The following is a 57,671-nucleotide window of genomic DNA, read 5'->3' on the forward strand; positions in this document are numbered from 1 at the left end:
TTTATTCGGCTGCTTGATTTATTTCCTGTGCTACTTGTTGAAAGAGTTGCAGGATTTCGGTGGGTACTTCGCTATTGTATCTGGATTGGTATGTTTTGCCGAATACGTCAACGGGCTGTAGTTCGTTGAGTTTTTCGGGTGTGATAAATTCCTGTGCTTCATGTGTCGAAGCGGGGTATTTTACATCGATTTTGGCTAATTTGACTTTTTTGCCTGCCAATGCGGTTTCTATTTTATGGCGTAAGGCGGGTTCGGGCCCTTCGAGCAATACCCGTACTTCGAGATAGGGAGTTGTTTCGGGAGTTGAATCTTTCTGAGGCAGTTGTTCTAACAGCGCTATAACTTCATGCAGTGGCTGATGGCTTAGCGGAACTCTTTGCAGGGGTACAAATAGCGGGATTTCCACGCTTTCGAGGTTACTGATTTCCTGGTCGAGTTCAAAAATGATGATCTGATGTTTGTAATTGAGTTCTGAAAAGGACATGGGTAAGGGGCTGCCCGAGTAGCGGATGTGTTCTTTACCGCCTATTTTCTGGGCTTTGTGAATGTGCCCTAGGGCTACGTATTTGATGTCGGGATGAAAAGCAGTGGCAGGAATACATTCCACACCTCCCATGATAAGGCGTTCAGTTTTGTCGAGGTCGGTTATTTCTGCATGGTGGGTGTGCAGGTGTCCCATGGCAATGATGCTTTGTCCGTCTTGCTTTTTCTGTTCGGCATATTTGAATGCTTCGTTGTATAATGCGGTTACGCCTTCGGTATAGGGGTTGGCACTGTCTGGCAGGGCTGGATAGTCGCCCATACGCAGGAACGGTATGGCAAGGCAGTGTATTTTGGTATTTCCTGCGGCATCGTGTATGGGTATGATTAGTTTTTCGTAATCGATATTGCCTTCTGGGTCTTTTTCAACAAGTCCTATAATGTGGACGTTAGAGGATTGCAGCAGTGGTTTTGGAGCCTCTAGTCGTGAAGCGGAATCGTGATTGCCAGCTGTGATGATAATTTGTAAGCCTGGATTTGCTGTTGTGGCCTGGTTCAGAAAGGTGTAGAACATTCTGATGGACTGTGCCGACGGATTGGATATGTCGAATATATCTCCGCTGATGAGCAGGACATCGATTTGTTGGGTTTGTAAAAGCTGTACGAGCCAGTTTAGGAACTGCTGGTGTTCGTAGCTGCGGTCGTATTCGTGAAATAACTGGCCTATGTGCCAGTCTGCTGTATGGAGGAATTTTAGGCTCATTATTGTCTTTGTCCTTTTTTAATCGTTGAAATACTATTGCTTAATTGTTATCAACAAATAGTTATGAACATGACCCCAAAAAAGAGCGAGCATAGCGTAACAATGTATACATTTGCTAGATACGTGTTCATAAGCAGTTTCGGATTACGGTTAATAATCTTTGTCCAATCTACACACATTATTTGTTAATTCAAAAATATTTGTGATAACAAATAGTCTTTGTAGCTTACAACCTACACAAGATTGTGGCAGCGAATTAATTTTATTACAAAACAATGTGGTATCTTAACCCTTAAACCCATCCTTTTGTATCGACATTGCATCAACTGTAAATCGCCTCCATCCTATTCGTCACTATTAATATCATAAAAGTATCCAAATCAATTTATGGAAGAATATGGGAAACCGTAAATCCGTTTTTGACAGAGATATATAGACTTATTTCAGGTCAAATAATAGTATAAACCTGTAAACCTTTAACAGGCCAGTCAGGACAGCACTTTTGGGGGCGCGTGGATGTATACAATAAAAATTCTGCTGATCTGTTTGCGCTCATCCCAAAGGATGATGCAACACACGGATTCTATTCGGTATATGCCAATTCAGCAGAAATGAACACCAAGGGGATCGATCTGCAACTAAACGGGCAGGCAAACATCGGCAGGGTGAACTGGCAGGCGAACCTCAATTACTCCCACAACAGGAACCGCGTGACACGATACCTTATGCCGAGGGCGACAAGGGGCAACGTCTACCGCAAAGTCTTTAAAGCTGCGGGTGATGTCGTGTAATTTTCTAATTTGGTTTTTCTTTGTTTGTGGATTTTGCTAACGGAGCGTCGCTATACGTGATGAGGCATATTACTCCTTCGTTTTTTTTGGGACTTGATTGCTTTGATCTAAAATTCAGAGTTACATAAGCTACATCGTCAAGGCTATACTTAGCCAATTCATTTATTTCAAGATATTTAGTTCCATTGATACAAATATCTGAATGATAGTCAAACGAGTTTTTTGCGTATTCTGCCTCACTTAGCAAGTTCCGCAATCTTTTTACAAAAATCGTTAATCTGAAATCCCCATCATGACCGATTTCTCTCTTCAATTCAATAGGCTGTTTGCTTACAGGCTGTGCAACTTTGGAGTTCGAGCTTGAGCTCAAAAATAAACGTAAAACGCCTACTTCTGCCATATTTCCGTACACTGCACGTCCAAAAGATGATTTATCAAGGGAAATGGACAAGGAGTCGAGTTCGTTAACATCTATTCCGACAAGATCTTTAAGAGGTACTTCTTTCGCTGTATTATTGATAAAGACACCCGTTATTTTTTTTCTAATAGGCATTGGATCCCTCACCATTTTCGAGATCATTTCTGAACTATTTTCTCGATCTGAAATCGAGCTATGATCATGAGATTTTCCAGCTTTGATCTGCTCACTAAGTTCGGTGGTTTCCTGACCTTTTTGCTCCACAATGATGGCTAGTTCGCAAACCAATTTATAAAGTGTGCTGTCATTTGAAACGGGAATCGAGCATTCCTTACAATCAGGCATTGCATGCGCGTTGATTGTAGCTGATACCAGCATAGAAAAACATGCAAAAAAAATATAGATTTTATTTTTCATATCATATTCATTTTAACCGTGAACAGGACAGCTACCACCCTGCGAAGTTAAGTTATCATAAACTCCAGGATGCTCTGCCCTAATATCCGCTTCTGTAGCGATCTTAGGTGAATTTGCCGCACCTGCTCCGAAGTCGTATTGTAATTGATACGCGGCAATCTCATCTTCCATTCCGACCATGGTAGGTACACCGTTAGCGTCAAAACCAATTTCGCCATTTATCATTTGGAATGCGTGATACAGTTCATGGACTAACATTTCATCTTCAGAGAATCCACCATGTGCGTCAATTGTTATCACGTATTGACCGTTTTCTGCCTTACCAAATCCTCCTTGGATAGTACTACTATTTGCGCCGAGATTACCCCGTTCAACCCGAAAACTGTAACCTGAGTTTTCTATACTATCAATCATATTTATAATTTTGTCATAAGTAGCGAGCTGTCTCGCGATACTTTCCTCGGTAACGGATGGGTTGTTCGCTATCAGGCTAGCTTTGTTGTCGATCAAACTTTTCATCTGACTAGTAACGTTTCCGCCTAATTTGGAAAGTAAACTATTAGGATCGCTTATTCCACTTGGTAAACCTAGAGGCTTAGGACTTGAAAGCTCACACGTACATTCTTCTTCCGGTTCCTCAGGATCAGGCTGTTCAGCTGGATCTGGTCCACCAGTCTCATTATCGTCCCACCAATCGGGTTCCTGCCAAGGTTCCTCGTCTTCTCCCCAGTTATCGTCTTCGTTATCCGGCCATTCATCTTCCCAAGGATCTTCTGGGGGCTCGATGATAACTTCTTCTAGCTCTCCACCATCGATCGTATCGTCGCTATTTCCACCTTTAAGCTTGAAAAGCTCATTTACTGGCAAATCCTCAATATGATCATTGATATTGAAGAAATTAAGAGTAGGTTTTCTATTCATTTCTATTTAAAGTCTATAAATTCACCCTGTGTATTCGTTAATATTGGAGCAGTTATCTGGCGTACAGCATGTTGCTTATACTTATGTGACCAAGAAAATATCTTGATCTGCTCGCGCCAACCATCATACATCGTATCCAAAATTTCAACTGATCTGTTGGGAAGAGAAAATGAGCTCCCTTCAAATTTAATAGTAGCGGGCGGGTAATATGTTTGATAGCTAAAACGGTATCCATCATTTGTTGTTACTGCATCGTCAATTCCAAAGGCGTCCAATAACCAAATGTCCACGAAGGGAAAGGTATATTCGAAGCCCTCAACTTTGTGCCCTCCGGGCTTCCATATCTTAAAGTATTTTTCACCAGTTTTTTTCCAAGTCCATTCGGTAATGTTGTATGTTCCGTCCCTTTCAATCATGTCAAGCAAAACAACTACATCTTTTTTATTGACCATTAGGTCGACATCATCATCCCAGTGCATGATGCCTTTATGTCTAACAGCTCCAAGCAACGTACCTGCGTGAAGAAATATATCAATATTTGCACTTTCCGCAAGGTCAGAAATGAAAGAGAGAAGTTTGCGTACTTGATTTAGTTCATCAATATCCCACACTTTAAAGTTATTAACGTAACTTATCACTGTATCTTTTCTAGCGATATAACTAACGGAATTCTGTTCCTCAAATCGAAACCAGTCGGTTTCCGCATATAGCAATTGAACGTTTCCGCCTATCCCATTCTCTAAAATGAACTCATCAAGCGGTGCCGTGATCGGATTGCTGAACTTAATCAATTGATGAACACCATATCTACTTAAAAAATAGATGTGTGAACCCCAATATAATCCAAACCTACTAATGCAGATCGGCAGCACGGCGGTATTTTCTGCATGAACTTTGTCAAATGGAAAAAAAACGTCCCAACCAGCAGTCAATTGACTTAGTTCGTTAAGGATATCAGACTCAGCAATTGTCAGTTCTAAACCGTCTTCATAAATTAAACAATACTCGTCGGTTGATTTTGATAGAAAATCTTCCCAGATGGTTTTGTTGACTTCAAACCACTGTTCTTCTTTTCTTGAAATCGGAACGCCGTATTTATTTTGAAACAACGAATCATTTTTTTCATATTGTCTTGACTCATACTCGTCAAGACCTTTAATGTACGTGAATTGCTTTGTAATCCTGTATGTTGCTAATTTCATTATTCTTGTTTTCAAACCACTTCATCAACCCCTCTGCTAGATAAAGGTCTTGTGGATAGGTTATCTTTATGTTTTCGTAATTGCCATTGCAGGTGTAGATCTTGTATCCAAGATTTTCAACAAGGGTCGCATCATCATGAAACCTTTTCTCGTAGGGTTGCATATAGGCATTTCTTAATAATGCATTCCTAAAGACCTGTGGATTCTGAACCTCTTTAACCGAGGATCGATCGATGGTTTCATTTCCATCAGAATGAACTAATCTTAAGGTATTGACAGAATTGAAAATTGGCACGCAGCATCCCTGAGCTTGAGCTATTTGATATACGCGTTGTATAACTTCATCAGAGACGAATGGACGAACAGCGTCGTGTACGCCGATTAGTTCTTTTTCCGAGCAAGAAATTGTCTCTAGGGCATTTCTAACCGAATAAAATCGTTCGGAACCACCATATGCGGTAATTATTGGCTTTAGATGAGGAAAAAAATCTGTGATTTTATCCCAAATAACACGATGCTTTTCCGCTATCACAACTCGGATCTTGTTTGCAGAAAAATGCTTTAGATATTTCTCTATAGTACGCACAACTATGGGCTTGCCTTGTAGCTCCATAAATTGCTTGCTTAGAGCAGTACTGAAGCGACTTCCGGAACCCGCAGCTAAAATGATGATATATCCTAAATCTCTAGTCATTATATGATATTGATCACGATTATAAGCATTCAATTACAATTATTCTCCCTTTCTAGATAATTTAATAAACCGATAACAAAAACTTAATATTTCAATATGTAATGTTTAATATTATATTCGATAACATTGTAAATGATATCTAAATTCCCGCGGGAACAGCAATTGGATCGAATGGATTGCGGTGCTACTTGTTTGAAGATTGTAGCAAGACATTTTGGACGATTTTACTCGTTGGCATACCTTCGGAATATTTGTGGTACAACAAGAGAAGGCGTATCAATTATGAATATCATCAACGGTGCGCAGCGGATAGGTCTAAAGTCCAGAGCAGTAAAATGCTCTTTCAAACAACTACTGCAAGCCGTGCCTTATCCTTGTATCGCGCATTGGAAAGAGTCTCATTTTGTTGTTGTATATAAAGCCACGAAGAAGTATATATATATTTCCGATCCAGCGAAAGGAAAGCTCTCGATAGATCACAAGTCTTTCATTAAAAAATGGATACAAACAGGAACAAAGAAAGGTGTGGTCATAGGTCTGGAACCGGAGATCAATTTTTTCGATATAAATTTGGAAGAGGATAGGAGGCCTCAACGATCCGTAACAAATCTTCTTAACTATTTTGCACCCTACAAAAGCAATATTATCAATCTGTTGGTTATCATGTTTCTCGTTACAGGACTGCAGGCAACATTACCATTTCTGTCTAGATCTATTATAGATATTGGCGTAGGAACATCAGACGTTAATTTCATCAACATTATGCTTTTTGCTAATGTAGGCATTTTGCTAGCCACAACATTTTCTAATGCAGTACGTGATTGGATTATATTACATTTGACGAGCCGTATAAATATATCGTTAATATCAGATTATTTGATAAAACTGATGCGTCTTCCCATAACATTTTTTGAAAATAAGATGATCGGTGATATCCTTCAAAGAGCTTCGGATCACCAAAGAATTCGGGAGTTTATAATGGGAAATTCGTTAAACCTCATATTTTCCACGATGACATTTATTGTATTCGCTATAATTTTAGGGTCATTCAACAAAACGATTTTCTTACTGTTTCTTGCGGGAAGTCTTCTATATTTCTTTTGGGTAATCGGATTTCTTGCGATAAGACGACGCCTTGATACCAACTACTTTTCATTAATGGCTCAAGATCAAAGCTATTGGGTCGAAACAGTCTCCGGAATGCAGGACGTAAAAATTAATAATTATGAAAATGCCAAACGTTGGAAATGGGAAAACCTACAGGCGAGATTATACAAGGTAAATCTGAAACTAACCTCAGTTACGAATTACCAAAATCAGGGTGGACAGTTTATAGAAGGACTAAAAAATGTGCTGATTACTATTTTCTGCGCAAGATCTGTTGTAAATGGCGAAATGACTTTTGGGGTAATGATCTCTACACAGATTATCATCGGCATGTTAAATGCACCGATTCAGCAATTTATTCAGTTCATTATCTCGGCACAAACTGCTAAAATTTCACTTCTTCGCATCAATGAAATACATCAGTTGGAAAACGAAGAAACGCAAGCGTCCTTTAATGAAGTAATTTTACCGGATAATAAAGATATCTATGTCAGAGGTGTATATTACAGCTACGCTCCTAAAACACCCTATATTTTAAAAGACATCAAGCTGAAAATACCAGAGGGTAAAGTAACAGCTATCGTTGGCGATAGCGGTAGTGGAAAAAGTACGCTATTAAAAATGATCCTGCGACTTTATCAACCCAGCCAAGGAGAAATAACGCTTGGTAGCCTCAACATCAATACCTTTTCTCTACACGATTGGCGTTCTCGATGTGGAGTAGTATTACAGGATGGTAAGATTTTTAACGATACCGTTATTAATAATATTATTATGGGCGATGAAGTGGTAGACTATGATCGTTTTAGAATGGCTGTCAGCACTGCTCATATAGATAAAGAGATAGAAGCTTTGCCAAAAGGCTATCAGACAAAAATGGGCGAGCAAGGAAGAGGCCTGAGTGGCGGTCAAAAACAACGCATTCTTATTGCACGTGCACTTTATAAAAATCCTGACTTTCTGTTTTTGGACGAGGCAACCAATTCCCTTGATACAATTAATGAACGGAGGATTGTCGAAGCTCTTTCACAATCATTTGTTGGCCGTACCGTAGTAGTCATCGCACATCGATTAAGTACCATAAAAAATGCAGATCAAATAGTCGTAATGAAAGATGGGCGCATTATTGAAGTAGGCAACCATGCTACGTTAATGGAAAGAAATGGATATTACGGCGAATTGGTCAATACACAGTTGACATTTGCACTGCAAGAATAAGCAATTAAGAAATGGAAGAAAAGCCGTTAAACTATAAAAGAACAGAAGAGGTTGATCATATTGTGAACCGCATGCCACAAAAGTTCGGCATACAGATCACGCTAATCGCTTTGGGTATTCTAGGTCTTCTGCTCCTTCTAGGCTTTTGTATTGCCTATCCGGACGTGCAACAGGGGAATGTTACCATTAACACGGAAGCTCCGGCTATAAAACTTTACGCTACAAGTTCGGGAAAGATAATTCTATTAAAAAAAAATATGCAGATGGTAGGCATGGGGGATGTGCTGGGGTATATCGACAATCCGGCCAACATGAATGATGTATTTCGCATTGATAGCTTGCTACAGGAGTTCGATATTAGTAAATTATCTTTGCGGGCAACAATTTCTGAATTTCCAAGAAAAGTATATTTGGGAGCGATTAATGCGAAGTATTATGCTTTCCTTGACGCCTTGATGCAATACCAAAATTATTATGAAAATAGAATCTACGATAAGCAGATCAAGACTTATCAACGTTTGCTGAATGAGCAAGACCACTTACTTCAGAAAGTTAAAGACAAGCAAGCTGTATCCGGCGAGAATTTGGCTTTAATCGGCCGTTCTGCAAAAAGAGACTCTATACTGCTCGCAAAAAAAGTGATCAGCATAGCTGAATTCGAACGTAACAAAATGGGACAGATGAATGCTGTTTTCAGTGATGTGAATGCTAAAAATGAAGCTTCGCAAATCATGCTCGAAATTTTCAGAACACAGAATGCAGTAAACGAGTCTTTTATCAAAAAGGATGAGGTTGAAAAAACCCTATACCTCTCTTTGAGTTCATATTTCCAAGAGCTGATTGCTAGCATCAAGCAGTTTGACGAACTATTTGTGTTTCGAAGTCCACAAGCTGGAAATATTCAATACCTCAATTTTTGGAACAACAATTTGTTTGTCAAAGCGGGTGAGCCAGTTTTTTCCGTGATTCCCTCAAACAGTAAGATTATTGCACAGGTTCTCCTCCCCAATGTTGGCGCCGGAAAAGTTCAGGAGCGTCAAAAAGTAATCATCAAATTGGATGATTATCCATACAACGAATTTGGAGCATTGGAGGGAGATGTGCGTGATATCTCAATGGTTGCCAATACGCAGATGACGGAAAAAGGCAATATCGAATCTTATTTGATCAATGTTCAACTTCAAAAAGGATTAACCACTAATTATGGTGTTATCCTACAGTTCAAACACGAGCTTAAGGGTACTGCAGAAATCATCACCAAAGAACGACTGTTGATTGAGCGAGTATTTGAGACCGTGAAATACATGTTGCGCGATCGGCCTGCTTGACAGTTTCCTATGTAAATAATAATATGATAAATAATTTTATATGCTTAAAAATAACAAATTACGATTTTTCAATATCGCGAATGAATTTGAAGATTTGCCGCAAAACGATCTATTTCGTTATAAGGGAGGAAATAGTGACGAGCCAGTAGAGGGTGGGGAATTACCTGGGGTAGATGTTTCTCCTCCAGATGGAGAAGATCCATGGGGAGAACTTCCTGACGAAGAGTTTCCTACTAACGAAGAACCCGGCGAGGGGAGTGAATTTCCCGATGATCCCCCGAGTGAAGGCGGTGACAGTAGTAGCAATGATGGCAACGATGGAAGTGGATCAGAGAGCTCCAATAGTGGTGGACAAGACAACTCGCAACAAGATCTTGTGAAGCAAGTTTTACAAAAACTTCAATTTAGCAGTAACCTATCGGCAGAATTTAAAGAAAGGTTGACTGCCGCCTTGACTTCCATCCAAAATACTGAAATCGGGCGTAAACTTTTAGGGTTACTGTTGGGGAAAACGGGTCAAATTGACGTTTCTGACAGTGATATGAGCTCTGTACAGGGCAGTCAACTGAATATCGGTATTTTTAATGAGGAGCCTAGCGGCTTCTTAGGACACTATCCTACATTAACCCTTGGCCACGAATTGACACATTTGGCTCAGAATGCGGAATATGGTTCGACAAAGACGGATATATTTTACGAGCTAGAGGCTCGTCTTATAGAATATAGGCTTGCGAAAGAGTTAAATGATCTTCCGAATTTTTTACTTAATTTCAGGGACGACTCTTATTTACAGCAATTTGTTGATTTTGCAGATGGGGTGCATAATTCGATTACGGATTTTAATAATCTGATCGATGGCTTTAAAGACGGTACTAATGGCGGGGGAGTTTATATTGGATACGACGAAACTCATTTTGAAAATTTTGAAGAATTAATTATTGACGACCTATTAAGATAGAACAACACAAGATGTCTTTTAAAAAAATTTCTCTCGTTATCATCAATTTAAGCATTTGTATTATCTGTCATGCACAGTTAAAAGTTGATAGCTCACTAGTTTACACAAAATTTCGTCAACTGGGACCATTGTATACTGAATTGATGGATACATTAGGACACATAAAAATAGCGGACAGCTCCGCCTACAAGCCGGTAGTTTCACCAATTAAATACTTAAATGGCGAAGGGACATTTGTATTCGAAATAGATACTAGCAACAAAGTCACTAATATATTAATCACGGAATTTAAGAGCTATCAAAAGTATAACGACCGTATAGATGTCAAAGATTACATCGTATTCGTAGACAGTGGTTCGATCGGTTTTACCTTGGAGAAAGTGCACACCTATCAAATGAATCCCTCGTCTTTAGAAGTGATCGACAAGCTATTTGAACGCGCCAAAAGCTTGAATGATTTTCAGATTCTTAAAAGAAGAAAGGGCCCTAATAGAAAGTACCTTCGAATTCAATTTGAAGATAATACATGAAAATGGGCAATGGAATGAAAGGCGTAGTCGTCCACGGAAAGCTGTCTATCCCTTGGTTTTTCTGGATTGTATGCATTATAAAACAAGGCAGAGTGGTACAGTTAAACCTAGGTCTATGTATACCATCTTAGGTGTAGAAATGGATGGACGTAAGGATTTAATCGGCCAGCGCACTATATCGCTATATAGCCTTGCAACGCTTGGCACCGGGATACCAGGGTGCCTGACTTGACTCTATACAGCAAACCATCCACCAAGTAGCTTCGCATGTATCCGCCCTGCTAAGTACATATTTTCTGAGCGACCTATCACGCAGAGGTTTGCTGGATAAGCAAAGAAAAAAAGAGTCAAGATGTTTGCGACGATAGCAAACTATCCAAAATTTAAGCATGTTAAAAATTGTAAAATATTAAAGTCTTTTATCCAATGGCACATTATTTGGTTGTATGTTAGTATTCATAATTTAGGTTAATAATTGGTTAGTTAGTAAAAATCCTGAAGCTCCCCGCTTCAGGATTTTTTTAATACACCCTTATGGGTATATGTGCACTTGTAGATATTCTTCATTATGCTTACCGTTAGCTTTGGCGTTTTCGCTCTTTAACATGATCAAGAAAACCGTCATTGGTGCTTCATTATCTTGCTTTTGTTCAAAGATGAACATCTTTTTGTCCGCTATCGAACAGCTAAAATAACGCTCAAAAATTTAATCAGCTGATAATCTACCGCTTACGCTTTTTGGCAAAGCTGTTGCAATCTTATTTACAGATGGCAAGCGGCCAGTAGTTTGGTTAAGCTCATCGGTAAAATATTTCACCGATCAAAGTTCCGCATTTACCGAGAAACAGCCGCAACCCATCTAATAGGTATTCATCAGCAGGCATCAGCGCCGTACTTTTGAGGTATCAAATAGGAAATAATAACATTAAAATATTTAAAGACATTAAAAAACACAACCATGAAAAAGACATTAACAACCATCGCAGCAGCCATCATCATGATCAGCTCATTCTCTTCTTTCGCAGCAGAGAAAACCAACCCCTTAAAGAACGTGGAATCTACCAAGGTGATCAACACCTACCTGGAAGCGACAACGCTTGGCAGCATCGAACTGAATAAATTCCTTTTTGCGGATGACTTTCAGTACAGCAACAGCGCAAACAATGACACCTTTAACAAGCGCGAATACACCACGTTCTTAAAAGCGCATAAAGGCGTAAACTTTGACTGTAAGACTAGCTATGAGATCTTGGATCAAAGTGGAAAGGCTTGTATGGCAAAAGCAACGATGGTATTTGAGAAGTTTACGCGTGTGGATTACATCACGTTGAGTCAGGATCAGGATGGTTGGAAAGTGAGCAAGGTAGTGACTACTTACCCCTAATAGCATCAAAATTTTTGTTTCAATACCGCCATGTCGCGAGACATTGCATTGTTTAGTTTAGTTATAAAGTCTGCAGCCTTGCAGACTTTGTTATTTTTAAGCCCTGTACTTTTCAGTGGATATGATCGCAGCGAACTTTTTATCGGAGGGAATTGCTCTTATTCGTTTGGGAAAACAACGTATTCGTGATCGTATCTGAAGTCTGGTGTTAACGAGAATGCTAACGCACATTTAGATCCCTTTAATACGAATGGGCCCTTTGATATGATCGATATCGACAGGCTCTCCCTTTTGTGTGATCACCACTTTCCCCTGCTTCTGCAATGCAATCGCTGCTTCAACGATTTCCTGCATATGCGCACGCCAATCGGCTGGAAAAAGCTCCCTGGCGATCTCTGACGGACAGAATGTTTTTTCATCACCACGCGCCTGTGCTGTTGATAAGATACTGGCGATTATTTTATCATCCTTCATAATAGATGAAACGCAAAGGGGCATGTGGAAGTTTTTACGAGATCGCTTTAGGTATCGTTACTTGGTAGATCGCGTCGTACATGAGGAGCTCACCTGTTTGCTACATGAAGAACGCTCAAATGGGAATCCCTCTTTGTATTCCCACGGGCCGCCTCTATATATCCACAGATCCACACCGATTGCCCGAGCCGTAAAGGGCGTGAAGCTTTCACTAAGCTCATGTAATAATGCTCTTGAGGCAGCGGGCGTGACCTTATTCTGTACCGTAATATGCGGCATAAATCGCTGTTTATCCTGTGGAATCAGATCCTTGGCAAACGCATTACCTAACTTCTGGTGGAGCTGCTGTAAAATACCACTCTCGATTTGGAAAGCGACTCCGGCTCCCAGATGCCGAAGACCGGTAACCTGCATGTCGAAAGGTTCTTGGATGATCTCACCTAACACGGTAAAAGTGTGCGTGCTGTCCGGCAATTTGTGAAATAATGTTAGATGGGCTTTTAAATAGTTCCGCTCGACTGGAAAGTGCTTTTTACGAAGCGCATCAAAAAAGGCTTGGCTCTCCTCATCTAGTCGAAGCGTCAATATATAGGTTATGCTGTCTTGCTTCTCTTGCATCGCTCTGAACAATATTTAACTTCATCCCAATTCTTCTGCCATTTTTTGCGCCAAGTAAATGGCCTTCCACAGGCTGCGCAAATCTTCTGCGGTAGATCATGCTTTTTAACCCCGTTCATCTTTCCATTGCTTTTTCATTGCAGCATATTGCGCATTGGCCTCGGCCTGCTTCCATCGTTTATAAAACACGTCTGCAGCAGCGGCCTTTTCCAAATCGCCGGTGCCGCGTTCCAGTAGGGCATAATCCTGATCCTTATCGTACTTTTTCCCTCCCTTGTAGTTCGCATAGCGTCTTGCGCGCGTATAGCCCATCTGCAAATACTTGCGAGCCATGTCTGCGCCGACAAAATCAGCTGCTTTTAGATAGTCCTCGAACATCGCGAAGATCGTATCACTACTTTCCTCGGCAATGGCTTCGGTCTTGAAGCGCCAGTGCTGGCCAATCTCCGATTTATACGGCTCACAGATCAGCACGCCCTGCTCCCCCTTACCCACACGGTATTTCCATGGGCTCGCTCGATAGTTGATATCGGGCTTCCATGGATAGTCCTTTTTATCGAAGTTCAGGTAGCTCGGCTGTCTACTTTTCATATAATTAATCCCATCGCTATACATATAAGACCCTTTTTATGTAGGAAGAGTTTGGTAAGAGCTATGGTATTTTTATAGAGGTCTTTATTCGCCAGATAAATAACTGTTTGCAATACCAACATTGACAAGGTTTTAAGCTACACCATCAACAACAACGTGGGTTTAGGTTTATTTTCCATCGAGCCAATGTATAATATTTAGAAGAAATTGCGCATTTTGTGCCGCTGCGGGATGATTCATACCTCTTTTTTCGCTTTTGATACCCTGAAGCTGCGCAGAAAATGGCGCACCGTCACCAAATATAACTATCCTACCTTTTCCAAATTTCAAATATGCCCCGTTCACCAAACCTCTTCCCGAGATATAGGGAAGGGTGTTGGGCAGGGGGCGTTTTATCTGCGAAACATCGGTTGGCAGATAAATACGATAATCCTCGCCCAATACAGAAATGGCCTGGGCGTTAGGGGGCACAATAAAGCCTGTGCCACCCCAACACATCATGCTGTCTATTTCTTTGCCCGGCGGGTCAGTAATCTCATTTGAGGTAAGCGTCTTTCTCTGCTTTGAAAACAATTCTGGCAATCCATCCTTTCTAAGTGCGAAACCATTGACAATATTGATTCCGAATCTTCCCGCCAAATCGTTAACAGAGGCGCCGCAGGGCATATGATCCGTGATAAGAAATAGCCTTCCACCCGCGGCAACCCAACTGGATAATGCATCGATTTCCTGCTCAGAAAAAGCTGATCTTGCCGGCAAATTCCAATCTTCCATATCATACATCGCATTTACCGTTACAAATATTTTTCCTTTTGCCAAAAGATCTGGGCTCAAATTCTCCGTGGTGCTTGCTATATGATAGCCATCTTCCAGCAGCAACCTACGGAACGCTGAGTAGGTTCCCTTTAACGTTGCTGCATTATTATGTGCTTCATCAAACAAAATCAGTGGCCCACCAGCTTCCTTGTACATGGGGGAAACTAGTGTGTAATGAAAATTCTCATCGGATACCTGTTGTGCAATGCTGTAGGCATGCCCTATGATCGCCGCTAACCCTATAACAAGAAATCTTCTTTGTATCTTCTGCTTTGTCATCGCGACCTATTTATCTTTTAACCAGATATCGTTCTCAAAACAGGTAACATGGATTGCTTCCCCATTGCTCAACATGAATGTCAGTGGAAAAGTGCCGTCTTCATTCAAGAAAAATGTTTCTGATCTAGGCGTAAATGTAACCTCTTTATCATCCCACATCTGCTTTAGCGTTAATCCTTGCTGTGTGGATAGAATCTTTATCTTATGGTTATTGTCACCACTAAAAGTATACGTCCCTTCTAGCCTTTTGAGTTGTTCTGCGGATAACGGTTTGCTTTTTCTTGGATCAAATCCCACTTTTGCTGTCATTATCCTTCCCAGTATCTTTGCATGGTTAAAATGGCCGGCACTATCTCTTAGAAACTCGATTTTGTGACCTTCATCTTTTGATTCGAAGTTGGTTTGGTCAATCCTGATGAGTTGGTATTCTTTGTTATCCCACAATTGTCTGGCCAATAAAGAAGTGTCTTTCATCTGAAACTCAATAAAGGCAATTCTATTTGGAAGTTGGTAATACCCCACCAGTTGATCGAGTGATACCATTGCCGATCTGTGAGCATTTGTCCGAATAACAGCGCCCCTATCCTGTGCAAAACATTTTCCGGGAAGCGACGTACTTCCAAATAACGTAATCCCCATCATGATGCAGATTTTAGGGCTGCTTGTGAAATTGAATGTTTTCATTGTCTTCATTGTTTTTTTATGAAGCAATGATAGCCCATAATACATGGAAAAAGTTCGAATGGATACAAACGAACAGCATTGCTAGTCAAACCGCCTTTGCGTTTGCTTTAATGTATTCTTTCGGAGTTAAAGTGGTAGCTTTTTTAAAAGTGGTATAAAATGTGGTTTTGGAGTTAAAACCAGCTCTGATAGCAATGCCGAGCATATCTAAATGTTTGGTGTCGGCTGATAATAGCAGTAATTTTGCTTCTTCGGTCCGCAGCTCATTGATAAACTGATAAAAGCTCTTTCCAAGACCGTTATTGAGAATGTAGGATAGTTCATGCGTGCTGATGCCAACTTTGCCGGAAAGTATTGATAGTGTCAGGCCGGGGTCGAGATACATTTTTTCATCGATTGTCTTCCGCATGACCATATTTTTCAGCTCCTGGACCTGTTCAGCGGTAAGCCTTTCGGTCGAGCCTTTTTTTGATGCACTTCCCTCCAATTCTCTGGGCTGATATTTTTCAATTGCGTAGATTGATTTTTGCGTGAGCGTGGAGTAGGCCAACATCATTATCCCTAAAAAATATAAAACAGGAGCGATGTAAGTTATGTGGAGGTTCAATAAGTCAAGGAAACGTATGAGCATCAAGAACAACACAGAAATCAATAGATATCTTAGCCATTCCATATTTACATTTTCGGTAAACGACGCCATCATCTTTACATTTTTTTGGTGACCAAGGAGCAGAAAGAAACAAGTTACCCAATAGTACACCATCTGACCGAAGAAGAAATACCGGACGGCAAACCTTATCCACGAAGGTAATTCAGGTAGACGATTTTGCTCATTATAAAGATCTGGGATGACATACACCAAAGAAAACATAAGGAACATAATCCATGGAACGAAGTGGAAAATCCAATCTTTTCTTATTAATGACGGCGATGTGTAGTGGCTTACCGCCATAAAAAGGCAGGGTAGCATAGCCCATCTTGGCAGTTCGAGTACATGGACTAGCAAGTCTCCGCCAATTCCAAATCCTTCCAAAAAGAGTTGGATAAAATTGAATGCCAGGATGCAATAAAAAGCGCCAAGCCATCGGTTGGCTCGGGTATCCACTTTATCGCCCCCCATAAAAAGCAGGAATGCCAATAGCCATAGCGCTCCGCCTGAAAAGGCATAAAAGGCAGCTAAAGTGTTTATGTCGAACATCGAATATTTCAAACAGTTTGTCTAAAGTTAGGGTATTTGTATTAAAATTTTAAGCTACATCCTCCAAATGGGAATGCCGATCCAACCGTGAATCGAAAGTAAAACCACCAAGTAGAGCAAAAATATGGAATTGAAAGCAAGAGGTAGCTTTATCGACTTTTGCATTTTCGGCCAGCGCTTGCATAATAAATATGCTCCGATCAGCACGCCGATTCCGAAGAAAAGCATACCTGCAAAGATGGAAAAACTTGTTGTATTGAGGGTCGTGAACAGCTCCTTGTTAATCGCATCGGTCAATCCCATTTTGCGATAGGCGAGCAGAAAACATATCGTTCCCAAAGCGGGCGAACAGGCTATGCAAAGATCTATTGACTTTATTTTTCTGAACAGGACTAACGGTATGCCTACTAAGGTATAGATTATGGACATTACAGCAGCGAACAGCCCTAGATAAATAAGTATCTTCTGGAATAAGATTGGTCCATATGATGTCCTAACGTAAAAATTGTTTCCATCTCCCTGAAAAAATGGGCGACCATTATCATCACTGCCGATGATATATGAAGGAATTATGTTTCCGCGAGAGCGAAAAAGACAATTTCCCATATGGATCAAGGAATCAAGCTGTCCATTTCCTTTGTCGACGACAAGTTTGTCATTCTCAATTGCTAAAAGATTGATTCCACCGAATACTCGCTTGTGAAATTCCCACCGTTCATTCTTGGGATTTATGAATTGGTAGTAGCCTAGCAATGGTTCTATTTTGGCCCGATCTATTATTACACTATTCATCATTGGCGGCTCCAGGTCCGTAGTTAAAAAATCCTCAATAACTTGGGATACCGGCCATAGATTTGCATTGCAATTCGTGGAAATAGCATAGGCCAAACCTACCTCACGGTTAAAAAATATCCAGGAACTAAAACCTTCACCTTTGCCATTATGTCCTCTAAACGTCACTTTCTTATTGTTTGGAAAAAAATCGTTTCCCAATGCATATCCTGTTTGCAGTCCGTTTTGGGATGCAAGTGTGCTGTGGATTTTTTCCATCTCAGCAATGTCCCTTTCACTTAATGGATCATTTCCGTTCTTTTTAGTAGTATTTAATAGATAGTGCAGGAACTTAGCCATATCAGATGCATTCGACACCAGTGCACTGGAGGCCCCGTTGCTTCCTGGTATATAATTGGGAAATACGGTAAAGCGTCCGTTTCTATAGTCATATCCTTTAGCATACGTTGGTAAACTTTCGCCACTTAAATCGAATAAGGTATGATCCATTTCTAGCGGCTTCAGCAATGTTTGATTGATATACTGATCCCATGGGATGCCAGAAACTTTCTCCATCACGTATCCCAAAACGTTATATCCAGGATTGGAATATGACATGATTTTACCTGGTTTCCAGCGGCAATTCAGCGAATTTTCAATCTCTTCAATAGCTGCGATCCCTGTTAGTGGTTTTCCTGTCGTATTTACCATCTTATTTAAATGAATATCCTCAAATCCAGCTGTATGTTCCAAAAGATGCACGATTCTTACAGGGTTCGTGGACTCCCAATTATTGGTATATGATATTTCGGGAACACTTTTCTGCAATGGATCATTGAGGTTTAATTTGCCTTCTGCAATTAATTTTTGGATACCCATGGCTACAAAAAACTTTGTGATGGAAGCCAGATGAAACTGCGTAATACGATCAACAGGTGTTCGTTTCTCTAGATCGGCATAGCCCAATCCCCCCGAAAACAAAATGCTATCCTTTTTTACTATGGAAATCATTAATCCTGGCATGTGTTCTTTATCCAGAATTACGTCGATTTGCGCTAACAATTGACGTATCTCTGACGTCTTAGAGTGGCGGCACTGCTGTTGGGCATTTGCCTTGTAGCATATTAAAGACGTTGCAATTAGTGGTAATAATATCTTCAAAAGCTTATCCATTTGTATTGATTTTTTGACAAATCGGATAAATGTCGCCTTAACTGAGTTCGTTTCTATCCAACCGAACTAAAAAAAGCAATATTGAAAACGCTGACCTTGATTTATTAGTTGCGGTGGTTCAGTATCTGGAAAAAGAAAATAAAGGTCGGAATAGGGAAGATCAGGGGCTGTGGTTCAATGTACAGCAGCGCGATGTCTTACCGCAGCTGGTACGCGTTGGAATAGACGGAATTATCACAAAGCCTTCAAAAAGCGACAGCAACTTCTTTCTGATCAACATCAGTCCCGGCCAAAAGGAACTAGATCATCTGATTTCAAAACACGGGAAAGATGCAGTGGGTGATGTACTAAAAGAATTTGGTGTGAAGATGATGGATGAATACGCCCACAATTTTAAACGGCCGGGCGTAAAGGATAACCGTAATCTCCTTTGGTTCGGAAAGAAACTATCTATTTCAATATTCGCAACAGACTTTCCAAAAGATGTCGCACTGATTGTATTGTTAATATTTGAAACGCAGAATTGACAAGTAGTTATGGCTCTCGTTTCATATTTATAACGACAGCCTCTATTGAAAAATAAAAATAACCTTTGCAAATAGTAGTAAATATACTACCTTTGTGTTGTGGAGTTAAAGATGTGTATGGCGATTTAAGGCATAAATTTTCCAGACACATTTAAACTAATTTTGTTATGAAATCAAGTGAATTCCACAGATTTTTGCGAAAGAATGGCTGGAACCATGTCCGCACTAGTGGGTCTCACTACATCTATGAGAAAGATGGGAGAACTTATCCCATTCCCTATCATGGTAGTAAGGAAATTGGAGAGGGCCTTCGCAAAAAAATCATGAAGGATCTGGGGCTTAAATAAGCTTCAGGTTCTCATGAAAGCTAAAAAGGGACAACATTATGAAAACCTTGAAAATCATCATCGAGCGCAGTGCCGATATGTTCGGTGCTTATGCAGAGAATGCCGAAGGCATCTATGGCGGAGGAGATACGGTGGAAGAAGCAAAACAGTCCATTTTAGATGCTATAGACATTATTAAAGAAGAGTTTACACCGGCAAACATCCCAACTATACTAAAAAGTGATTATGAAATTATATATCATTTTGATGTGGAAAGCCTATTAAACTACTACAAAGGAATCTTTACCAACTCGGCTTTAGAGAAGATTACTGGTATAAACCAACGACAGTTACAGCATTACTCTTCTGGGCTAAAGAAGCCTCGCCAACCCCAACTGAAAAAAATAGAGGAAGGGCTTCATCGACTTGCTGCTGAATTACAGGCACTTGAGTTAGTATAGGTTTGTTTAAAAAACTATAAAGGTGTGATCATTGCCCGGTCACGCCTTTACTCTAAATATTATTTAAGGCCTTACCTTTCTTCTTTGAGCTTTTTGACTTCCACGGTAAGGTCAAGCACGGCCCTGCTCAAGTCAGCAATGGACTGCGTCTTAACACGGTCTTCTTCGATAAACTTTTCTAGCAAGTCGATCAGCTTTTCTGCACCATCGGTGTTGAAAGTCGGTTTTGTATGCTGACTATGACTTTGGTCTATAGCATGGTCATTAAATGTATTAGTGTTGTTCTGAATATTATAAATAACATTTTCATCCTTAAAGGATTTAACGAAATCAGGAGTGACCCCCAATGCGCTCGAAAGTTCGGCCAATAGTGGCTCGTCAAGCGCCACCATATTTTCAAAGTCGGAAATCCGCTGTTGGGAATACCTGCCGCGGCACATCTGCCCGAAAGCTTCCTGTTTAATTCCGCGTATCTCGCGGATGCGCTTGATGTTATGGCCGATGTGCATACTCTCGTCTTTTTCCGTAAAATTACTGTTCATGTTCGATGAAAATTATGGTCTGGTATCTTACCGGTAAACCGGTAGAAAACCGCGCCTGCTCTCTGTAAAAATTCAAATAACTTTGGTATAAAGTTAAACAATATCACAACGATAGACAATAGCTGCTGTTCTTTGATCTGCCGCCATATACCGAACCTATCCGGTTAAACAAAAGATAATCCATATTCCGAGGCTGCTTGTGCCGCCGTAGGGTGAGGGCAGTTGACGCTCACCAAGCATTCCCTTACATAACTAGGGATGTACACAACTCACTTCAAATCTTATACTGTCAATTTAATCGAGGGATAGAACGGAACTTTGTACTGGAAGATCGAATTGCAATTGGCTGCTCCCAAAAAGTACCGAATGATGAAAAAGACAAAGGGCAAACTGCAGTCCGAAAGATTCCTCCGCTTGCTCAAAGAGGGTGATGAGCGTGGACTTGACTATTTCTATACAAATTACTATGGATACCTTTTTCATAGATCATTAAAGGCAACCAAGGACTTCTGCCATTCGGAAAGTATCGTTCAGGAGGCGATGCTCTGGCTCTTCCGTGAAAACCTCTCCTGTTCGGATGATGTTACGTCATTTTTGAAAACGCAGGTCAGCGGTTCACTTCATACCTACTTTGTAAGTGCGAAATATAGGTTTCACCGCAGGTTCCTACAAATGGACGGTATAGAAGATTATCAGGATTTTCTGCTTCCAGATGAAACGGCAGATGAAGAGCCTGATTATCTGCTGGAAATAGATACGCTCGAAAAGGAGCAGCAGGACCAGCTTTCCCGTATCTATGCCCTACTTCCAAACATGGCACCGCGTCAGCAGCTTTTTATACAGCTCTGCCTGAAGCACAACTTTGATTATTCACGTATTGCCAGTTACCTAGGTGGAATATCCGACTATGAGGTAGCCATGCAGGTGGAAAGGACACTGGATACCATCCGCACGGTGTTCATGGGACATAGCAAGATCGAGCTGCTGACGACATCATCCCGTATCGTATCGGAGGGTGCTCTAGATAGCGATCAGACCGAGATATTACGCATGCGTTATGAACTGCAGCTTTCCTTTGAGCAGATCGCAGATTCATTGGGACTTGACAGTAGCACGGTCAGGAAAATTTTCGTGCAGGCGCACGCAAGCATTTCTTCGGGCAAAAAAAGTCGGCAAAAAATAAGAACGTACGAACGTAAATGGCATGATACTAACAAAAAGAATCCAGTTACAGATCGACTGTAGGGAACCGGAGAAACGAAGGGAATACTATGCCAGAATATTTGGATGGCAAAACGTTGCTTTCCGCGCAGCGAACCTTGTGGTTACCCACCAGTTCCTGTTGCAGCGCATCAGCGAGCTGATGTACCTCAGCGAAGGCGCCAAAGTGAGGCTCTCGGACGAGAAGGTTAAAAGCGAAGGAATATTGAACTGCTCAAGAATGAGTACAACCTACCGTGTGATTTCCGGCCACTACAAAGGTAAGCTGCCGTCCTACATCCTCAGCGCGCTCAACCGTTTGGCTATCCGAAAATACGATGCGCAGCAATCGGCATACTGGAGCGGTGAGCGGAGCCTGTCCAATCATAAAAAAGATATGGCGATGCCGTTTTCCGGTGCTGTTTTCCGGCCTGTAAAAGAGGAAAGTGGAAGGAACTTTGTATTCAAACTTTTCAAGGTTCCCTTTAGAACCTATCTGGGTCGGGACAGATCAGATAAATTTAATATACTTAAGCGCGTTGCAGGCGGCCAGTTAAAAGTATTGTCCGCAGCGCTTCAGATCGTAAAGGGCAAGATATTCCTTATCATCTCCTATGAAGCTAAAGAGGCTGCTAACAGGTTGGAAGAGCATGTCATCGCTGAAGCCTCACTTTCTGCGCAGCATCCCATAACCGTAACCATAGGCCGGAACAGTCATCAGATTGGCAGCACTGAGGAATTCCTGTACAGGAGGATGGCAATACAGTCCGCAAGAAGCAGGCTGCAGGCAGCGGCGGCCTGGAATCGTGGAGGTCACGGCCGCAAGAAGAAGGAAAGTGCCGTGCGGCGACTCGGGGACAGGGAAAAGCGGTATGTGGAAGCCAAGCTTCACCTTTATAGCCGCAAACTGATTGATATCTGCACGCGATCCGGAGCGGGAACACTGCTATTGGTCAACCAGTCGGCAAAGGAGGAAGCCGCAAAAGAAGATGTTTTTTTGCTGCGAAACTGGAGTTATTATGGTCTGGTTACAAAAATCAAATATAAGGCCGAGCTGGCCGGTATAAATGTCATTGTCGAGTAGGACTGGCAACTTAGCTAATAGGCGAATAATGGTGCTAATTATGTGTCTAGCAAAGTAGCTAATGCAGTAGCCAAAAAATTTGCTAATTGGCCAAAGATTTAGCGTGTCCATTAATATGTTTATCGGCTATACCCCAACATTAAATCTTCGTTAAACCCATCTGATGACACTTCCTGCGCGCAAACATGGCCGTATATTCGCCTGTCAATTCAGATAGATAATTGGGTTAGTCAGTAAAAGATCCCGTTACTCCCAGCTTCGGGATCCTTTTTTTGGGTGTCTGCGTATTGCCCGGCAAAAAGCAACGAGATAGTCCAACTTTCTAAAATCTTTGGCCTTGAGCCTGTAAATTTTAGGGACAACCAATGGATTAAAAGCAAAGTTACTTCGCCAGCGTGGCATGCCCCCTGCGCTTTGATACCAGCGCACCCAATAAAAAACTTCACAAAATGGGTATCCGCTGAAAAAGCGCAGCCTCCTTCGCTTCGCCATTTTGATCTTTTTTTCTTTTTGCATGGCAAGCTATTGTCTCGTAGGTGGGTGGCGTTAATCAATTTTTTGCTTCATTTTATTTATACTGCCATGAAAAACAGATTCATCGCCAACGAATTGCGCGTATCCTACCACAAAAACCTAGAGCTTTCTGTCGAAAACTTTAAGAATGTGAACAATTCCAAATTAATGGAAAAAGTGTTCCGAATGATCTGGGATACCGATGAAATGGAGGTGCGAGAAAGCTTTTATGCGATATTCTTTAACAGCAAACTAGATGTCATTGGGTATCGGAAGATTGCCGATGGGGGAATTGATGCAGTCTATGTAGATACTCGCCTAATTATGTCATCTGCATTATTATGTAATGCCATCAGGATCGGAGTTGCTCATAACCACCCTTCGGGAACACTCAAACCAAGTGGAGCCGACAGACAGATTACGCGTAAGCTGATAGAAGCAGGGAAAATTTTAGATATCCAAGTCCTCGATCATCTCATATTGACCGAGCAAACTTATTATTCATTCAGAGATGAGGGATACATATAGTCTCTCAAATATCCTTCGTTTTGTGAGACAAATGCGACGATTTACGTTGAAATGTTTATTTACTTTCGACATGTAGGTTTTTGTAGATACTTACTATATCGAAGTAAGATTTTAATCACTCATTCCATAGATCTTTCGAAACTCGGCTTCAATTTCTTCAGAGATTTGTTTAAGTTGGGCTAAAATATCTGTAAATGCGCCCATACTCCAGATTCCTGCGATATATAGCCCATTATTAGCTTCAGCATTTAATTGGATATTTTCTTCTGATCGTTCTGGAAACAAGCCGTCAATAAACGTTTCAATAAATATGTCAACTGTTGGAATAAGCGTATCAATTTTTTCGCAAACTTGAGAAGGGAATAAAAGCCGGTTTTGATAATAAGTTTTTTTGAATTCATGTCTACATTTCACCAGATAATTTACTTCTTCGTCAGCAGATACATGTTGAGTAAACTTTTCACCATTCATCATGTTGTCTATAGTTGATGTCATTCTTTGAAACTTCTGGAAAGTATCATGTATTGCGTCAACTTGTTTTTGATGCTTTGTTTGAAATTTAACAAGTTCCTTATCAAGACTAGCTTGAAACTTCATTAGTGTTTGTTCAGACGCTCTTTCAGCGATCAATTCAATTTTTTTTACAAATAATTTCCATATTACGACAAGAAACGCAGCTAGAATTATAACAACCGTTGCACCCCCTATCCCAAACATCTGTTCGATTTTGGCTAATCTCTCAACAATGTCATCAATTTCATTCATATTATATTGGTTTTACGAGACAAGATGAATCTATCGTTAGTCACTTGATGAAGCTCTTTATGGTGCTGTTATTATCTATTAATTCTATTGTTTACCAACTGATAAATAGCAGCCTTTAAAACTTGCCAGCATAGTTTTGCCGTATGTTTATCAGGATGGAAATTAGATCCAACTTGTTGGAGAGGATGTATGTAATTACGAAAGTCTCGAAGAACATGACTAAATTTTTTAACATCTTCCTTTAATAGCCCTAACTCATATGATGTATCAATTAGATTCATTAAAGTCCACTCATGAAACTGCTTAACCTTATCATCCTTTTTAGGTGCGGTTTTTGCCGAATTATATTCTTTAGGGTTTGCAATCGCAATACCTAGTAAGACCCCTTCTAGTGAACTTCCTGATAAAAAAATTACTGCCAAAGGAGCATTAGAGTTAAAGCAGTTTTTTATTTCGTCAAATCTAGCCTTTACTACGGTGGTAACACTAGTATGTAGCCCTAATTTGTCAAGTTCAACTTCTTCAAATTCTTTGTCTAAGAAAGCATCTTCTTGGATGATTTCTTTTTTCTGAGTATCAGGTATTTTAATCTCGTTAACTCTTTGAAAAGTGATCTCTGTATTGTTCCTAACAACTTTCCACTTGTCGAAGGCCATGTACTGGTTTATATCAGCAATAAAACTATCTAGCTGATCAAATTTTCCTATGTAGTTGATGGGGTTGAAAAGGATTTTAAACAACTTGTCCAATTCCGGCGTTCCGTTTATCTTAGCTAGTTTTTGATCCGTATATTGCCATCTTGATGGGAAGCCTTGCCCGTAACTATCTCTGCTGCCAAGAGAATTAAATAATTTCACCAATTGAGGCCCTTTGCGATATTCCGTTTCTTCATTGATAAGTTCTCGTAGTCTTTCTAAGGTTTTTTGGTTGAGGTACATAAGCTCTAATATTATGCTATTCACCGGTTAATTAACGCAGGTGTTCGAAACAAAAATACTGAATTTTCCTTGGTTTCGTGAAATAGACATCCATTTTTTAGCTAGATATGAACATCGGTCGCTCGATCAAAATAATTTTTCTAAGAATGTATAAAATAACTATTTTTACAATATCAATTAAATGAAATTATGGATCTAAATGAAGTGCGATTCAATTTTTACAAATTGAGTTTCACACCAGTGAAAGCCAATGAGCATCTTCGACAAAAGGATATATTGAACAAGATTATCCAGGCTTGCACTCCTAAATTTATTAAAAATAAGGTTTACCTTATTGATAGATATGAAAGTAGAATTTCCACCGAACGGAGAGAACTTTTTATAAGCTACATTACCTACAATCATTTAGAGAATAGGTATAAAGGTACCATAGCACTTATTAGGAATGGTAAAAAGCCTTTTCTTAAACCAAAAGAAAGCTATCAACTTGTCCCTTTGGATTCTCTAGACTTAGGAACTCTTACTGAAACCACACATTTCTTCATAGACACGTCATCAGATAAACCCTATCTTTGCGTAGAATTTAATAATATCGGACCACGGATAAGTGATATTGAATATTACTTTAGAAATTTGGGACAAAAGTATCTGAACATTACTAAGAAAACAGAAGTCGAGGTATTTTTAAAAAGACCTATAAAATCAGTCCTAGAAAATTTAAAAAGCGTATTAAGCTTCGATTTTAAAATTGAACCAAAGAAAGTTCCTTTGATAGACAAAACCGTAGCAAATAACTATTTCACGTCTTTTAATAACTTAAATAGCAAATTTGACCCAAAATTTCTCTCGATGAAGGCATACTATCAATCAAGAGGCAAGAACAAAAATGGAGACAGTATTAAAGGGTTAGCATTTATTAAACAAATGTTACAAAGTTTCTCAACAGGCCATACAGATTTGGACACATTTGATTCCTTTACATTAGAATACTTAGATCAAAATGATGAGTATGATAAAATCAATTTTATCAGAGACCAAAAGGAGATAGTGATACATGCCGATCTAAAGTCCGTGGTTAAAAATAGGGACTGGTATGATCTAATAAAAGTGGATTTTGATGAGTTTATGGCTTCTCTACATGAATAAAATAATCGATATTTATTTCAGATGTACTATTTTATTCGACATAATAGTAGGGATAGTTTTTTGTGTGTGCCACTATAAAATAGCTTCCTGTCCATCTGTTGATCACGTATCATTTATTGCATCCGAAACCCTCTCCATTATTTTAACTATGGCCGGTTTTGTGCTGACATTTTTAACCATAATAGTTACATTCAAGGAGAGTTCTAAGGAAATATCGACAGAGAAAGATATTACTACTATAAAAGAACATTTTTACAATTCTACGTTATATCCAGAAACGGTTAAGCATATAAAGAACACCCTGAAATCCCTTATTATTGCAAGTATATTTATCTACATGGGGCGCATATTTGTTTCTGAAAATCACGTACTCCTTTATTACGTATCTCTTTACGGTATCGTAGTTTTGTTAATATCAATTTTAAAGTCCTTATATATCATTAGTAAAGTGATAGACCTACAAATCGCTAAATAAGCGAACTAAATTGTATTTAAGTATATCCAATGTTTAATTTTCTGTAATGCTTAATTAGAATGAAAAAATCACCCTATTTTAACTTTTCGAACAGCATTGTAAGATGGGGGGCGTTCTTTTATTTTATTAGAAATCTCCTCTTCAAATTTGATATCGCAACCAACATTTTTCAACGCATCGATCTGCATGTTTACGTTCTATTCTTGGGTACTTACCCTAGCATATCCTATTTTCCCAAAAGCATTTGTTGTGCTAGTTTATGACACATAGTTTTGTGAAACAAAATTTTGATACAGAATATCAATCGGAATAGTGGCAAGCGGTCAATCTATTATTTTCGTCGCAGAAAACGACCGTTTTTCATGTTTTCTTTACTAATGTATTGATAATTACAGATTATGAATAAACATTATGACGTAATCGGCTCATATATATCAAAATCATGAGCCGATTAGCAGCATTAATCGGCTCACGAACTTCGTGATGTAGGTAATTTCAGTACCATAACAAACAACTTTCTTACAACAACTAGGGAGTTTTAAAGTACCTCACCCAATTCAAAGAAAGCAGTTCAGCTGTTTACTCAGCCGGACTGCGCCTAGACTACGATTTATTCAGCTTGATTTCTAATTGTGACATATCGTGCGCAACGCGCGTATCAAGCAGCTTTGCATAGTGCTGCGTGGTTTTGATGTCCGTGTGTCCAAGCATTTTGGAAACGGTCTCTATGGGCACATTGTTTGCCAGCGTTACCGTTGTTGCAAATGTATGCCTTGACATGTGGAAGGTGATTTCTTTATCGACAGCGCACAAGTCTGCAATCTCTTTGAGGTAACTGTTCATCTTCTGGTTGCTCAGCACAGGAAGAAGAAGATTTTTAGCTGCCGAAGGTGGATAATCCCGGTAACGGTCAATGATTCGTAATGGGGCAGCAAGCAGCGGAATATTTGAAGACGTTTCTGTTTTCTCTCTTGTAGTTAATATCCATAGCTTTCCGTCCACACCTCTGGCAACATCTGAATGGTTAAGTTTACTGACGTCCGCATAAGATAGTCCTGTATAACAACAGAATACAAATATATCGCGTACCTGACTGAGTCTTTCGATCCCAAATTCCTTTGTCTCAATACGTTCAAGTTCTGCCTTGGTTAAGAACTCCTTTGGTCTTGCTTTTGCCTTGTTTTTGTAAAAGGCAAATGGATCGTCCTCGACCCAACGATGGACAATGCAGATTTTCGTGATCTTGCGAAAATGTTTGATGTATTTTGCGGCTGATATTTCCGAACACCCTAAACTAGAGCGAAGGAAGAATTCATAGCCTGTAACAAAGGCATGGTCGATATCGCGCACTTCGATATCACCCATAGAAAGCTCCTGCTTTAAATACGCAGTCATATGGCTGATGGATGTGGTGTACCCTTTCAGGGTGTTTGGTTTAAATCCATTACCAAGTAAGGACTTCATCTGCGCATTGTGCTCCGCAAATACCTTAAGCAACATTTTTTGTGGAATATCACGTCCAAGAAATTTCAGCTTGATCGCCTTGGCCGTGACCTTAGTTCGATTCCTTACCATCGTGTGGTGGATCTCCGAGACTTTTTGGATGAGCGTCTCTAGGTAAGCGTTCAGCGTCCGCGCTTCTTCTCTGGTGCCCTTGGCTCTGTTAGCTGCCGAATTCCATCGGGAGGGCTCACAGTCGCGGCCTACGGAGATTTCTTTCTGCTCTTTATCCACGGTAATACGCATGTAAACTGGACGCGGTTGACCCTTGTCGTTCTTTGGTTTCTTAAGCAAGAAACTGAGGGAATAATTTGTACTCATGATACAATCATTAAAAGTTAAACAAAATTAGCCCTGCAGCCAAAAGCAGTCAAGATGTTTAAACACGCAACATGTTTACTGTCAGACATTTAAACCCTTTTCAGCGCGTCATTGTTTTCCGTAGGGTGACGCGCCAGTTGACGCGCTTGTTTTATGGGAATTTCTGAAAAAACCGATTCTCCGTAAAAACACAAAAGCCTGCAAACAACACGTTTGCAGGCTTTTGTAAGTTTTGACTTCAAGTCTGGTAGCCCGTAGGGGAATCGAACCCCTGTTTCAAGAATGAAAATCTTGCGTCCTAACCCCTAGACGAACGGGCCATTTGCTTTTGGTGATGCAAATATAAGGCGTCTTTCCGTATCTCCAAAATAATTTTTCAGCCTATCGTATAATAGGCTGAAATTGAAAAGATTATTTTTTAGATCAGGTCAAAGCCAATATCCCGACGGAAATATTTGCGTTCAAAAAAGATCCTTCCGGCGTCTGCCGTGGCCTGCTGCAGCGCATCAAACAGGTTATCTTGTAGTGTAGTGACCGCTAACACGCGACCACCAGCCGTCACCACTTTGCCGTCGACCTCTTTCGTACCTGCATGAAAAACAATAGCATCTTCCACATTTTCGATATTGGTAATCTCTTTGTCCGATTCGTAGTCGCCCGGATAGCCTCCGGAAACGAGAACCACCGTTACAGCAGTTTTGGGGCTTACCGTGTAAGAACGCTGTGCCAAGTTACCTTGCGCGACACCCTCCAACAGATCCACCAAATCCGATTCGATACGGGGCAACACCGATTCCGTCTCCGGATCACCCATACGCACATTATATTCGATGACAAAAGGTTCGCCATCCACATTCATCAAACCGATGAAGATAAAACCCTTGTAGGGAATATTGTCCTTTTTCAAACCATCCACCGTAGGTTTGATAATACGCTCTTCGACCTTGCTCAAGAAAGACTCGTCAGCAAATGGAACCGGCGAGATAGAGCCCATGCCACCTGTATTAAGGCCCGTATCGCCCTCGCCGATGCGTTTGTAATCTTTTGCCGAGGGCAATACTTTATAGGATGTGCCATCGGTCAAGACGAACACAGACAGTTCAATACCTTTCAAAAATTCTTCGATAACCACGACAGCCGAAGCCGCGCCGAATTTAGCATCCGCAATCATCGCTTTCAGCTCCGCCTTTGCATCCTCCAGCGTTTCGCAGATCAACACGCCCTTTCCTGCGGCGAGGCCATCGGCTTTCAAAACGATCGGCAATTTTTGCGTTTCCAGGTAGGCCAGCCCTTCCTGCAGGTTGGACTGGTCGAACGAGCGATAAGCGGCCGTAGGCACGCCGTGGCGTTGCATGAATTCTTTGGAGAAATCTTTTGATCCTTCAAGCTGCGCACCTTCCTGCTGCGGGCCGATGACCGGGATATGCTTCAGCTCCTCGCGGCCCAAAAAGAAGTCGTGCACGCCTTTTACCAAAGGCTCCTCGGGGCCCACCAATACCATATCGACATGATTGGCAAGGGCAAAAGCACCGATACCTTCAAAATCCGTTACCTTAAGGTCTATATTTTGTCCATACTGTCCGGTTCCCGCATTCCCTGGGGCAATAAACAATTGGTTTAAGCGTGGACTTTTCGATAATTTATATGCAAAGGCAGACTCTCTTCCGCCCGAACCAAGAATTAGAATGTTCATATCGACAAAGATACCGATGAAAATCAATAATCTACAAAAATTAATCGGGTGTATGTAATTTTTCGTAAATTGAGTAAATTTTTGACCATTATGATTTGGAAAACACTTCCGTTCCTAACGCTGTTTATGCTTATTATCAGCGGTGCAAGGGCTCAAGACATACAGGGATTATTAGCCAAAATCAATGCCTACCATGATTCCAGACCAATTGAAAAAATACATTTACATCTAGATAAGACGTCTTACACGGCGGGCGAAACGATCTGGTTCAAGGCCTACGAAGTTGTTGGCGTGGAAAACCTGTTATCGAATCTGAGCAAGATCATGTATGTCGACCTGATCGACCCGAAAGACCGTGTCATATCGGCCCTGAAAATTCCACTAACCAGCGGATTGGGTGTGGGGGATATCAGCCTGGTCGACACGCTTATCGAAGGAACCTATCAACTGCGGGCCTATAGCAACTGGATGCGCAACGATAGCAGCAGCTACTTTTTCAACCAAAATATAGAAATCAGCAACGGAAGGCTTGATAACGTGCTTACCCAATCGGGTTTGCAAGGCGAAAATTACAGCATCGTGCTGCAAGACCTCAACAAAAATCCACTGGCAGATGTCTCCGTGCGGTACCAAATTACACAGGGTGACAAGAGCCTCAAGCGGGGCCGTGTAAACAGCGATGCGAACGGAAGAATAGGCATCCCGTTTCGCGAAGAGTATGGGAACGCCAAACTCGCCATCAACTTCGACAACAAACAACAAGCACCCATTCAAAAGGTATTTAAATTGCCGGCCGCCCAGCAGCAGGAAAACAGTGTTCAATTCTTTCCTGAAGGCGGCCACCTCCTAGCGGGCAGTATCAACAAACTGGCGATCAAAGCGTTGCGACCAAATGGATTGGGTATTGCTGCGAAAACGTTTATCATCGCCCCTTCTGGCGATACCGCCGCCATGATAAGCACCAACGCATTGGGCATGGGCTCCTCGCCCCTCTTTGTTGACGGCACGCAAGCACTGCGCGCCATTACCCTTTTCGACGATGGCACACGGGTAGAAAGCAGCTTGCCAGCGATAACGCCATCAGGTCTTAACATACAGGTCAACAATGGCAACAAAGCAAAACTCTTTGCGCAGATCAACCTCAGCAGCGACAAGCAAGACAACAGCGACATCTACTTTATGGTGCAATACAACGGTCGTGTATACTACGTATCCAAGCAGGCAGCCTCCAAAAACGAACTGATCTTTTCGGTGGCCAAGGCCGAGCTCCCTGCGGGGATCCTTACCATCAGTATACTGAACAGCCGCATGCAACCGCTGATCGAGCGACCGGTATTTATCGCGAAGGATGAAGACGCGCTGCCGCTGTCGGTGACGCTCAGCAGCCAGAGCAGCCAGCCTAGATCAAAGGTGTCTGTCGAGCTACAGGCCGGCAGCGGGACGGACACAACACGCTATGCCGCGCTTTCGGCAGCTGTCATCAACCGCAGCAAAACGGACATCGATTCTGCTAACGCCGGAAATATACATACGAATCTTTTTCTCGCCGCCGACATCAAAGGCCATATCGAAAATCCAAGTTATTATTTCGCCGACGAAAGCCACCTGACCGATCTGGACAACCTACTGCTAACCCAAGCGTGGCGAAAGATAGACTGGTCCCGACTGGATGAAAAAGCCGAACCTGCGTTTCTCCCCGAGCAGAGCATCAGTATCAGCGGACAGGCGCGCAAGCTTGGACGGAAAGCACCGGCATCCGGCGCCAAAATCACGTTGGTATCTACACAGAACTTTATGGACTTTGTCGATACTGTGGCTACCGAAGATGGAAATTTTGTGTTTGATGAGCTGGCTTTCGCCGATAGTGCCAAATTTTTGATCACGGCCAAAGACGAGAAGGGAAAGAATAATATTGATATCATTGTATCTCCGGCTACGACGCCAAAAATTGGTCCCAACAAAAACGAACCTGCAGTAAAGAACGATGTCAATAGCCTCTTGCTGGACGAAATCCTGCAAAGTAAAAATTATTTTGCAGGCTTGGAGTCGCAAGGTTTGATGGAGAAAAGCATAGCGATCGAAGAGGTCGTGGTTACGGCAACGCGTCCGCGTCACAAAGCTTCGGAAAGCTCGGCCAACCTCAACGGCCCCGGCAATGCCGATCAAGTGATCTCTGCCGAGGAGTTAGAGACCTGCCCTACCTTGGACATCTGTCTTAACGGGCGATTATTAGGGGTCATGTTTCGGAATGGCGTGCCTTACAGCACCCGCGGCGGCGGCGCCATGCAGATCATTTTGGATGGTATGTATATCGAAGGCGACCAGCTATCCATGATCAGCCCGATAGACGTACAAAGCGTGGAAGTATTGCGCAACATAAACTATACCGCGATCTACGGCTCTTATGGCGCCAATGGCGTGATCGTGATCACGACCAAGACGGGCAGGGATGCCATACGCAACTATACACCCAAAGGGATCATTACGCTGCAGCCTAAAGGCTATCACCTGAACAAAACTTTCTACAAGCCGGTGTATGAGGTGGGCTCCGAAACAGCGCTCAATCAAGATTTGCGCACCACCATCCATTGGGAACCTAATCTGATTGCCGATAAAGAAGGAAAAGCCGCTTTTGATTTCTACACGGCAGATGAAGCGGGAACATACCTGATCACGATCGAGGGCATCGATTTTGGAGGGCGCATGGTGCATAAAACCCTTACCCTCGAGGTGAAACCCCAATAAAAAAGGGCGATGCCTTTTTTATTGGGTTACCGCAGCATTGTTTGCTCGTTGGCATCCAACTTGGCGATCATGTAGCGCTTGATCGCTGCCTGTTGTACGGCATCCAGCACATCGACCACATTCTTGGTGACAGCCTCCTCGCTGGGCTTGATCAGCACAATAAGATCCTGCCCTCCCGTTGCCTGCTTCACCTGATCCCGCAGCTGAACGAGCAGTTGGCCCAAACCCAGCTTGCCATAGCCCACGCGCTGCGGAACAGATTTAGGCAACTCGGACGCGCCCCGGTAGTAAACTAATTCGTTGTTAGCAGCCAACAGGATATTCAGCGTGCGATCTTCGCTCAAAAGGATGGGCGTGCTGAGCGGGCCCGTCTTGTCGGGCATGGCCACATCCAAACGATGCGGTGTTTGCAGCGAGGTGGTAAGCATAAAAAACGTGATCAATAGAAAGGCCAAATCGACCATAGCTGTTAAATCGACCTTGGGCATAGGCCTGTTGCGGATGCTCCTGCGTTGGTTTTTCCCACTGCTGCTGTTGTTGTTTGTCAATTCGGCCATCATCGTATCGTTAAAAGTAAAACATCGGTTAATTAAACTATTGATGATATTTTCCGTATTTTTCCATAAACTTAGGATAACAGGATTATGAGGGAATTCATCAAAACACAAATCACCGATCATATCGCCTACATCGGACTGGACCGCGGCAAGTCAAATGCCCTACACTTGGAGATGCTGAAAGAACTGCAGGAAGAACTTCGTGCGGCCAACGACAATCCGGCAATCGAAGCCATCATACTGCACGGCAAGGAAGGCTTTTTTTCGTCGGGTCTAGACCTGATCACGCTATACGGGTATGAGGAGCCCACTATGCAGGAGTTTTGGGAAATTTTTATGTCGGTGATCTATACGTTGGCATCGCTTCCGAAGCCGGTGATCGCCTCGATAACGGGACACAGCCCCGCTGGTGGCTGCGTGTTGGCGCTTTGTTGCGACTACCGCATCATGGCCGAAGGTGATTATGTCATCGGACTTAACGAGGTGCCGGTGGGCATTGTTGTGCCCTCGAGTATTTTTGCGCTATACAGCTTTTGGATCGGCCAGCCCACTGCATATAGGAACCTGCTGGAAGGCAAACTGCTTTCGCCTAGCGCGGCACTGGAAATCGGATTGGTGGATGAGCTGGTTCCGGCCGATCGTATACAAACGGCTGCCAGCCGGAAGGCGAAGAGCTGGACACAGTTTGACCGGGCAGCATGGGGAGCAACCAAAGTAAACCTGCGCCAGACCCTGCTACAAAATATACAGGAAAACAAAACAGAAGCTATCCAACAGGTGTTAGCACAATGGTGGCGTCCAACGACGCGCCAGATTTTGAAGACAATAATCGATAATCTCACCAAAAAGAAGGGATAAAGATGGTTCAAGGAGCATTAAAGGCAGACGCGCTGCTCGGCAAGACCGTTGTCGTAACCGGCGGCGGAACAGGACTGGGCAAAGCCATGTCACAGTATTTTTCGGAGTTGGGTGCCCACGTTGTGATCACGAGCAGAAAGCTGGACGTCCTGCAGCAAACCGCGCAAGAGATCCATGCCGTTACGGGAAATAAAGTCCTACCTGTCGCATGCGATGTGCGCCACGTGGAACAGGTGGAAGCACTCCTGGCGCGCGCCGAAGAGGCCTTCGGTCAGGTAGACCTATTGGTGAACAATGCCGCTGGAAATTTTATATCACCTACGGAACGGCTTTCGGCAAATGCTTTTTCAACCGTGATCGATATCGTGCTGAAGGGAACCACAAATTGCACGCTGACCTTCGGAAAAAACTGGATTGCCAAGAAACAAAAAGCTTCGGTGCTGAATATTGTCACGACTTATGCCTTTACCGGCTCTGGGTATGTGGTGCCGTCGGCTATCGCCAAAGCCGGTGTATTGGCCTTGACCCGATCGCTGGCGGTGGAATGGGGCAAGTATGGCATCCGGAACAACGCCATAGCCCCTGGCCCTTTCCCGACGAAGGGAGCTTGGGACAGACTGCTGCCCGGCGAACTGATCGAAAAATTTGATTTTAAGAACCGTGTCCCCCTGAAGCGCGTGGGCGAACACCAAGAGCTAGCTAATTTGGCCGCCTTTTTGCTGTCCGACTTTGCCGGATTTATCAACGGTGAGGTGGTGACCATAGATGGTGGCGAATGGCTACAGGGCGCCGGCGAATTTAACAACATGGAAGCCATCCCTCCCGAGATGTGGGACACGATTGCCGATACCATTCGAAAAAACAATAAATCATGAGAAACTTAATGCTGGCCTTCTGCTGCGCTGCGATGCTGTTGTCATCCTGTAACCGCACAAAGAAGACAGAAGAAACGAAAAACACGGTGACCGATAGCGCGCAGCTAGCAGATACCCAAGCGATCACGGAGGTGATCACCCGATTTGCGCGCGCCTACATGAGTCAAGACAACGAAAAGGCAAATGCGTTGATCCATCCCGACCTCGGCCTGTATATCATTTACCGGCCTGGAGCCATGGACACCTACGAGCATGTCGACAGCATCGACTTCAAAAACCCCGTGCCGGAGCATTTCCCCTATACCACGTTCGAAAACGATTATGTATTGACCTTCGGAGAGGTGCCCACCTACGACTGCGGCGGGGAAAAATGGGACAAACTGGGCTTCTTCTGCGACACGACAAAGCAGGCCAATCAGCTCGCTGAAATCGCCGCCTTCAAACAGGAGTTCAAAGAGATCGACGAAGCCGCCGTGGCAGCAATCAAGAACCTCGAAAAAGACAGCTATCGCGTGGTGCTTACACAGGATGAAAATCTGATTTTTCATGTTAAAAAACATCAAGGTGCTTGGTATATTTTGGTGCTAGACAGGGCTTATGGCTGGTGCGATGCTTAACTTTGACCGCCTGAGAAAGATTTTGCCCTTTTGCACCGTAAATTCGCGGTTATCCCCCATATGGATTAAAAAGAAACCCCTATATTTAGACAAAAAAACAGCTATCTAGAATGAATACTATTGACCAAGCCACAAATAACCGCATACAACAATGGTTACGTGCAGAATACGATGCCGACACGGTAGGACAGGTTCAAAAACTTGTGGACAATAACGAAGAAACAGAGTTGATCGACTCTTTTTATAAAGAACTGGAATTTGGAACGGGCGGCCTCCGCGGTATTATGGGAGTAGGCTCCAACCGGATGAACAAATATACCATCGGCAAAGCGACACAAGGCTTGGCAAACTACCTGAAAAAACAATTCCCCGAGCAGCAGATCAACGTTGCCGTATCATATGATAGCCGTAACAATTCCCAAAAATTTGGACATCTCGTGGCTGATGTCTTTTCTGCGAATGGCTTTCAGGTTTACCTATTCGAGGAGCTGCGCCCCACACCGATGCTTTCGTTTGCGGTGCGCCATTTTGGTTGCCAAGGCGGTGTCATGCTGACCGCATCCCACAACCCCAAAGAATACAATGGTTACAAAGCCTATTGGAACGATGGCGGACAGTTGGTTGCGCCACATGATAAAAACGTCATCACTGAAGTAAATGCCATCGAATCTGTCAGCGATATCAAATTCGACCGCAAGGAAGAAAATATTACCTTGGTCGGTGAAGCATTTGATCAACTTTATATCGACGCCAACAAAAAGCTTAGCATCCATCCCGATGCGGTGGCAGCACAAAAAGATCTTAAAATCGTATTTTCTTCTATCCATGGAACGGGCATCACCATCGTACCGAAAATGTTGGAGGCCTGGGGGTTTACCAATGTGCATGTCGTAGAGGAACAGGCTAAACCAGACGGCAACTTCCCCACAGTGGTTTATCCAAACCCCGAGGAGGAGGAAGCCATGTCCATGGCCAAAAAGAAAGGCGAAGAGCTGGACGCCGATGTGGTAATGGCTACCGATCCGGATGCCGACCGCGTAGGCCTTGCCGTGAAAAACCATAAGGGCGAGATACAACTCCTGAACGGAAATCAAATAGGCAGCTTGTTGATCTACTACGTTTTGAGCGCCAAAAAAGAGAAAGGAACGTTAAAGGACAACGATTTTATTGTAAAAACCATCGTTACCTCCAATCTTATGAGCGACATTGGTGAAAGCTTCGGCGTCAAATTCTACGAAACATTAACCGGTTTCAAATTTATCGGCGAGGTAATCACGCGTGTACAAGGGCAAGAAAACTACCTCGTTGGTGGCGAAGAAAGCTATGGCTTCCTCGTCGGCGACTTGGTTCGTGATAAAGACGCCGTTAACTCCTGTGCGTTTATTGCCGAAATGGCCGCTTACTTTAAAAACCAAGGCAAATCACTTTTTGACGTGCTTTTGGAAATTTACGAAACATATGGTTTCTACCAAGAAAAGCTGATTTCCCTAACGAAGAAAGGAAAAGCCGGAGCCGACGAAATCAAGCAGATGATGGCCGACTTGCGCGCCAATGCGCCCCAATCCTTAGGAGGCGTTGCGGTAAAAGAAATTCGCGACTACGAAAAAGGCATTTCAACCGTGCTGGCGGGCCATACACAAACCAGCATCGATCTTCCAAAATCAGATGTCTTGCAGTTTATTACCGTAGACGGCGATGTGATCTCCGCGAGACCTTCCGGAACGGAACCTAAAATCAAGTTTTACTGTTCGGTAAAGGAAAAATTGGATAGCCGTGCACAGTATGAAGCGGTTGCGCTGAAACTGGAAGAAAAGGTCAAAAACATTATGGCAGACATTGTAAAGAGCTAACCATGGAAAAGTGGACATTGCTCGACTCTCGTTACATCATCCAACGACCTTGGGCGACCTTACGTGTCGACAAATTGCAAATGCCAAATGGAGCCATCAAAGATGAATATTATGTTTTGGAGTATCCCACCTGGGTAAATATGGTGGGCATCACCGAAGCGGACGAGGTTCTTTTTGTTCGGCAGTACCGACATGGCGCGGGCCAGATTTTGGTGGAGCTGCCTGCAGGCGTGGTAGAGGCGGGCGAAGCACCCGAAGTAGCGGCTCGACGTGAGCTCCTGGAAGAAACCGGATATGCCTTCGACTCGATCGAAAAAATCTGCGAACTATACGCCAACCCGGCAACCAGCGGTAACATCACCCACACCTATCTGCTGCAGGGAGGACGTAAAGTGCAAGAGCAGGAGCTGGATGCGTCCGAAGATATTGAGGTTGTCCATATGTCTATCCCTGAGGCAAGGCAGTTTTTACTCGACAACAAGATCGGGCAGGCACTGCATACATCTGCTTTGTTCTATACTTTTAAAAAATTAGGTTTGCTTTAAGCAGGCCTAATTTTATTTCCCACCAGGCACTGCTGCCCGAATAATCCACATGATTTTTGTACCTTTGCGCTATGGGAAGAGAAATCTTTGAGACAAAACGTAAAGCATTAAAAATTAATCTAAATCCCGATATCTACGGCACATTTGCCGAGATCGGAGCCGGCCAGGAAGTCGCCCGGAACTTCTTCGAAGCAGGAGCTGCCTCAGGCACCATCGCCAAAACCATCTCTGCCTACGATATGGCCTTTAGCGATGCCATCTATGGCGTGGAAGAATCTGGTCGCTATGTGAGCCGCACACGACTGACCAAGATGCTGCACCACGAGTTTAATCTCCTGACCGAGCGTTTACATGGCGAGAAATACGGCTCAAAGAAGTTCTTCGCCTTTGCCGATACGGTGACGACGCTTAACTTTACGAAGACGAATGATCCGCACGGATGGATTGGCGTGCGTTTTCAGCATGAAGTGGGCGGTCCTGTCAACGACATTGTCATTCATATACGCTTGTTGGATAGCGACTCGCGATTACAGTCCAAAGTGTTGGGCATCTTAGGCGTCAATCTAATTTTTGCAGCCTACTATTACGCCGAAGACCCGCAAACCATGATCGAGTCGTTGGTGGATAACCTGTCTATTGGTTCCGTCGAGATTGATTTGGTGAAAGTATCCGGTCCTGTTTTTGAACAGGCCAATGAACGCTTGCTAAACCTCTACCTCATTGCTAAGGGATTTGCCAAGGCCGCCATTTTCCGCCCTGATGCAAAGGCTGCACAAATCAAGGACTACCTGTACAAGAAGAACATCATTATTCTGCGGACGAAATACCGGCAAAAATCCAATCCGAATTTTGATCTCTTTAACCTCGCCGTAGAGCAATTTAAGAAGAATACCGGGGCAACGCCCAACGACACCGTGGTACTTATTGAAGTGTTAATGGGCAATGCACTGGACGAAGACAGCTCTATTACCGAAGATGACCTTAAATATTTTGCCGAACGAGCAGAATACCTTTGCTCGACCGGTAACAATATTATGGTTTCCAATTTCCATCGCAACAACCACTTGGCCGAGTTCGTGAAATCTTTCAAACCCAAACATGTAGGTATTGCCACCAACGTCGCGAATCTGAAAAACATCTTCAACACGCAGCAGTATAACATGGAAGAGTACACCAACGAATTGCTTTCCTATATCTCCGGCATGTTCAGCAAAAACGTAAAGCTCTACGCCTACCCTTATCTTGATAAAAAAACGAACGAGATTGTCACGACGAAAAATATGCCCGTAGCAGATGAAGCGCATCACCTTTTCGACTTCTTGATCCAAAATAAATACATCGTCGATATCGAAAACTACGATGAGAAATTTGTAAAAACGGTCTAATCACCGTTTTTACAAATCTAAAGCTTCCCTCCATCAACCCGTTCACTTTCTCACTTCTATCACTTTATCACCTTATCACTTCCTCACCTTATCACTACCATCACCTTATCACTTCCATCACCTTATCACTTTATCACCATATCACTTCCTCACCATATCACTTCCATCACCTTATCACTTCCTCACCTTATCACTTCCTCACCATCAATATATCAACTGGGATGGTTTTTGTGAAACATCTATTGTACATTTGAGAAAAGTAAACGGTTTGACACGATGAAACGGACAAGTTATGGAATTCCGGCGCTACTATTTATCGTAGCGTCCTGTGGAGGCGGAAAGTATGCCGCCACGGAGAAGATTTATGCAGAAAAGGCGAAAGGTTTTGCAGAACAATACAAGCAAGCTCCTGTAGTAGGGCAATTGGACAAAGTATTATCGACGAACAAAGAGTGGATTGCATCAACGAACTTTGGTACACGAAAACCTAACTACGTTATGATACACCACACCGCGCAGGATTCTCTCGCGCAAACGGTAAAAACATTCCACAATGAGAAGGTTGGTGTCAGCTCGCATTATGTCATCGGGCGCGACGGTAAGATTGTACAAATGGTGAACGATCTTTATCGTGGACACCATGCGGGGCTAGGACGCTGGGGCAATGATACCGACCTGAACTCTTCCTCGATCGGTATCGAGTTAGACAACAATGGCCTTACCGACCCTTGGCCCGATGCACAAATTGCCTCCCTGCTGAGCCTGCTGCAGTACCTCAAAGAGAGCTACAAGATTCCACAGGCTAATTTTATCGGCCACATGGACTACGCGCCAACACGGAAAAACGATCCTTCTAGATTTCCTTGGAAAAAATTGGCCGACCGCGGCTTCGGCTTTTGGTATGATGAGGTACTGGAAGAACCACCTTTAAATTTTGACCCGAAACTGGCTTTGCGTATCATTGGCTATGACGTTAAAAATGTAAATGCGGCCATTAAAGCCTTCAAGATCCACTATATCCAACGGGATACCAATACCGCAACCTTAACAGCCCAAGACCTCAAAATACTGTATGCGATCTTTAAAAAATATTTATAGCCCGCTTGGGGGCTTTTGATAACCACATAGCAAAAAAGCGCCCGTTGTGATCGTACACGACGGGCGCTTTTGTTGTAACATATAGCCGCTAATTAAGCTTCTGCATATTCTTCAATAGCAGGACAAGAACAGATCAAGGTGCGATCTCCTTGCGAGTCGTTTACACGACCGACGGAAGGCCAGAACTTATTAGCTTTCAAATACGGCAACGGGTAAGCCGCTGTCTGTCTGCTATATGGTCTGTTCCAGGCATCGGCAGTAACGACTTCTGCGGTGTGTGGCGCATGCTTCAGCAGGTTTTCCTTTTGATCAGCTTCGCCCGCTTCTATAGCGGCTATTTCCGCGCGGATAGCAATTAGGGCATCACAGAAGCGATCAAGCTCTGCTTTAGACTCTGACTCCGTGGGTTCGACCATTAAGGTACCAGCCACAGGGAACGATACCGTCGGTGCGTGGAAACCGTAGTCCATCAATCGCTTCGCGATATCAGCAACCTCAATGCCTACATTTTTGAAGCCTCGGCAGTCCAATATCATCTCGTGTGCACAACGGCCATTCGCGCCTGCATACAATACCGAATAATGGCCTTCCAAACGTCCCTTGATATAGTTGGCATTTAAGATGGCCATCTTTGTTGCGGCCGTCAATCCCTCTGCGCCCATCATCGCGATATAGGCGTACGAGATCGTCAAGATCGATGCTGATCCAAAAGGTGCTGCGGAGACCGCAGAAATACCTTGCTCGCCAGAAACGGATATTACCTCATGATTCGGCAGGAAAGGCACTAAGTGTTCGACCACTCCAATTGGACCCATACCAGGTCCGCCACCACCGTGGGGAATACAGAATGTTTTGTGTAGGTTCAAGTGGCAAACATCAGCACCGATAAAACCAGGGCTGGTTAAGCCTACCTGCGCGTTCATATTGGCTCCGTCCATATATACCTGTCCGCCATGTTCGTGAATGATGGAACAGATTTCAATAATCGACTCCTCGAAAACGCCATGCGTGGACGGGTAAGTGACCATCAACGAATTTAGGTTGGCACTGTGCTCTTCTGCTCTTGCCCGAAGATCTGCCACATCGATGTTTCCAAAAGCATCACATTTAACCACCACCACTTTTAAGCCCGCCATCGAAGCAGATGCTGGGTTAGTACCGTGCGCCGATGCTGGAATCAAACAAATGTTCCGATGTGCTTCGCCACGGCTCTCGTGGTAGGCACGGATGACCATAAGCCCCGCATATTCGCCCTGTGCACCTGAATTGGGTTGAAAAGACATCTTCGCAAACCCGGTAATCTCAGACAACCAATCATTCAATTCATTAATCAACTGCATATAACCCGACGTTTGATCCGCCGGTGCAAAAGGGTGCAAACCTCCAAAATGCGCCCATGTCAAGGGTACCATCTCGGTTGTCGCATTCAATTTCATGGTACAGGAGCCCAAAGGAATCATGGAATGACACAACGAAAGATCTTTGGATTCTAAGGTTTTGATATAACGCAACATCTCGCTCTCGGAGCGGTAGCTGTTAAAGATTGGGTGGGTCAAGTAAGCAGATGTACGAACCAACGCTTCCGGGATAGACGGAGACAATGCTTCGACCATTCCTGCTAGATCAATATCATTCACACTCTTTGCTTTGATCTTCGCAAAGACCTTAACGATCGTTTGAATATCTTCGAAGGTCGTCGTTTCATCGATAGAGATACCGACAACGCCTTCATGATAGAAAAAGTTCAGTTCATTATTCAAGGCTTCGCCTTTTAGCGCACCAATTTGGTCGCCAACAACAACCCGCAAGGTGTCAAAATACGAGGTATTTGTTTGTTCGTAACCTAGTTCTTGCAAGGCTTTGTCCAATAATCTGGTTAAGTCATTGACACGGCTCGCAATGTTTTTGATCCCTTCAGCACCGTGGTAAACAGCATAGAAAGAAGCCATGATAGCCAACAGCGCCTGTGCAGTACATATATTGGATGACGCCTTGTCGCGCCGGATATGTTGCTCGCGGGTTTGCAAGGCCATCCGCAGTGCGTAATTACCGTTAGCATCTGATGTTACGCCGATGATACGGCCAGGAATGTTTCGTTTATACGCGTCTTTTGTTGCGAAAAAAGCCGCGTGGGGGCCACCAAAGCCCATAGGCACGCCAAAACGTTGCGAGTTACCGACAACCACATCAGCACCCCATTCTCCTGGAGGCACCAATAGCGCTAGCGCAAGAAGATCAGCGGCAACGCATACCGTAATATTCCGCTCATGCGCCGCAGCGGTCAACGCTGCGTACGTCGCTAGCGTACCATCGGCAGCAGGGTATTGAATGAATATGGCGAAGACATCGTCCGCCAAGTTCGATTCTTCTATATCCGCAACACGAATTTCCACACCAAAGGGCGTTGCACGCGTTTGCAACACATCCAATGTCTGTGGGAAAATATTCGGAGTTACTAAGAATACATTGGCCGCTTTATTTTTACGTGCATTATACAACATGAACATGGCTTCGGCCGCCGCCGTCGCTTCATCCAACAGCGAGGCATTCACAATTTCCAAACCCGTAAGATCCGAAACCGCCGTTTGGAAATTTAGCAAAGCTTGCAAGCGTCCCTGTGCAATTTCTGCTTGGTACGGTGTGTACTGCGTGTACCACCCTGGATTTTCCAACACATTGCGTTGAATCACGCCAGGCACGGTCACATCGTAGTAACCTTGCCCAATATAAGATTTGAATACTTTGTTTTTATCTGCAAGCTGTTTTACTTTGGCTAAATAGGCTTTCTCACTCAGGGCCTCGGGTAAGGCTAGGGCTTTCTTCAGTCTAATTTGGCTGGGAACGGTTTGCTCGATAAGTTCATCTACCGATTGTACGCCTAGGAAGGCTAACATCTCTTGCGCCTCTTCTGCCCGTGGGCCATTGTGACGATCCTGAAATTTTTCTTGATAAAATACGTTGCTCATTTTTGCGCTTAACTTTTTCATTTGCATCGCCCTAAGCCCGTCCAAGCTGGCCTGTAGAATGACACTTTTTCATATACGTTTTGAGAGTGCAAAAATACGATTTTAATCGCGAATAAATAGGGCTTCCATTCATTTCTTCCCTGTAAAAAAATGGCAATCGATTGCGCATCATCAAAAGCCAACAAGGCGCTGATTATGAAGGCCTAATTCTACTTGTTTTGTAACAAATCCAAGCGCGCCAACACTACAACTCTTCCAAGAAAGCACGAAACGCCTCCATGCCTTTTTCCTTATTTTCAAAACCTATACTTTGCTCGATCACACGCTCACCATCGTTGATGGTCAAGATATAATCCACACCATCTCGGCAGCGATCACACTCTCGGTATTCCCGTTCATAGAGGTCAAGCTCGCGCAGGAAATTACGGAGCTTTTCAAAGGTTGCCTCGTCCGTTTTCCGTACGGTGTATACCTTACTCTTTTTACACGTATTTTCGCGAAGATCTCGACTTGTTTGATTCTCGTTTATAACGACCGTCTTTTCTTTTCCACACCAACCGGAGGCCACAACCAGTTTTACTTCAAGGCCGTCAGCAGGTTCCATCATCACTTCTTTTTCTTTGGTACAGGCGCAAACAATAAGCGCGCTAAGCACGATGTAAAAAAATTTACTTTTCATAAGGTGTCTATTTATCAGCTATATGATAAATCGAAAAAATTAAGGCCATCGCGACAGTTGATAATGAAAAATAAATAAGTAACTTTATTTCATCTTTACGACCATTATACGTTATTTATGTTAAATCTTTCTGTACGAAACGAAACCAGCACATTGCGTGCAGTGTTGCTCGGAACAGCCCAGCGCAACGGTCCTACCCCCAAGGCGGAAGAGGCATACGATCCAAAATCGCTGGAACACATCTTGGCCGGCACCTATCCTAGCGAATCGGACATGTGTGAGGAGATGCGTCGATTTGAGGAGGTACTGAAGCGGTATGGGGTAACCGTCTATCGACCGGAAATCATTGCCGACCTGAACCAAATCTTTTCTCGGGATATTGGTTTTGTGATCGATGACTACCTTATCAAAGCCAACATCCTTCCCGATCGCGCGGAAGAGTGGCAGGCAATCTCGCCCGTTGTTAACCAAATTCATCCTGCAAAGCGCATTATCCCCCCTAGTGAAGTTCATATTGAGGGCGGCGACGTTCTTCTTTGGAACGACTATATTTTCGTTGGGACGTATAAAGGAGCCGATTATGCGGACATCAACACGGCTAGAACAAACATGCTTGGCGTGCATTTTTTGAGGGAAACCTTTCCACATAAGATCGTTAAGGAATTTGACCTGGTAAAATCGATGACCGACGCACGGAGAAATGCTTTGCACCTAGACTGCTGTTTCCAACCCGTTGGAAAAAATAAAGCCATTATCCACCAAGCAGGGTTCAGAAACCCGGATGATTATCGGTACTTACGGGATCTATTCGGCGAGGAAAACCTGTTTCATATCGATGCCGAAGAAATGTATCAAATGTGCAGCAATATATTTTCCATATCGGAAGATGTTGTCGTTAGCGAACAACACTTTACACGGCTAAACAATTGGCTACGCGAGCAGGATGTTATTGTAGAAGAAATTCCCTATCAAGAGATTGGCAAGCAAGAAGGTTTGCTTCGCTGTTCGACACTCCCACTTTACCGTGATTGACCGTATGACGACGCAAACGACAGATACGCTCCTACTGGTACGTCCCTTTCATTTCCGCAAAAATGAACAGACAGCCGTAAACAACTATTTTCAAGAAGAGGTCTCCGGGGATAACATCACGCAACGTGCCCAACAGGAGTTTGACCAATTGGTACGGTGCTTGGCCGACCACCAAATCAACACGGTCGTCATACAGGACGATGGCCGATATGATACTCCCGACAGCATTTTCCCAAACAACTGTATCTCTTTTCATCAACATACAACGGTGCTGTACCCGATGTTTGCTGAAAACAGGCGGCGAGAGCGACAACTAAACTACGTAATGCAGTTGCAAGATCGTGGATTGCGATTTCCTACCTCGATCGATTATACGGCCTATGAACAAGAAAATCGTTTCTTGGAAGGCACCGGCTGCCTGATACTGGATCGCATAAACCGCGTAGCTTATTGCTCCCTGTCGCCACGGGCACATTCCAGCGTCGTCCATAGGTTTTGCGCGGACATGGACTACGAACCCTTTATCTTCGAGGCCTATCAAAGTGTTGATGGCGAACGGAAACCTATTTACCATAGTAACGTCATGATGGCCTTGGGCAACAACTTTGCCGTGGTTTGCTTAGATAGCATAGACAATAACCATCTTCGCAAAGAAATGCAGCATAAACTGGAGACCGATGGGCGGCAAGTGATTGCGATAACGGAATCGCAGATGCAGCATTTTGCTGGCAATATCTTGGAGGTTAAATCAACGACGGGAAAACCGCATATTGTTATGAGTAGCCAAGCCTATCGCAGTTTCACCGCAGCGCAGCTGTCGCAGCTACAGACATTTGGGGAGATCATCCATGCACCACTTGACACGATCGAAACGGCAGGAGGCGGCAGTGCACGCTGTATGTTAGCGGAAATATTCTATTAACTAACGGTCGTTTAGCAACTCGCGGCGCACGCGGCTCAAGCTCTCTGGAGTGATCCCTAGATAGGAGGCGATCATCCATTGCGGAACACGCAGAAGAAGGCTTGGATACATTTCCATAAACGAAAGGTAGCGCTCCTTTGCGGTCATCGCCAGCAAGGAATTGATTCGTTTTTGTTGAATGTAGATATTGCGCTGCAAGGAGTTCTCCAAGAAACAGGCAAAGGCGCTACTCCACGACGACGCGTTTTCCATAAATTCGGGCTGGATGAAGACGATCGTCGAGTGCTCTATCGCTTTGATATAATAGTCGGATGCCTTATTGAAATATTGACTGGCTCGATCGGAAATAATCCAATTTTCTGGCGCAAACTGCAAGATATGCTCACCGCCTTTTTCATCCAACGAAAAGGACTGCAACAAGCCTTGCTCGACGAAAAAGGCATAATGGCTGAGCTCTCCCGCGCGAAGCAGAAAGGTGTTGTGCGGAACGGTGCGGAACGAAAAATAGGGCTTCAACAGCTCAAATTGCTCGTCCGTCAGGCCGCCTTTCTCGCTGTAATATGTGTAGAACCTACTACCGACCAAATTGTATCCTGCCTTATCCACTAGTATAGTATGGTAAATTTAAAATCCAAGGGGTTGAAATGCTTTTCCAGTTCTTGAATAAGCTGCTCCCCATATTTGATATACAACGCGGCAAAATTTTCGGATCGCTCCTGCAGACCACCATTTGGAAACAGCTTATCCTTCACGCGCTCGATCTGTACAAGTGCTTCTTCATAGTTATGCTTATCGGCCTTGAGCAGCTTTTTCTCCAAGTTATTGATGGCCTTTTTCAATCTCGCCTTAACCGCCTCGGTGCTCGCACTTAAACTCGGATCAATCTTATGTGTACGCAATTTGATCTTACCGAAGATGGCGTTCAATTCCATCCACTCGTCGCGTAGGTTCAGGCGATGCTTGGTGTGTCGGCGTACGTATTCGCTTTTTAGTTCATCTGCTGATTTGAAAATGCGCTTGAAGGTTAGATCCAAGCGATAGATCTTGCCCGCCACAGCATCATCCGTAACCATGGCCGAGTTTCTAGGAATCAGGATAGGATAAGGGACATCGTATTGATTGAAATTCGCACGCAACTGCAACCAGTAGACAATTTCCGCTCCGCCACCGATGTAAGCAAGATTGGGAAGAATGATCTCTTCGTACAAGGGGCGCATCACGACGTTGGGGCTAAAGCGTTCGGGAAACTGCTCTATTTCTGCCTTCATTTCTTCCGCAGAGAAAAATAGACCTTGATGCAGCACCTCAAACCGGCCATCTTCCGTGCGCACAATCCGCTCCCGAAATTCATCTGTCAGGTAAAAAAAATTGATTTCACGCGCGTGCACCTGCGTTTGGAAACCCAGCTCTGTAAGTTTTTTCGAGCTGTTTTCGATGGCTTTTATACTCTTTTGTTCGAGTATATCCTGCAGTATATATGGGATAAACGGTTCTTTCAGCGCCTTACAGTCCGCATCGATAATAACCAGACCTTCTTGTTTAAACAGCGCATTAACCATCTCCCGTGTAGCATCGGCCAACGACCTATCTTGTAGGTAAGCCTCCTCAACAATTGTCTTAAGACGATCCGCATTGGGCGATATACCAAATGTATTGCAATATTGTTTCACAGTTTCCTGCATGCTCGACGTCGACATCCGACCTGTACCTGAAACAGCAGGCACATCCCACAAAATCTTTTTACCAAATACACGCGTATTGTTGATCTCTGCAAAATCATGATCTTCCGTTGCCATCCAGTACACCGGAACAAAATTGTAGGCCGGAAACGCCTTCTTCAGATCCTTAGCAAGCCGTATGGCCGTAATGATCTTAAAAATAAAATAAAGGGGGCCTGTGAATATATTGAGCTGATGTCCCGTGGTAACCGTAAAGGTATTTGGCTCTCTCAAAAGCGCAATGTGCTCAGCAACGCGGGGATTGTCCGTTAGTGCAGCTCCATACTGCTCCTCCAATTGGGACACTAGCCGTTCGCGGTGCGAAAATCCCTTTTTACGATCCATTTGTGCCCGAAAGCCATCCAAGTTTGGCCGCTCACCATAAAAAGGCTGCAGCTGTTCGTCGTTTGCCAAATACGCCAATAAGGTCTTCGAAAAACTATTGGTATCGCTGTAATCGATATAAGTTGCTTTCATTAATCTCTTCTACGGTTATTGTTTAAGGTCCTGTATAACGCAATGGTTTTCGCATTTCCGAAGTCCACACGCCAATAGCATATCCTAAACAGCAGGTCCAAATTACATATTTTTAATAATACGCCTTCCATACCTGCTGATTTTATTACTTATTTGACAATAGGTTTATAGAATAGGGACGACATGCTATACCCGCATGTCTTGCTACATAGAGACGTCTAAGCTATTTGCGGCGTCCAAACCATAAAAAAAGCACGGGTCTTTTGTCCGTGCTCCTTCTTAACATACGCTTCTGCTATTTGACGATCGTTCCGTAGAGATCAAAATCTTCCGCACGATCGATATAAACCTGAACGAAATCACCGATGCGCGCATAGTTGTCTTTCGCATGCAGTATGACTTCATTGTCAACTTCTGGCGAATCGTATTCGGTGCGTCCGATAAAATAATCACCATCTACACGATCGACTAAGACCTTGTATGTCTGCCCTACTTTATCTTGGTTTTTTTCAAAGGAAATCCCCTGCTGTATCTCCATGATCTCTTCTACACGCGCCTCTTTTACCTCTTCCGGCACATCGTCGACCAGCTCATAGGCATGGGTTTTCTCTTCATGCGAATAGGTAAAACATCCTAGACGATCGAAGCGTGTCTCTTCTACCCATTCCAACATCTCTTGATAGTCTTGAACTGTTTCGCCGGGATAGCCACAAATTAGGGTGGTACGCAACGCAATATCCGGAACTTTGTCGCGAATCTGGTTCACCAAGTCGACCTGCTTTTGTTTGGTTGTACCGCGGCGCATGGATTTCAACATGTTGTCACTAATATGCTGCAGCGGCATATCCAGGTAGTTACAAATGTTGGAGCGTTCGTTCATCGCATCCAAAATATCCATCGGAAAGCCCGAAGGATAAGCATACTGTAGTCGGATCCATTCAATACCGTCGACATCGGACAGATGCCGCATCAAGTCGGAAAGATTACGCTTTCCATAAATATCCAACCCGTAATAGGTCAGATCCTGGGCGATAAGAATCAATTCTTTTGTGCCATTGGATGCTAAGAATTTTGCTTCCTTTACCAAGTCATCAATCGATTTGGAAATATGCTTGCCCCGCATCAAAGGAATGGCGCAAAATGAGCAGGGCCGATTACATCCCTCGGCTATCTTAAAATATGAAAAATGGGAGGGTGTGGTCAGCAAGCGTTCCCCTAACAACTCGTGACGATAATCAGCACCAATGGTAGACAGCAATTCCGGTAGATCGTTTGTACCGAAAAAAGCATCTACGTTCGGAATTTCGGCTTGTAGCTCCGGTTTATACCGCTCCGAAAGACAACCTGTAACGATAACCTTGTTTACCTTGCCTTGGTCTTTCAACTCAGAATACTGCAGAATAGTATCGATCGACTCCTGTTTCGCGTTATCGATAAAACCGCAGGTGTTTATCACCACAATATCGTTTGTTTGTATATTGCTGGCTTCATGAACTACCTCCATTTGATTGCCTTTCAACTGGCCCATCAGTACTTCGGAGTCGTGTATATTTTTTGAACAACCCAGTGTAACAACATTTACCCGGGGTTTTGCTACCAAGGGTGCTGTTGTCTTTGCATATTTTGTTTTCATCTTCTTCTCTTCATCGCAAAAGCGATCTATGATCATAGCGCGCTTTGCTATTGCTTAACCCACCCCGATCGATACGATCGTAGGCGCTCTTATTATATGCTCGATCTGCTAAAGCTCGCTACTTAAACAGGCTTTCCACAAAATCCTTTTTGTTGAATAGCTGCAGGTCCGCGATTTTCTCGCCGACACCGATATACTTGACCGGTATTTTGAATTGATCCGAGATACCGATTACAACACCACCTTTGGCCGTCCCATCGAGCTTCGTCAAAGCCAACGCATTAACATCTGTAGCTTGGGTAAACTGCGTTGCTTGTTCGATCGCATTTTGCCCGGTCGAAGCGTCCAGCACCAATAAAATTTCATGCGGCGCATCGGGCACTACTTTTTGCATCACGTTTTTGATCTTGGTAAGCTCGTTCATTAAACCGACTTTATTATGAAGTCGGCCGGCCGTATCGATAATAGCCACATCATCGCCGTTGGAAATAGCCGATTTGACGGTATCATACGCTACGGAAGCGGGATCTGATCCCATCGGTTGTGCCACAACACGAACCCCAACGCGTTCCCCCCAAAGCTGGATCTGGTCTACAGCAGCCGCACGGAAGGTATCCGCAGCTCCAAGCACCACCTTGTTGCCGGCCTCTTTCAGTTGATGGGCCAGCTTACCGATCGTAGTCGTTTTGCCTACCCCATTTACACCAACAACCATAATCACATAGGGTTTATGGTCCCCATATTCGAACGTTTCGAAATCGTTGCTGTTATTTTCGGCTAACAAATCTTGAATCTCTTCTTTTAAAAGCTTGTTCAGGTCGTCTGTGCCTACATACTTATCGCGCGCAACACGCTGTTGAATACGATCGACAATCTTCAAGGTCGTTGTAACCCCCACATCCGACATGACTAATACCTCTTCCAGATTGTCCAACACCTCGTCGTCTATGGTAGATTTACCGACCACGGCTTTGGTAATCTTGGACAGAAAACCCGCTTTGGTTTTTTCCAGACCTTTATCGAGTGCCTCTTGTGCCTCTTCTGTTTCCTGCTTTTTTTTAAAGAAATCGAATAATCCCATAATGTCCTCTATGTGTGGTTGAGCCTTGTTTTTAGCCTGTCAAATATAGTCAAATTCAGCTATACTAAAAAAGCCCTTTCGGCGTATACCAAAACGGCTTCTTTATTTTTCAAGCGAAAATCTTAAAAAGGAATAATTCCCGCGCTACCTATTTGGCAGCTGTTGCTAAGACTTCTTTTACCTTGTCATTGTGCACCATACTCTCTTTGAAAGTATACGCGCCAGTTTTTGCAGATTTAGTAGTAAGAACAACTTTGGTAAACTCTTTACCACCACCTTTTTGTAATGATGCAACTGCTTTCTTTGCCATTGTCTTTTATTTTTAGTTGGACGAGACGCCCTAACGGTTAATTACTTAATTTCCTTATGAACAGTAACTTTTCTAAGCACAGGGTTGAATTTCTTCAGCTCCAAACGCTCTGTCGTGTTCTTTTTATTTTTCGTTGTGATATAACGAGACATGCCCGGAAGACCACTTTCCTTGTGCTCAGTACATTCTAGGATTACCTGTACTCTATTTCCCTTTTTAGCCATTGTTTATACGTTGTTTAATCCGCCGATAAGCGGATAGATTTCATGAATATTTTGATAACAGGCGGTAACGATTAAATAGATCCTTTTTGGATAAATTTATTGATTACTGCTGTAATACCGTTTTTGTTGATTGTCTTGAGTGCTGATGTGGATACTTTCAACGTAATCCAACGATCTTCTTCTGGAATGTAGAAACGTTTAGTCTGTAAATTTGGGTAAAATTTACGCTTAGTCTTAACGTTAGAGTGCGAAACGTTATTTCCTTTTAATGCCGCCTTGCCTGTTAAATCACAAATTCTTGACATGATATTTGATTTTTAATGTTATCTGTTGTCTTTTTACTCTTTTCACAAAGAGTTTGCAAATATCAATATTTCTTTCGTGAATTGCAAGCACGGAAAAGAATAATTTTAATTATTCAGGGAATAGCTTGCTGAGAGCAGCAAAAATAAGGATTTTTTTTGCCGCACTTGGCGACGTGACCCACAAATAGTTTTCCACAATTCACACCCACCACGGCGCGTTCTTTGATCAGGCCTTTGTATCTTTGTCTTTTCTGTAATCTAGACATGCTTCACAAAACGAAAGGAATCGCTTTAAAGACCACAAACTACGCGGAGAGCAGTTTGGTGGTCCATGTATTTACCGAATCTTTCGGCATGCAGGCCTATCTTATCAACGGCGCGAAAAAGCCGAAGGCTAAGATTGCTGCGAACCTATTCCAGCCGCTACACCCGTTGGATATGGTGGTATACCAAAAAGACAATGGCGGACTGCAACGCATCAAGGAGGTGCATCAGCTGCCCGTACTGCGCGACATTCCTTTCAGTATGACCAAAAGATCCATCGCGCTATTTCTTGATGAAATCTTGTATAAAGTGCTACGCCAGCAATCGCCTGATCCCCATTTATTCCATTACGTCCGGCAGGCCGTTTTATGGTTAGATAGCGCTAGCGACGGTCTTGCTAATTTCCATCTGCTATTTCTCATCAAATTAAGTCGCTTCCTCGGATTTCTACCGTCACATCATAGTTCGCGCCAATTCCCCTATTTCGATTTGTTGGACGGTGTATTTTGCGACAACCTACCTGCCCACAGCCATATCTTACAACAACCACATACCTCCTTTTTTCAGGCGCTGCTAAAAACGAGCTTCGAAGACGCCCAACAGATCCGGATGGGCAAAGAAGACCGCAAATACCTGCTGGAAAAAACGCTTGAGTTCTACAAATTGCATACAGAAAATTTTGGGAGCGTTCACTCGCTATATATTTTAGAAGAGGTTTTCCAATAAAAACACCACTTCCTAAACATTTCGCAACTTGTTTTGTTGAAATACAGTAACAGCACAATTTATCTTTACTTAACTTAATAAAATGCACTTATGGAATGGTTTTTAAAAACCCCTTTGGCAATTCCAACCCTTAACAAAAAAAGCCAGATCTGTTCGATCTGGCTTTTTCACAATAAATATATCTGAAATCTATTTTAGATAAGCTTTACATTTACCGCATTAAGACCTTTACGGCCTTGCTCAATTTCAAATGATACATGATCATTCTCACGAACTTTGTCTACTAAACCTGAAACGTGAACAAAGATCTCGCTCTCGCCAGAGTTAGGAATGATGAAACCGAAACCTTTGGTCTCATTAAAGAATTTTACTACACCTTCTTGCATTTTAATTTTATTTTGTATTAAGACTAAAGGTATAAATTATTTTTCATTGTGCCTTTATTTCTTCTAATTTTTTAAACGAAATCAATCTTTTTACGTCAAACAAAGCGTATACATTTTTGTATGAAGTATAAAACAATGAACATGAAAAAATTTGCAGGTTTAATTTTAGCGGTTTGCATCGCCACCTACGCAGCGGCGCAAACGAACAACAATGAGTTCAGTCGGAAAGTATCTACACGTGGCTATGCCGAAAAAGAGGTGACACCGGATATCGTCTACCTTTCTATCTCCCTGAAAGAGTATTTTGCGGATGGCAATAACAAGAAAAAGGTGGATATTGAAACACTGGAGAAGCAACTGTATGATGCTGCACTATCGATAGGAGTCAAAAAAGAAGATTTTACCATCCAAAACATTTACAGCTACAATGCTGAAACTAAGAAAAAGGGCAATACCGAATTGCTGCAGGCCAAACAATATCGACTGAAGATCAGTAACCTGAATGGGTTGAACAGCATGATGGACAAGGTAGATCCAAAGGGCGTACAAAGCACGTCCATCAGCGGCTATGACCACTCGCAAAAACGCCAAATTGAAAAAGAGCTTAAGGTCGCTGCAGTACAGGATGCACGGGCCAATGCCGAGATCATCGCATCCGCTACCGGTGACAAGATTGGTAAAGCGTTGGCGATCAACGACAACAGTTCTTTTGGATGGAACGACATCATGCCCACTCCCCGTGCCTATAGTATGGCGAAGGTACAGATGGAAGCCGCTGATGGGGTGGGAAATATGGATCAAGAACTCGACATCAGCGTACGTCCGATCAAGCTTACCTGCAATATCGACGGGGTGTTCGAGCTTCTGTAAGGACCGATCAACATCGTTGAAAATGGCGATCAGCATAAAAAGTTTATAAGGGTGGAGCATGTCTCCACCTTTTTTATATCCCGCATTTAGCGTGATGATTTTACCATCCTCACTTTGCCGACTTAAAATTGTATTTTTGTAACGATATGAGCAAAACGAGAATCATTGCGCTAGCCATCATTGCAGCTATGCTGGCGGCATTTTTTACCAACCCTAGTGCAGCACAACATGAGTCGAAAATCCGTGCCAAGGCAATCGAACTTTTGAAACAGCATGCAGGGACGAAAAACAGTAGTGTCGTAGATTTTGGGGTGCAGCTTTTTGGAAACACACTTATCGATCAGTTTATGAAAAACCATATCGTCGTCAAAAATTACTACCTGTTTTCGGTTGCTAAAGTACGATGGGAACGCGACGAACAAATTTTGGGTGTCGGTGCATTCGGGAATGTATGGCTGAGCTCCAAGATAGATGAGAAAGCGTCCGAAATCGTTGAAATGATCAAAGCAAAGTAGATGCTGGATATTCTTTATCAAGACGATGACCTTATCGCGGTAAACAAGCCACATGGTCTGCTTGTGCACCGCTCATCCATCGCCGCCGATACGTCTGAATTTGCTCTGCAGATGTTACGCGACCAGATACAAAAACCTGTATACCCTGCACATCGGCTTGACCGTAAAACGGGAGGTGTACTACTTTTTTCGTTGAATAAGGAAATGGATGCGCTAGCCCAGCAACTTTTTGCGAATAAGGCCATGGAAAAGACGTACCTCGTTGTCGTCCGTGGTTTCACCGATGATTGTGGTACCATAGATTATGCCCTACGCAAAGAAAATGGCAAGCTGCAGGATGCCGCTACGCATTTTAAAACGCTTTTCCGAACAGAAATAGACTTGCCGTTGGGCAAATTTCCAACGTCGCGCTATTCGTTGGTCGAGGCTAACCCCGAGACAGGAAGGATGCACCAAATCCGGAAGCACTTTGCCCATATATCCCACCCGATTCTGGCCGATCGTCCGCATGGCTGCAACAAGCAAAATAGAATGTGGAAAGAGACGTTTAATATGGATACGATGATGCTCCACGCACATACCTTACAATTTATCCAGCCCAAGACGCAGGCTCCTGTAGCTATACACGCGCCTTTGCAGCCGGAATTCCTCCGTGTACTTGATCTCTTAAAGATAACGCTATGAAAGAACTTATTATCGAAGTTTTGCTCACGATACAAGGTATCGCTGCCGCATCGGGCATTGTCTACCAAGACAAGAAAATCGTGATCGTATCAGACAATAGCATCCTGTTGTACAGGTATGACATGAAAGCACAACAATTGGCTAAAGACACATTGATATGGAATGATATTGCCGAAAATGTGCCCAAAAAGCAAAAAGCAGACTTTGAAGCTATCACGCAGACTAAAGGTGTCTTTTACGTCTTCGGATCCGGATCGGGCGCGAGGAGGAACAGCTTGATAACCTACAATCCTGAGCGGAACGCAAAAGACAGCATCGATCTGAAGCCGGTTTACGAGAACCTGATGCAAAAGTTCGGCATTTCTGACAAAGACTTTAACATTGAAGGGGCTGTGTCCATGGGCAATGAATGGTGGCTATTCAACCGGGGCAATGGGCCAAACAAGAAAAACGGCGTCTTCATCTTGGAGAAACGCACCTTCCGACCAAAAGACTTTTTCGCCGTTAGCCTACCGACCTTGCAAGCCGTGGAAACAGGCTTCACCGATGCGACCCTTGTTGATGGCAAAATCTACTTTACCGCTGCTGCGGAAGACAGCAACTCCAGCTATCACGATGGTGAAATAAAGGGTACGTTAATCGGCCGCTTAGATCCTAAAACACGCAAACTGGAGTACACGCAAACGCTATCCGAAAAAAACAAGTTTGAGGGCATCAGCCTATTCCGGAAAAGCAAACATCGATTGGAATTTTTGCTTTGCGAAGACGAAGACGCGGATGTATCGGCATCCAAGATATACAAAGTGACCATACCGCGTTAAATCGATTGCGTAAAATGCAAACTACGTGTAATTATCAGACATAAATGCTGTTTTTTGTCTATTTTTGGAAAAATTGAATTTATCAGATTGCTATGATTAAAAACACTGCGCTCTCCGAGCAGCACAGCAAGCTTGGAGCTAAAATGGTGCCTTTTGCGGGCTTTAATATGCCTGTACAATATTCAGGGATAAACGATGAACACGAAACCGTTCGAAAGGGTGTTGGCGTGTTCGACGTCAGCCATATGGGGGAGTTTATCCTGAAAGGGGAAAAAGCGATCGATCTGATTCAAAAGATATCATCCAATGACGTATCGAAGCTGTATGACGGAAAGGTGCAGTATGCATATATGCCTAACGAAACAGGCGGCATCGTAGACGATTTCCTGACCTACCGTATTGATGAGCAGACTTATTTTCTAGTGGTTAATGCGTCCAACATCGAGAAGGATTGGAATTGGATTAGCAAATACAACACCGAAGGCGTGGAAATGAAAAACATTTCAGATCAAACCGCACTATTTGCAGTACAAGGACCCAAAGCTGCCGAAGCGCTGCAGTCTCTAACCGATATCGAGCTGGCGCGTATGGAATATTACACGTTTCAAAAAGGTACGTTTGCGGGCGTAGCGAACGTTTTGATTTCGGCAACAGGCTATACCGGTGCTGGCGGATTTGAGATCTATATGGCCAA

At 43.3% G+C, this 57,671-nt stretch carries 58 protein-coding genes, 1 tRNA gene and 1 pseudogene (1 of these 60 cut by a window edge); 30 read left to right on the plus strand and 30 right to left on the minus strand.

What is annotated here, in order from left to right:
- Position 1 precedes the first annotated feature (1 nt).
- Positions 2-1,243 (minus strand): exonuclease SbcCD subunit D, encoded by a 1,242-nt coding sequence (locus IE165_RS04860; protein ID WP_189625477.1) that lies wholly within the window; start codon positions 1,241-1,243, stop codon positions 2-4.
- 512 nt (positions 1,244-1,755) lie between these two features.
- On the opposite strand from IE165_RS04860, the gene IE165_RS04865 reads away from it, so the two are divergent.
- Positions 1,756-2,034, plus strand: a complete 279-nt coding sequence (locus IE165_RS04865) for a TonB-dependent receptor (protein WP_189625478.1) — start codon at positions 1,756-1,758, stop codon at positions 2,032-2,034.
- 4 nt (positions 2,035-2,038) lie between these two features.
- Here the strand turns inward: IE165_RS04865 and IE165_RS04870 are convergent, their stop codons facing one another.
- The 4 genes from IE165_RS04870 to ispD are packed head-to-tail and all read right to left on the minus strand — an operon-like array spanning position 2,039 to position 5,686.
- Positions 2,039-2,869 carry a hypothetical protein gene (locus IE165_RS04870; protein ID WP_189625479.1) on the minus strand — a complete coding sequence of 277 codons (831 nt, stop codon included), beginning with the start codon at positions 2,867-2,869 and terminating at the stop codon, positions 2,039-2,041.
- 12 nt (positions 2,870-2,881) lie between these two features.
- A complete protein-coding gene (locus IE165_RS04875) occupies positions 2,882-3,790 on the minus strand; it encodes a hypothetical protein (RefSeq protein ID WP_189625480.1) in 909 nt (302 codons plus the stop codon).
- A gap of 2 nt (positions 3,791-3,792) precedes the next feature.
- Entirely contained in the window at positions 3,793-4,992 is a 1,200-nt protein-coding gene (locus IE165_RS04880; protein ID WP_189625481.1) for a LicD family protein, read from the minus strand.
- Entirely contained in the window at positions 4,946-5,686 is a 741-nt protein-coding gene (gene ispD, locus IE165_RS04885; RefSeq protein WP_189625482.1) for a 2-C-methyl-D-erythritol 4-phosphate cytidylyltransferase, read from the minus strand. The genes IE165_RS04880 and ispD overlap by 47 nt, the downstream gene beginning before the upstream one ends.
- A 132-nt stretch (positions 5,687-5,818) precedes the next feature.
- Between ispD and IE165_RS04890 the strand changes: the two genes are divergently transcribed.
- The 6 genes and pseudogenes from IE165_RS04890 to IE165_RS04915 all read left to right on the plus strand — a co-directional run bounded on the left by IE165_RS04890 (position 5,819) and on the right by IE165_RS04915 (position 12,211).
- Complete coding sequence (locus IE165_RS04890) at positions 5,819-8,011, plus strand: peptidase domain-containing ABC transporter (protein ID WP_189625483.1); 2,193 nt, start codon at positions 5,819-5,821, stop codon at positions 8,009-8,011.
- An 11-nt stretch (positions 8,012-8,022) separates the two neighbouring features.
- Positions 8,023-9,339, plus strand: a complete 1,317-nt coding sequence (locus IE165_RS04895) for an HlyD family secretion protein (protein ID WP_189625484.1) — start codon at positions 8,023-8,025, stop codon at positions 9,337-9,339.
- Positions 9,340-9,379: 40 nt separating this feature from the next.
- Entirely contained in the window at positions 9,380-10,297 is a 918-nt protein-coding gene (locus IE165_RS04900; RefSeq protein ID WP_189625485.1) for a hypothetical protein, read from the plus strand.
- A 143-nt stretch (positions 10,298-10,440) separates the two neighbouring features.
- The gene (locus IE165_RS04905) at positions 10,441-10,827 is read left to right on the plus strand and encodes a hypothetical protein (protein WP_189625486.1); all 387 of its coding nucleotides are present in this window, start codon (positions 10,441-10,443) and stop codon (positions 10,825-10,827) included.
- 13 nt (positions 10,828-10,840) lie between these two features.
- Positions 10,841-10,993, plus strand: a pseudogene (locus tag IE165_RS18650) (transposase); the annotation flags it as partial.
- Positions 10,994-11,785: 792 nt separating this feature from the next.
- Complete coding sequence (locus IE165_RS04915) at positions 11,786-12,211, plus strand: nuclear transport factor 2 family protein (RefSeq protein ID WP_189625488.1); 426 nt, start codon at positions 11,786-11,788, stop codon at positions 12,209-12,211.
- Positions 12,212-12,442: 231 nt separating this feature from the next.
- Here IE165_RS04915 and IE165_RS04920 read toward each other — a convergent pair whose 3' ends face one another.
- The 8 genes from IE165_RS04920 to IE165_RS04955 form a co-directional block, all read right to left on the minus strand.
- Complete coding sequence (locus IE165_RS04920) at positions 12,443-12,709, minus strand: DUF3253 domain-containing protein (RefSeq protein WP_229826356.1); 267 nt, start codon at positions 12,707-12,709, stop codon at positions 12,443-12,445.
- A gap of 33 nt (positions 12,710-12,742) precedes the next feature.
- A complete protein-coding gene (locus IE165_RS04925; RefSeq protein ID WP_189625489.1) occupies positions 12,743-13,303 on the minus strand; it encodes a 2'-5' RNA ligase family protein in 561 nt (186 codons plus the stop codon).
- Positions 13,279-13,422, minus strand: a complete 144-nt coding sequence (locus IE165_RS18615) for a DUF2256 domain-containing protein (RefSeq protein ID WP_189625490.1) — start codon at positions 13,420-13,422, stop codon at positions 13,279-13,281. The genes IE165_RS04925 and IE165_RS18615 overlap by 25 nt, the downstream gene beginning before the upstream one ends.
- A complete protein-coding gene (locus IE165_RS04935; RefSeq protein ID WP_189625491.1) occupies positions 13,409-13,894 on the minus strand; it encodes a DUF4385 domain-containing protein in 486 nt (161 codons plus the stop codon). Before IE165_RS04935 ends, IE165_RS18615 begins: the two co-directional genes overlap by 14 nt.
- A gap of 168 nt (positions 13,895-14,062) precedes the next feature.
- The gene (locus tag IE165_RS04940; protein ID WP_189625492.1) at positions 14,063-14,989 is read right to left on the minus strand and encodes a DUF4350 domain-containing protein; all 927 of its coding nucleotides are present in this window, start codon (positions 14,987-14,989) and stop codon (positions 14,063-14,065) included.
- A 6-nt stretch (positions 14,990-14,995) separates the two neighbouring features.
- On the minus strand, positions 14,996-15,682 hold the full coding sequence (locus IE165_RS04945) for a hypothetical protein (RefSeq protein ID WP_189625493.1): 687 nt from the start codon (positions 15,680-15,682) through the stop codon (positions 14,996-14,998).
- A gap of 76 nt (positions 15,683-15,758) precedes the next feature.
- Entirely contained in the window at positions 15,759-16,793 is a 1,035-nt protein-coding gene (locus IE165_RS04950) for a helix-turn-helix domain-containing protein (RefSeq protein WP_189625494.1), read from the minus strand.
- A 132-nt stretch (positions 16,794-16,925) separates the two neighbouring features.
- The gene (locus IE165_RS04955) at positions 16,926-18,815 is read right to left on the minus strand and encodes a serine hydrolase domain-containing protein (protein ID WP_262891171.1); all 1,890 of its coding nucleotides are present in this window, start codon (positions 18,813-18,815) and stop codon (positions 16,926-16,928) included.
- 113 nt (positions 18,816-18,928) lie between these two features.
- Here IE165_RS04955 and IE165_RS04960 point away from each other — a divergent pair, with 113 nt between their 5' ends.
- From IE165_RS04960 to IE165_RS04970, 3 genes are all read left to right on the plus strand, one after another.
- Positions 18,929-19,342 carry a DUF5712 family protein gene (locus tag IE165_RS04960; RefSeq protein ID WP_189625496.1) on the plus strand — a complete coding sequence of 138 codons (414 nt, stop codon included), beginning with the start codon at positions 18,929-18,931 and terminating at the stop codon, positions 19,340-19,342.
- A gap of 167 nt (positions 19,343-19,509) precedes the next feature.
- Entirely contained in the window at positions 19,510-19,689 is a 180-nt protein-coding gene (locus tag IE165_RS04965; protein ID WP_189625497.1) for a type II toxin-antitoxin system HicA family toxin, read from the plus strand.
- 38 nt (positions 19,690-19,727) lie between these two features.
- Positions 19,728-20,129, plus strand: coding sequence for a type II toxin-antitoxin system HicB family antitoxin (locus IE165_RS04970; protein ID WP_189625498.1), 402 nt, complete (start codon positions 19,728-19,730; stop codon positions 20,127-20,129).
- 71 nt (positions 20,130-20,200) lie between these two features.
- On the opposite strand, the gene IE165_RS04975 is transcribed toward IE165_RS04970, so the two are convergent.
- Positions 20,201-20,671, minus strand: a complete 471-nt coding sequence (locus IE165_RS04975) for a helix-turn-helix domain-containing protein (RefSeq protein WP_189625499.1) — start codon at positions 20,669-20,671, stop codon at positions 20,201-20,203.
- A 366-nt stretch (positions 20,672-21,037) separates the two neighbouring features.
- On the opposite strand from IE165_RS04975, the gene IE165_RS04980 reads away from it, so the two are divergent.
- The 3 genes from IE165_RS04980 to IE165_RS04990 all read left to right on the plus strand — a co-directional run bounded on the left by IE165_RS04980 (position 21,038) and on the right by IE165_RS04990 (position 23,996).
- Positions 21,038-21,916 carry a sigma factor-like helix-turn-helix DNA-binding protein gene (locus IE165_RS04980; protein WP_189625500.1) on the plus strand — a complete coding sequence of 293 codons (879 nt, stop codon included), beginning with the start codon at positions 21,038-21,040 and terminating at the stop codon, positions 21,914-21,916.
- On the plus strand, positions 21,876-22,955 hold the full coding sequence (locus IE165_RS04985) for a hypothetical protein (RefSeq protein WP_189625501.1): 1,080 nt from the start codon (positions 21,876-21,878) through the stop codon (positions 22,953-22,955). Before IE165_RS04980 ends, IE165_RS04985 begins: the two co-directional genes overlap by 41 nt.
- Before the next feature lie 582 nt (positions 22,956-23,537).
- Complete coding sequence (locus IE165_RS04990; RefSeq protein ID WP_189625502.1) at positions 23,538-23,996, plus strand: JAB domain-containing protein; 459 nt, start codon at positions 23,538-23,540, stop codon at positions 23,994-23,996.
- 111 nt (positions 23,997-24,107) lie between these two features.
- Here the strand turns inward: IE165_RS04990 and IE165_RS04995 are convergent, their stop codons facing one another.
- Both IE165_RS04995 and IE165_RS05000 read right to left on the minus strand, forming a co-directional pair.
- On the minus strand, positions 24,108-24,761 hold the full coding sequence (locus IE165_RS04995) for a hypothetical protein (protein WP_189625503.1): 654 nt from the start codon (positions 24,759-24,761) through the stop codon (positions 24,108-24,110).
- A 71-nt stretch (positions 24,762-24,832) separates the two neighbouring features.
- Positions 24,833-25,723 (minus strand): hypothetical protein, encoded by an 891-nt coding sequence (locus tag IE165_RS05000; protein ID WP_229826357.1) that lies wholly within the window; start codon positions 25,721-25,723, stop codon positions 24,833-24,835.
- A 165-nt stretch (positions 25,724-25,888) separates the two neighbouring features.
- On the opposite strand from IE165_RS05000, the gene IE165_RS05005 reads away from it, so the two are divergent.
- Positions 25,889-26,845, plus strand: a complete 957-nt coding sequence (locus IE165_RS05005; RefSeq protein WP_189625504.1) for a hypothetical protein — start codon at positions 25,889-25,891, stop codon at positions 26,843-26,845.
- Positions 26,846-27,923: 1,078 nt separating this feature from the next.
- On the opposite strand, the gene IE165_RS05010 is transcribed toward IE165_RS05005, so the two are convergent.
- The 3 genes from IE165_RS05010 to purD form a co-directional block, all read right to left on the minus strand.
- Positions 27,924-29,141, minus strand: coding sequence for a site-specific integrase (locus tag IE165_RS05010; RefSeq protein ID WP_189625505.1), 1,218 nt, complete (start codon positions 29,139-29,141; stop codon positions 27,924-27,926).
- A 245-nt stretch (positions 29,142-29,386) separates the two neighbouring features.
- Positions 29,387-29,461, minus strand: a tRNA-Glu gene (locus IE165_RS05015).
- A gap of 98 nt (positions 29,462-29,559) precedes the next feature.
- Positions 29,560-30,834 carry a phosphoribosylamine--glycine ligase gene (gene purD / locus IE165_RS05020; RefSeq protein ID WP_189625506.1) on the minus strand — a complete coding sequence of 425 codons (1,275 nt, stop codon included), beginning with the start codon at positions 30,832-30,834 and terminating at the stop codon, positions 29,560-29,562.
- A gap of 90 nt (positions 30,835-30,924) precedes the next feature.
- Here purD and IE165_RS05025 point away from each other — a divergent pair, with 90 nt between their 5' ends.
- Entirely contained in the window at positions 30,925-33,579 is a 2,655-nt protein-coding gene (locus IE165_RS05025) for a TonB-dependent receptor plug domain-containing protein (RefSeq protein WP_189625507.1), read from the plus strand.
- Positions 33,580-33,605: 26 nt separating this feature from the next.
- Here IE165_RS05025 and IE165_RS05030 read toward each other — a convergent pair whose 3' ends face one another.
- Positions 33,606-34,139 carry an ExbD/TolR family protein gene (locus IE165_RS05030; protein ID WP_229826358.1) on the minus strand — a complete coding sequence of 178 codons (534 nt, stop codon included), beginning with the start codon at positions 34,137-34,139 and terminating at the stop codon, positions 33,606-33,608.
- Positions 34,140-34,223: 84 nt separating this feature from the next.
- On the opposite strand from IE165_RS05030, the gene IE165_RS05035 reads away from it, so the two are divergent.
- From IE165_RS05035 to IE165_RS05065, 7 genes are all read left to right on the plus strand, one after another.
- Entirely contained in the window at positions 34,224-34,994 is a 771-nt protein-coding gene (locus IE165_RS05035) for an enoyl-CoA hydratase/isomerase family protein (protein ID WP_189625508.1), read from the plus strand.
- Positions 34,995-34,996: 2 nt separating this feature from the next.
- Positions 34,997-35,869, plus strand: a complete 873-nt coding sequence (locus IE165_RS05040) for an SDR family oxidoreductase (RefSeq protein WP_189625509.1) — start codon at positions 34,997-34,999, stop codon at positions 35,867-35,869.
- Positions 35,866-36,486 carry a hypothetical protein gene (locus IE165_RS05045; protein ID WP_189625510.1) on the plus strand — a complete coding sequence of 207 codons (621 nt, stop codon included), beginning with the start codon at positions 35,866-35,868 and terminating at the stop codon, positions 36,484-36,486. Before IE165_RS05040 ends, IE165_RS05045 begins: the two co-directional genes overlap by 4 nt.
- Positions 36,487-36,596: 110 nt before the next feature.
- A complete protein-coding gene (locus IE165_RS05050; protein ID WP_189625511.1) occupies positions 36,597-38,336 on the plus strand; it encodes a phospho-sugar mutase in 1,740 nt (579 codons plus the stop codon).
- Positions 38,337-38,338: 2 nt separating this feature from the next.
- Complete coding sequence (locus IE165_RS05055) at positions 38,339-38,881, plus strand: NUDIX hydrolase (protein WP_189625512.1); 543 nt, start codon at positions 38,339-38,341, stop codon at positions 38,879-38,881.
- A gap of 71 nt (positions 38,882-38,952) precedes the next feature.
- Positions 38,953-40,266 (plus strand): nicotinamide mononucleotide adenylyltransferase, encoded by a 1,314-nt coding sequence (locus IE165_RS05060; protein WP_189625513.1) that lies wholly within the window; start codon positions 38,953-38,955, stop codon positions 40,264-40,266.
- Between the two features lie 276 nt (positions 40,267-40,542).
- Positions 40,543-41,364: an N-acetylmuramoyl-L-alanine amidase gene (locus tag IE165_RS05065; RefSeq protein WP_189625514.1), complete on the plus strand. Its 822-nt coding sequence runs from the start codon at positions 40,543-40,545 to the stop codon at positions 41,362-41,364.
- Between the two features lie 92 nt (positions 41,365-41,456).
- Here IE165_RS05065 and gcvP read toward each other — a convergent pair whose 3' ends face one another.
- Together gcvP and IE165_RS05075 are read right to left on the minus strand one after the other, a co-directional pair.
- A complete protein-coding gene (gcvP, locus tag IE165_RS05070) occupies positions 41,457-44,330 on the minus strand; it encodes an aminomethyl-transferring glycine dehydrogenase (RefSeq protein WP_189625515.1) in 2,874 nt (957 codons plus the stop codon).
- Between the two features lie 244 nt (positions 44,331-44,574).
- On the minus strand, positions 44,575-45,009 hold the full coding sequence (locus IE165_RS05075; RefSeq protein WP_189625516.1) for a hypothetical protein: 435 nt from the start codon (positions 45,007-45,009) through the stop codon (positions 44,575-44,577).
- Between the two features lie 117 nt (positions 45,010-45,126).
- Here IE165_RS05075 and IE165_RS05080 point away from each other — a divergent pair, with 117 nt between their 5' ends.
- Together IE165_RS05080 and ctlX are read left to right on the plus strand one after the other, a co-directional pair.
- Entirely contained in the window at positions 45,127-46,041 is a 915-nt protein-coding gene (locus IE165_RS05080; protein WP_189625517.1) for a dimethylarginine dimethylaminohydrolase family protein, read from the plus strand.
- Positions 46,042-46,045: 4 nt separating this feature from the next.
- Positions 46,046-46,963 carry a citrulline utilization hydrolase CtlX gene (gene ctlX, locus IE165_RS05085; protein ID WP_189625518.1) on the plus strand — a complete coding sequence of 306 codons (918 nt, stop codon included), beginning with the start codon at positions 46,046-46,048 and terminating at the stop codon, positions 46,961-46,963.
- On the opposite strand, the gene IE165_RS05090 is transcribed toward ctlX, so the two are convergent.
- From IE165_RS05090 to rpmB, 7 genes are all read right to left on the minus strand, one after another.
- Complete coding sequence (locus tag IE165_RS05090) at positions 46,964-47,569, minus strand: Crp/Fnr family transcriptional regulator (protein WP_189625519.1); 606 nt, start codon at positions 47,567-47,569, stop codon at positions 46,964-46,966.
- Positions 47,569-49,158, minus strand: coding sequence for a bacillithiol biosynthesis cysteine-adding enzyme BshC (gene bshC, locus IE165_RS05095; RefSeq protein WP_189625520.1), 1,590 nt, complete (start codon positions 49,156-49,158; stop codon positions 47,569-47,571). The genes IE165_RS05090 and bshC overlap by 1 nt, the downstream gene beginning before the upstream one ends.
- A gap of 295 nt (positions 49,159-49,453) precedes the next feature.
- Entirely contained in the window at positions 49,454-50,791 is a 1,338-nt protein-coding gene (rimO, locus tag IE165_RS05100; RefSeq protein ID WP_189625666.1) for a 30S ribosomal protein S12 methylthiotransferase RimO, read from the minus strand.
- A gap of 118 nt (positions 50,792-50,909) precedes the next feature.
- The gene (gene ftsY / locus IE165_RS05105; protein ID WP_189625521.1) at positions 50,910-51,872 is read right to left on the minus strand and encodes a signal recognition particle-docking protein FtsY; all 963 of its coding nucleotides are present in this window, start codon (positions 51,870-51,872) and stop codon (positions 50,910-50,912) included.
- Positions 51,873-52,020: 148 nt separating this feature from the next.
- Positions 52,021-52,182, minus strand: a complete 162-nt coding sequence (locus IE165_RS05110; RefSeq protein ID WP_189625522.1) for a DUF4295 domain-containing protein — start codon at positions 52,180-52,182, stop codon at positions 52,021-52,023.
- Positions 52,183-52,223: 41 nt separating this feature from the next.
- Positions 52,224-52,406, minus strand: a complete 183-nt coding sequence (gene rpmG, locus IE165_RS05115) for a 50S ribosomal protein L33 (protein WP_002998409.1) — start codon at positions 52,404-52,406, stop codon at positions 52,224-52,226.
- A gap of 71 nt (positions 52,407-52,477) precedes the next feature.
- Entirely contained in the window at positions 52,478-52,711 is a 234-nt protein-coding gene (gene rpmB, locus IE165_RS05120; protein ID WP_189625523.1) for a 50S ribosomal protein L28, read from the minus strand.
- A 264-nt stretch (positions 52,712-52,975) separates the two neighbouring features.
- On the opposite strand from rpmB, the gene recO reads away from it, so the two are divergent.
- Complete coding sequence (gene recO, locus IE165_RS05125; protein WP_189625524.1) at positions 52,976-53,701, plus strand: DNA repair protein RecO; 726 nt, start codon at positions 52,976-52,978, stop codon at positions 53,699-53,701.
- Positions 53,702-53,895: 194 nt separating this feature from the next.
- Here recO and IE165_RS05130 read toward each other — a convergent pair whose 3' ends face one another.
- A complete protein-coding gene (locus tag IE165_RS05130; RefSeq protein WP_037497624.1) occupies positions 53,896-54,087 on the minus strand; it encodes a cold-shock protein in 192 nt (63 codons plus the stop codon).
- Positions 54,088-54,228: 141 nt separating this feature from the next.
- Here IE165_RS05130 and IE165_RS05135 point away from each other — a divergent pair, with 141 nt between their 5' ends.
- The 5 genes from IE165_RS05135 to gcvT all read left to right on the plus strand — a co-directional run.
- Positions 54,229-54,957 (plus strand): SIMPL domain-containing protein, encoded by a 729-nt coding sequence (locus IE165_RS05135; RefSeq protein ID WP_229826359.1) that lies wholly within the window; start codon positions 54,229-54,231, stop codon positions 54,955-54,957.
- A 146-nt stretch (positions 54,958-55,103) separates the two neighbouring features.
- Positions 55,104-55,472: a DUF4359 domain-containing protein gene (locus IE165_RS05140; protein ID WP_189625526.1), complete on the plus strand. Its 369-nt coding sequence runs from the start codon at positions 55,104-55,106 to the stop codon at positions 55,470-55,472.
- Entirely contained in the window at positions 55,473-56,156 is a 684-nt protein-coding gene (locus IE165_RS05145; protein ID WP_189625527.1) for a pseudouridine synthase, read from the plus strand.
- On the plus strand, positions 56,153-56,977 hold the full coding sequence (locus IE165_RS05150; protein ID WP_189625528.1) for a DUF6929 family protein: 825 nt from the start codon (positions 56,153-56,155) through the stop codon (positions 56,975-56,977). Before IE165_RS05145 ends, IE165_RS05150 begins: the two co-directional genes overlap by 4 nt.
- A 95-nt stretch (positions 56,978-57,072) precedes the next feature.
- A protein-coding gene (gcvT, locus tag IE165_RS05155) for a glycine cleavage system aminomethyltransferase GcvT (RefSeq protein WP_189625667.1) crosses the window boundary here: on the plus strand, positions 57,073-57,671 show its 5' portion. The gene runs 481 nt beyond the window's last position; only the first 599 of its 1,080 coding nucleotides appear in the window; it begins with the start codon at positions 57,073-57,075; its stop codon lies beyond the right edge, outside the window.

Source organism: Sphingobacterium griseoflavum (genome assembly GCF_014653155.1).
In the GTDB taxonomy this organism is placed as follows: domain Bacteria; phylum Bacteroidota; class Bacteroidia; order Sphingobacteriales; family Sphingobacteriaceae; genus Sphingobacterium; species Sphingobacterium griseoflavum.

Coding starts and splice junctions, on each gene's coding strand:
- rimO (WP_189625666.1), bottom strand. CDS start 50,791: ATGAAAACAAAATATGCAAAGACAACAGCACCCTTGGTAGCAAAACCC.
- IE165_RS05025 (WP_189625507.1), top strand. CDS start 30,925: ATGATTTGGAAAACACTTCCGTTCCTAACGCTGTTTATGCTTATTATC.
- IE165_RS05110 (WP_189625522.1), bottom strand. CDS start 52,182: ATGGCAAAGAAAGCAGTTGCATCATTACAAAAAGGTGGTGGTAAAGAG.
- IE165_RS05130 (WP_037497624.1), bottom strand. CDS start 54,087: ATGCAAGAAGGTGTAGTAAAATTCTTTAATGAGACCAAAGGTTTCGGT.
- IE165_RS04860 (WP_189625477.1), bottom strand. CDS start 1,243: ATGAGCCTAAAATTCCTCCATACAGCAGACTGGCACATAGGCCAGTTA.
- IE165_RS04995 (WP_189625503.1), bottom strand. CDS start 24,761: ATGAATGAAATTGATGACATTGTTGAGAGATTAGCCAAAATCGAACAG.
- recO (WP_189625524.1), top strand. CDS start 52,976: ATGCTTCACAAAACGAAAGGAATCGCTTTAAAGACCACAAACTACGCG.
- IE165_RS04980 (WP_189625500.1), top strand. CDS start 21,038: ATGATGAAAAAGACAAAGGGCAAACTGCAGTCCGAAAGATTCCTCCGC.
- ispD (WP_189625482.1), bottom strand. CDS start 5,686: ATGACTAGAGATTTAGGATATATCATCATTTTAGCTGCGGGTTCCGGA.
- IE165_RS18615 (WP_189625490.1), bottom strand. CDS start 13,422: ATGAACGGGGTTAAAAAGCATGATCTACCGCAGAAGATTTGCGCAGCC.
- IE165_RS05045 (WP_189625510.1), top strand. CDS start 35,866: ATGAGAAACTTAATGCTGGCCTTCTGCTGCGCTGCGATGCTGTTGTCA.
- IE165_RS04920 (WP_229826356.1), bottom strand. CDS start 12,709: ATGCCCCTTTGCGTTTCATCTATTATGAAGGATGATAAAATAATCGCC.
- IE165_RS05075 (WP_189625516.1), bottom strand. CDS start 45,009: ATGAAAAGTAAATTTTTTTACATCGTGCTTAGCGCGCTTATTGTTTGC.
- IE165_RS04945 (WP_189625493.1), bottom strand. CDS start 15,682: ATGAAGACAATGAAAACATTCAATTTCACAAGCAGCCCTAAAATCTGC.
- IE165_RS04875 (WP_189625480.1), bottom strand. CDS start 3,790: ATGAATAGAAAACCTACTCTTAATTTCTTCAATATCAATGATCATATT.
- IE165_RS04870 (WP_189625479.1), bottom strand. CDS start 2,869: ATGAAAAATAAAATCTATATTTTTTTTGCATGTTTTTCTATGCTGGTA.
- IE165_RS04975 (WP_189625499.1), bottom strand. CDS start 20,671: ATGAACAGTAATTTTACGGAAAAAGACGAGAGTATGCACATCGGCCAT.
- IE165_RS04925 (WP_189625489.1), bottom strand. CDS start 13,303: ATGCAAGAGAAGCAAGACAGCATAACCTATATATTGACGCTTCGACTA.
- purD (WP_189625506.1), bottom strand. CDS start 30,834: ATGAACATTCTAATTCTTGGTTCGGGCGGAAGAGAGTCTGCCTTTGCA.
- IE165_RS05145 (WP_189625527.1), top strand. CDS start 55,473: ATGCTGGATATTCTTTATCAAGACGATGACCTTATCGCGGTAAACAAG.
- IE165_RS05150 (WP_189625528.1), top strand. CDS start 56,153: ATGAAAGAACTTATTATCGAAGTTTTGCTCACGATACAAGGTATCGCT.
- IE165_RS04970 (WP_189625498.1), top strand. CDS start 19,728: ATGAAAACCTTGAAAATCATCATCGAGCGCAGTGCCGATATGTTCGGT.
- gcvP (WP_189625515.1), bottom strand. CDS start 44,330: ATGAGCAACGTATTTTATCAAGAAAAATTTCAGGATCGTCACAATGGC.
- IE165_RS05035 (WP_189625508.1), top strand. CDS start 34,224: ATGAGGGAATTCATCAAAACACAAATCACCGATCATATCGCCTACATC.
- bshC (WP_189625520.1), bottom strand. CDS start 49,158: ATGAAAGCAACTTATATCGATTACAGCGATACCAATAGTTTTTCGAAG.
- IE165_RS05080 (WP_189625517.1), top strand. CDS start 45,127: ATGTTAAATCTTTCTGTACGAAACGAAACCAGCACATTGCGTGCAGTG.
- rpmB (WP_189625523.1), bottom strand. CDS start 52,711: ATGTCAAGAATTTGTGATTTAACAGGCAAGGCGGCATTAAAAGGAAAT.
- IE165_RS05140 (WP_189625526.1), top strand. CDS start 55,104: ATGAGCAAAACGAGAATCATTGCGCTAGCCATCATTGCAGCTATGCTG.
- IE165_RS04890 (WP_189625483.1), top strand. CDS start 5,819: ATGATATCTAAATTCCCGCGGGAACAGCAATTGGATCGAATGGATTGC.
- IE165_RS04940 (WP_189625492.1), bottom strand. CDS start 14,989: ATGACAAAGCAGAAGATACAAAGAAGATTTCTTGTTATAGGGTTAGCG.
- IE165_RS04880 (WP_189625481.1), bottom strand. CDS start 4,992: ATGAAATTAGCAACATACAGGATTACAAAGCAATTCACGTACATTAAA.
- IE165_RS04900 (WP_189625485.1), top strand. CDS start 9,380: ATGCTTAAAAATAACAAATTACGATTTTTCAATATCGCGAATGAATTT.
- IE165_RS04965 (WP_189625497.1), top strand. CDS start 19,510: ATGAAATCAAGTGAATTCCACAGATTTTTGCGAAAGAATGGCTGGAAC.
- IE165_RS05040 (WP_189625509.1), top strand. CDS start 34,997: ATGGTTCAAGGAGCATTAAAGGCAGACGCGCTGCTCGGCAAGACCGTT.
- IE165_RS04990 (WP_189625502.1), top strand. CDS start 23,538: ATGAAAAACAGATTCATCGCCAACGAATTGCGCGTATCCTACCACAAA.
- IE165_RS05065 (WP_189625514.1), top strand. CDS start 40,543: ATGAAACGGACAAGTTATGGAATTCCGGCGCTACTATTTATCGTAGCG.
- IE165_RS04985 (WP_189625501.1), top strand. CDS start 21,876: ATGATACTAACAAAAAGAATCCAGTTACAGATCGACTGTAGGGAACCG.
- IE165_RS04905 (WP_189625486.1), top strand. CDS start 10,441: ATGGATACATTAGGACACATAAAAATAGCGGACAGCTCCGCCTACAAG.
- IE165_RS05060 (WP_189625513.1), top strand. CDS start 38,953: ATGGGAAGAGAAATCTTTGAGACAAAACGTAAAGCATTAAAAATTAAT.
- IE165_RS05005 (WP_189625504.1), top strand. CDS start 25,889: ATGGATCTAAATGAAGTGCGATTCAATTTTTACAAATTGAGTTTCACA.
- ctlX (WP_189625518.1), top strand. CDS start 46,046: ATGACGACGCAAACGACAGATACGCTCCTACTGGTACGTCCCTTTCAT.
- IE165_RS05050 (WP_189625511.1), top strand. CDS start 36,597: ATGAATACTATTGACCAAGCCACAAATAACCGCATACAACAATGGTTA.
- IE165_RS05030 (WP_229826358.1), bottom strand. CDS start 34,139: ATGATGGCCGAATTGACAAACAACAACAGCAGCAGTGGGAAAAACCAA.
- IE165_RS04950 (WP_189625494.1), bottom strand. CDS start 16,793: ATGGGGGGCGATAAAGTGGATACCCGAGCCAACCGATGGCTTGGCGCT.
- rpmG (WP_002998409.1), bottom strand. CDS start 52,406: ATGGCTAAAAAGGGAAATAGAGTACAGGTAATCCTAGAATGTACTGAG.
- IE165_RS04895 (WP_189625484.1), top strand. CDS start 8,023: ATGGAAGAAAAGCCGTTAAACTATAAAAGAACAGAAGAGGTTGATCAT.
- IE165_RS04955 (WP_262891171.1), bottom strand. CDS start 18,815: ATGGATAAGCTTTTGAAGATATTATTACCACTAATTGCAACGTCTTTA.
- IE165_RS05135 (WP_229826359.1), top strand. CDS start 54,229: ATGAAAAAATTTGCAGGTTTAATTTTAGCGGTTTGCATCGCCACCTAC.
- IE165_RS04935 (WP_189625491.1), bottom strand. CDS start 13,894: ATGAAAAGTAGACAGCCGAGCTACCTGAACTTCGATAAAAAGGACTAT.
- IE165_RS04915 (WP_189625488.1), top strand. CDS start 11,786: ATGAAAAAGACATTAACAACCATCGCAGCAGCCATCATCATGATCAGC.
- IE165_RS05055 (WP_189625512.1), top strand. CDS start 38,339: ATGGAAAAGTGGACATTGCTCGACTCTCGTTACATCATCCAACGACCT.
- ftsY (WP_189625521.1), bottom strand. CDS start 51,872: ATGGGATTATTCGATTTCTTTAAAAAAAAGCAGGAAACAGAAGAGGCA.
- IE165_RS05010 (WP_189625505.1), bottom strand. CDS start 29,141: ATGAGTACAAATTATTCCCTCAGTTTCTTGCTTAAGAAACCAAAGAAC.